57 protein-coding genes and 2 pseudogenes (1 of these 59 running past the window's edge) are annotated in these 57,671 nt (G+C 36.0%); 45 read left to right on the top strand and 14 right to left on the bottom strand.

The annotated features are described in order from the left end of the window. The 7 genes from rocF to AC1DCY_RS17840 all read left to right on the top strand — a co-directional run. On the top strand, positions 1 to 745 hold the 3' portion of the coding sequence (gene rocF / locus AC1DCY_RS17870; RefSeq protein WP_477352330.1) for an arginase. 161 nt of this gene lie to the left of the window's left edge; 745 of the gene's 906 nt are visible here — the last part of the coding sequence; the start codon falls outside the window, past its left edge; its stop codon occupies positions 743 to 745. 133 nt (positions 746 to 878) lie between these two features. Next, positions 879 to 1,442 (top strand): RNA polymerase sigma factor SigW, encoded by a 564-nt coding sequence (gene sigW, locus AC1DCY_RS17865; protein ID WP_100542806.1) that lies wholly within the window; start codon positions 879 to 881, stop codon positions 1,440 to 1,442. A 13-nt stretch (positions 1,443 to 1,455) separates the two neighbouring features. Next, positions 1,456 to 2,082, top strand: a complete 627-nt coding sequence (locus AC1DCY_RS17860; RefSeq protein ID WP_477352328.1) for a zf-HC2 domain-containing protein — start codon at positions 1,456 to 1,458, stop codon at positions 2,080 to 2,082. A gap of 149 nt (positions 2,083 to 2,231) precedes the next feature. Then, positions 2,232 to 3,068 (top strand): diadenylate cyclase CdaA, encoded by an 837-nt coding sequence (cdaA, locus tag AC1DCY_RS17855; protein ID WP_477352326.1) that lies wholly within the window; start codon positions 2,232 to 2,234, stop codon positions 3,066 to 3,068. Further along, positions 3,061 to 4,149, top strand: coding sequence for a CdaR family protein (locus AC1DCY_RS17850; protein WP_477352324.1), 1,089 nt, complete (start codon positions 3,061 to 3,063; stop codon positions 4,147 to 4,149). Before cdaA ends, AC1DCY_RS17850 begins: the two co-directional genes overlap by 8 nt. 499 nt (positions 4,150 to 4,648) lie before the next feature. After that, positions 4,649 to 6,001, top strand: a complete 1,353-nt coding sequence (glmM, locus tag AC1DCY_RS17845; RefSeq protein WP_477352322.1) for a phosphoglucosamine mutase — start codon at positions 4,649 to 4,651, stop codon at positions 5,999 to 6,001. 195 nt (positions 6,002 to 6,196) lie between these two features. Continuing rightward, complete coding sequence (locus tag AC1DCY_RS17840; protein WP_477352320.1) at positions 6,197 to 6,718, top strand: type 1 glutamine amidotransferase domain-containing protein; 522 nt, start codon at positions 6,197 to 6,199, stop codon at positions 6,716 to 6,718. A 61-nt stretch (positions 6,719 to 6,779) separates the two neighbouring features. Here the strand turns inward: AC1DCY_RS17840 and AC1DCY_RS17835 are convergent, their stop codons facing one another. Together AC1DCY_RS17835 and AC1DCY_RS17830 are read right to left on the bottom strand one after the other, a co-directional pair. Further along, positions 6,780 to 7,352, bottom strand: a complete 573-nt coding sequence (locus tag AC1DCY_RS17835) for a hypothetical protein (RefSeq protein ID WP_477352318.1) — start codon at positions 7,350 to 7,352, stop codon at positions 6,780 to 6,782. Next, entirely contained in the window at positions 7,342 to 7,683 is a 342-nt protein-coding gene (locus tag AC1DCY_RS17830; protein WP_477352316.1) for a PadR family transcriptional regulator, read from the bottom strand. Before AC1DCY_RS17830 ends, AC1DCY_RS17835 begins: the two co-directional genes overlap by 11 nt. A 753-nt stretch (positions 7,684 to 8,436) precedes the next feature. On the opposite strand from AC1DCY_RS17830, the gene glmS reads away from it, so the two are divergent. The 3 genes from glmS to AC1DCY_RS17815 all read left to right on the top strand — a co-directional run bounded on the left by glmS (position 8,437) and on the right by AC1DCY_RS17815 (position 12,540). Beyond that, positions 8,437 to 10,239 carry a glutamine--fructose-6-phosphate transaminase (isomerizing) gene (gene glmS / locus AC1DCY_RS17825; RefSeq protein ID WP_477352314.1) on the top strand — a complete coding sequence of 601 codons (1,803 nt, stop codon included), beginning with the start codon at positions 8,437 to 8,439 and terminating at the stop codon, positions 10,237 to 10,239. A gap of 488 nt (positions 10,240 to 10,727) precedes the next feature. Next, positions 10,728 to 12,167 (top strand): MDR family MFS transporter, encoded by a 1,440-nt coding sequence (locus tag AC1DCY_RS17820; RefSeq protein WP_477352313.1) that lies wholly within the window; start codon positions 10,728 to 10,730, stop codon positions 12,165 to 12,167. A gap of 61 nt (positions 12,168 to 12,228) precedes the next feature. Further along, a complete protein-coding gene (locus tag AC1DCY_RS17815; RefSeq protein WP_477352311.1) occupies positions 12,229 to 12,540 on the top strand; it encodes a hypothetical protein in 312 nt (103 codons plus the stop codon). Here the strand turns inward: AC1DCY_RS17815 and AC1DCY_RS17810 are convergent. After that, entirely contained in the window at positions 12,537 to 13,049 is a 513-nt protein-coding gene (locus AC1DCY_RS17810) for a DUF6609 family protein (RefSeq protein WP_477352309.1), read from the bottom strand. The genes AC1DCY_RS17815 and AC1DCY_RS17810 overlap by 4 nt on opposite strands. A 626-nt stretch (positions 13,050 to 13,675) precedes the next feature. Between AC1DCY_RS17810 and AC1DCY_RS17805 the strand changes: the two genes are divergently transcribed. The 5 genes from AC1DCY_RS17805 (at position 13,676) to AC1DCY_RS17785 (ending at position 19,882) form a co-directional block, all read left to right on the top strand. Continuing rightward, entirely contained in the window at positions 13,676 to 16,147 is a 2,472-nt protein-coding gene (locus AC1DCY_RS17805; RefSeq protein ID WP_477352307.1) for an S-layer homology domain-containing protein, read from the top strand. 390 nt (positions 16,148 to 16,537) lie between these two features. Beyond that, entirely contained in the window at positions 16,538 to 16,774 is a 237-nt protein-coding gene (gene tlp / locus AC1DCY_RS17800; RefSeq protein WP_477352305.1) for a small acid-soluble spore protein Tlp, read from the top strand. 216 nt (positions 16,775 to 16,990) lie between these two features. Next, positions 16,991 to 17,461, top strand: a complete 471-nt coding sequence (locus AC1DCY_RS17795) for a GNAT family N-acetyltransferase (RefSeq protein ID WP_477352303.1) — start codon at positions 16,991 to 16,993, stop codon at positions 17,459 to 17,461. Positions 17,462 to 17,727: 266 nt separating this feature from the next. Beyond that, a complete protein-coding gene (locus tag AC1DCY_RS17790) occupies positions 17,728 to 18,261 on the top strand; it encodes an RNA polymerase sigma factor (protein WP_477352301.1) in 534 nt (177 codons plus the stop codon). Beyond that, a complete protein-coding gene (locus AC1DCY_RS17785) occupies positions 18,248 to 19,882 on the top strand; it encodes a DUF4179 domain-containing protein (RefSeq protein WP_477352299.1) in 1,635 nt (544 codons plus the stop codon). The genes AC1DCY_RS17790 and AC1DCY_RS17785 overlap by 14 nt, the downstream gene beginning before the upstream one ends. A 500-nt stretch (positions 19,883 to 20,382) precedes the next feature. Here the strand turns inward: AC1DCY_RS17785 and AC1DCY_RS17780 are convergent, their stop codons facing one another. From AC1DCY_RS17780 to AC1DCY_RS17770, 3 genes are all read right to left on the bottom strand, one after another. After that, entirely contained in the window at positions 20,383 to 21,570 is a 1,188-nt protein-coding gene (locus tag AC1DCY_RS17780; RefSeq protein ID WP_477352297.1) for an AraC family transcriptional regulator, read from the bottom strand. 80 nt (positions 21,571 to 21,650) lie between these two features. Continuing rightward, complete coding sequence (gene hutH / locus AC1DCY_RS17775; RefSeq protein WP_477352296.1) at positions 21,651 to 23,210, bottom strand: histidine ammonia-lyase; 1,560 nt, start codon at positions 23,208 to 23,210, stop codon at positions 21,651 to 21,653. Positions 23,211 to 23,257: 47 nt separating this feature from the next. Continuing rightward, positions 23,258 to 24,631 carry an MFS transporter gene (locus tag AC1DCY_RS17770; RefSeq protein ID WP_477352294.1) on the bottom strand — a complete coding sequence of 458 codons (1,374 nt, stop codon included), beginning with the start codon at positions 24,629 to 24,631 and terminating at the stop codon, positions 23,258 to 23,260. 760 nt (positions 24,632 to 25,391) lie between these two features. Here AC1DCY_RS17770 and AC1DCY_RS17765 point away from each other — a divergent pair. From AC1DCY_RS17765 to AC1DCY_RS17715, 11 genes are all read left to right on the top strand, one after another. Continuing rightward, on the top strand, positions 25,392 to 27,164 hold the full coding sequence (locus AC1DCY_RS17765; protein ID WP_477352292.1) for an oleate hydratase: 1,773 nt from the start codon (positions 25,392 to 25,394) through the stop codon (positions 27,162 to 27,164). Between the two features lie 245 nt (positions 27,165 to 27,409). Then, on the top strand, positions 27,410 to 27,985 hold the full coding sequence (locus tag AC1DCY_RS17760) for a GNAT family N-acetyltransferase (protein WP_477352290.1): 576 nt from the start codon (positions 27,410 to 27,412) through the stop codon (positions 27,983 to 27,985). A gap of 175 nt (positions 27,986 to 28,160) precedes the next feature. Next, positions 28,161 to 28,625 (top strand): helix-turn-helix transcriptional regulator, encoded by a 465-nt coding sequence (locus AC1DCY_RS17755; protein ID WP_477352289.1) that lies wholly within the window; start codon positions 28,161 to 28,163, stop codon positions 28,623 to 28,625. A gap of 79 nt (positions 28,626 to 28,704) precedes the next feature. Next, on the top strand, positions 28,705 to 28,905 hold the full coding sequence (locus AC1DCY_RS17750; RefSeq protein WP_477352287.1) for a helix-turn-helix transcriptional regulator: 201 nt from the start codon (positions 28,705 to 28,707) through the stop codon (positions 28,903 to 28,905). 185 nt (positions 28,906 to 29,090) lie between these two features. After that, on the top strand, positions 29,091 to 29,594 hold the full coding sequence (locus AC1DCY_RS17745) for a GNAT family N-acetyltransferase (RefSeq protein ID WP_477352285.1): 504 nt from the start codon (positions 29,091 to 29,093) through the stop codon (positions 29,592 to 29,594). Positions 29,595 to 29,625: 31 nt separating this feature from the next. Beyond that, the gene (locus AC1DCY_RS17740) at positions 29,626 to 30,576 is read left to right on the top strand and encodes an alpha/beta fold hydrolase (RefSeq protein ID WP_477352283.1); all 951 of its coding nucleotides are present in this window, start codon (positions 29,626 to 29,628) and stop codon (positions 30,574 to 30,576) included. Positions 30,577 to 30,671: 95 nt separating this feature from the next. Beyond that, on the top strand, positions 30,672 to 30,974 hold the full coding sequence (locus AC1DCY_RS17735; RefSeq protein ID WP_477352281.1) for a monooxygenase: 303 nt from the start codon (positions 30,672 to 30,674) through the stop codon (positions 30,972 to 30,974). Between the two features lie 235 nt (positions 30,975 to 31,209). Then, positions 31,210 to 32,067 carry an ABC transporter ATP-binding protein gene (locus tag AC1DCY_RS17730; RefSeq protein WP_477352279.1) on the top strand — a complete coding sequence of 286 codons (858 nt, stop codon included), beginning with the start codon at positions 31,210 to 31,212 and terminating at the stop codon, positions 32,065 to 32,067. 4 nt (positions 32,068 to 32,071) lie between these two features. After that, a complete protein-coding gene (locus AC1DCY_RS17725; RefSeq protein WP_477352277.1) occupies positions 32,072 to 32,686 on the top strand; it encodes an ABC-2 transporter permease in 615 nt (204 codons plus the stop codon). Between the two features lie 384 nt (positions 32,687 to 33,070). Next, entirely contained in the window at positions 33,071 to 33,448 is a 378-nt protein-coding gene (locus AC1DCY_RS17720) for a GntR family transcriptional regulator (RefSeq protein WP_477352275.1), read from the top strand. A gap of 110 nt (positions 33,449 to 33,558) precedes the next feature. Further along, entirely contained in the window at positions 33,559 to 34,173 is a 615-nt protein-coding gene (locus tag AC1DCY_RS17715) for an ABC-2 transporter permease (protein WP_477352274.1), read from the top strand. A 23-nt stretch (positions 34,174 to 34,196) separates the two neighbouring features. Here the strand turns inward: AC1DCY_RS17715 and AC1DCY_RS17710 are convergent, their stop codons facing one another. Next, on the bottom strand, positions 34,197 to 35,831 hold the full coding sequence (locus tag AC1DCY_RS17710) for a hypothetical protein (RefSeq protein ID WP_477352272.1): 1,635 nt from the start codon (positions 35,829 to 35,831) through the stop codon (positions 34,197 to 34,199). 2 nt (positions 35,832 to 35,833) lie between these two features. Further along, the gene (locus AC1DCY_RS17705) at positions 35,834 to 36,610 is read right to left on the bottom strand and encodes an ABC transporter ATP-binding protein (RefSeq protein ID WP_477352270.1); all 777 of its coding nucleotides are present in this window, start codon (positions 36,608 to 36,610) and stop codon (positions 35,834 to 35,836) included. A 674-nt stretch (positions 36,611 to 37,284) separates the two neighbouring features. On the opposite strand from AC1DCY_RS17705, the gene pdxR reads away from it, so the two are divergent. Next, complete coding sequence (gene pdxR, locus AC1DCY_RS17700; RefSeq protein ID WP_477352268.1) at positions 37,285 to 38,733, top strand: MocR-like pyridoxine biosynthesis transcription factor PdxR; 1,449 nt, start codon at positions 37,285 to 37,287, stop codon at positions 38,731 to 38,733. Positions 38,734 to 38,737: 4 nt separating this feature from the next. Continuing rightward, the gene (locus AC1DCY_RS17695) at positions 38,738 to 39,646 is read left to right on the top strand and encodes a D-alanine--D-alanine ligase (protein WP_477352266.1); all 909 of its coding nucleotides are present in this window, start codon (positions 38,738 to 38,740) and stop codon (positions 39,644 to 39,646) included. Positions 39,647 to 39,810: 164 nt separating this feature from the next. On the opposite strand, the gene AC1DCY_RS17690 is transcribed toward AC1DCY_RS17695, so the two are convergent. Then, the gene (locus AC1DCY_RS17690) at positions 39,811 to 40,650 is read right to left on the bottom strand and encodes a YitT family protein (RefSeq protein ID WP_477352264.1); all 840 of its coding nucleotides are present in this window, start codon (positions 40,648 to 40,650) and stop codon (positions 39,811 to 39,813) included. A gap of 336 nt (positions 40,651 to 40,986) precedes the next feature. On the opposite strand from AC1DCY_RS17690, the gene AC1DCY_RS17685 reads away from it, so the two are divergent. The 3 genes from AC1DCY_RS17685 (at position 40,987) to AC1DCY_RS17675 (ending at position 42,526) form a co-directional block, all read left to right on the top strand. Then, positions 40,987 to 41,625: a DUF2975 domain-containing protein gene (locus AC1DCY_RS17685; protein ID WP_477352262.1), complete on the top strand. Its 639-nt coding sequence runs from the start codon at positions 40,987 to 40,989 to the stop codon at positions 41,623 to 41,625. Between the two features lie 12 nt (positions 41,626 to 41,637). After that, the gene (locus AC1DCY_RS17680) at positions 41,638 to 41,859 is read left to right on the top strand and encodes a helix-turn-helix domain-containing protein (RefSeq protein ID WP_477352261.1); all 222 of its coding nucleotides are present in this window, start codon (positions 41,638 to 41,640) and stop codon (positions 41,857 to 41,859) included. A 100-nt stretch (positions 41,860 to 41,959) separates the two neighbouring features. After that, on the top strand, positions 41,960 to 42,526 hold the full coding sequence (locus AC1DCY_RS17675; protein ID WP_477352259.1) for a cupin domain-containing protein: 567 nt from the start codon (positions 41,960 to 41,962) through the stop codon (positions 42,524 to 42,526). 64 nt (positions 42,527 to 42,590) lie between these two features. Here AC1DCY_RS17675 and AC1DCY_RS17670 read toward each other — a convergent pair whose 3' ends face one another. After that, the gene (locus AC1DCY_RS17670) at positions 42,591 to 44,057 is read right to left on the bottom strand and encodes a serine hydrolase domain-containing protein (protein WP_477352257.1); all 1,467 of its coding nucleotides are present in this window, start codon (positions 44,055 to 44,057) and stop codon (positions 42,591 to 42,593) included. 160 nt (positions 44,058 to 44,217) lie between these two features. Here AC1DCY_RS17670 and AC1DCY_RS17665 point away from each other — a divergent pair. The 10 genes and pseudogenes from AC1DCY_RS17665 to AC1DCY_RS17620 all read left to right on the top strand — a co-directional run. Then, a pseudogene (locus tag AC1DCY_RS17665) lies at positions 44,218 to 44,340 on the top strand (methyltransferase); the annotation flags it as partial. 50 nt (positions 44,341 to 44,390) lie between these two features. Continuing rightward, positions 44,391 to 44,759, top strand: coding sequence for a nuclear transport factor 2 family protein (locus AC1DCY_RS17660; protein ID WP_477352255.1), 369 nt, complete (start codon positions 44,391 to 44,393; stop codon positions 44,757 to 44,759). Positions 44,760 to 44,881: 122 nt separating this feature from the next. Then, positions 44,882 to 45,241, top strand: a complete 360-nt coding sequence (locus AC1DCY_RS17655) for a hypothetical protein (RefSeq protein ID WP_477352253.1) — start codon at positions 44,882 to 44,884, stop codon at positions 45,239 to 45,241. Further along, positions 45,223 to 45,330, top strand: a pseudogene (locus tag AC1DCY_RS17650) (GNAT family N-acetyltransferase); the annotation flags it as partial. The gene AC1DCY_RS17655 and the pseudogene AC1DCY_RS17650, both read left to right, overlap by 19 nt. Before the next feature lie 30 nt (positions 45,331 to 45,360). After that, positions 45,361 to 45,528 carry a hypothetical protein gene (locus tag AC1DCY_RS17645; RefSeq protein ID WP_477352251.1) on the top strand — a complete coding sequence of 56 codons (168 nt, stop codon included), beginning with the start codon at positions 45,361 to 45,363 and terminating at the stop codon, positions 45,526 to 45,528. A 27-nt stretch (positions 45,529 to 45,555) separates the two neighbouring features. Beyond that, complete coding sequence (locus AC1DCY_RS17640) at positions 45,556 to 45,900, top strand: YunG family protein (RefSeq protein ID WP_477352249.1); 345 nt, start codon at positions 45,556 to 45,558, stop codon at positions 45,898 to 45,900. Positions 45,901 to 46,030: 130 nt separating this feature from the next. Then, on the top strand, positions 46,031 to 46,216 hold the full coding sequence (locus AC1DCY_RS17635; RefSeq protein WP_477352247.1) for a hypothetical protein: 186 nt from the start codon (positions 46,031 to 46,033) through the stop codon (positions 46,214 to 46,216). Positions 46,217 to 46,429: 213 nt separating this feature from the next. Next, positions 46,430 to 47,023 (top strand): NADPH-dependent FMN reductase, encoded by a 594-nt coding sequence (locus AC1DCY_RS17630; protein WP_477352245.1) that lies wholly within the window; start codon positions 46,430 to 46,432, stop codon positions 47,021 to 47,023. Positions 47,024 to 47,264: 241 nt separating this feature from the next. Continuing rightward, the gene (locus AC1DCY_RS17625; protein ID WP_477352243.1) at positions 47,265 to 48,203 is read left to right on the top strand and encodes a ring-cleaving dioxygenase; all 939 of its coding nucleotides are present in this window, start codon (positions 47,265 to 47,267) and stop codon (positions 48,201 to 48,203) included. Positions 48,204 to 48,217: 14 nt separating this feature from the next. Next, complete coding sequence (locus AC1DCY_RS17620; RefSeq protein WP_477352241.1) at positions 48,218 to 48,826, top strand: flavin reductase family protein; 609 nt, start codon at positions 48,218 to 48,220, stop codon at positions 48,824 to 48,826. Between the two features lie 45 nt (positions 48,827 to 48,871). Here AC1DCY_RS17620 and AC1DCY_RS17615 read toward each other — a convergent pair whose 3' ends face one another. Then, the gene (locus tag AC1DCY_RS17615) at positions 48,872 to 49,807 is read right to left on the bottom strand and encodes an aldo/keto reductase (protein WP_477352240.1); all 936 of its coding nucleotides are present in this window, start codon (positions 49,805 to 49,807) and stop codon (positions 48,872 to 48,874) included. 132 nt (positions 49,808 to 49,939) lie between these two features. After that, positions 49,940 to 50,692, bottom strand: coding sequence for an IclR family transcriptional regulator (locus AC1DCY_RS17610; RefSeq protein ID WP_477352238.1), 753 nt, complete (start codon positions 50,690 to 50,692; stop codon positions 49,940 to 49,942). Positions 50,693 to 50,956: 264 nt separating this feature from the next. Between AC1DCY_RS17610 and AC1DCY_RS17605 the strand changes: the two genes are divergently transcribed. Together AC1DCY_RS17605 and AC1DCY_RS17600 are read left to right on the top strand one after the other, a co-directional pair. Further along, the gene (locus AC1DCY_RS17605; protein ID WP_477352236.1) at positions 50,957 to 51,244 is read left to right on the top strand and encodes a hypothetical protein; all 288 of its coding nucleotides are present in this window, start codon (positions 50,957 to 50,959) and stop codon (positions 51,242 to 51,244) included. A gap of 38 nt (positions 51,245 to 51,282) precedes the next feature. Further along, positions 51,283 to 52,386 carry an alpha/beta hydrolase family protein gene (locus AC1DCY_RS17600; protein ID WP_477352234.1) on the top strand — a complete coding sequence of 368 codons (1,104 nt, stop codon included), beginning with the start codon at positions 51,283 to 51,285 and terminating at the stop codon, positions 52,384 to 52,386. 46 nt (positions 52,387 to 52,432) lie between these two features. Here AC1DCY_RS17600 and AC1DCY_RS17595 read toward each other — a convergent pair whose 3' ends face one another. Then, positions 52,433 to 53,389 carry a MerR family transcriptional regulator gene (locus AC1DCY_RS17595; RefSeq protein ID WP_477352232.1) on the bottom strand — a complete coding sequence of 319 codons (957 nt, stop codon included), beginning with the start codon at positions 53,387 to 53,389 and terminating at the stop codon, positions 52,433 to 52,435. Positions 53,390 to 53,825: 436 nt separating this feature from the next. Here AC1DCY_RS17595 and AC1DCY_RS17590 point away from each other — a divergent pair, with 436 nt between their 5' ends. Further along, the gene (locus AC1DCY_RS17590) at positions 53,826 to 55,226 is read left to right on the top strand and encodes an amino acid permease (RefSeq protein WP_477352230.1); all 1,401 of its coding nucleotides are present in this window, start codon (positions 53,826 to 53,828) and stop codon (positions 55,224 to 55,226) included. Between the two features lie 191 nt (positions 55,227 to 55,417). Here the strand turns inward: AC1DCY_RS17590 and AC1DCY_RS17585 are convergent, their stop codons facing one another. After that, positions 55,418 to 55,807, bottom strand: a complete 390-nt coding sequence (locus tag AC1DCY_RS17585; protein WP_477352228.1) for a RidA family protein — start codon at positions 55,805 to 55,807, stop codon at positions 55,418 to 55,420. Positions 55,808 to 56,239: 432 nt separating this feature from the next. On the opposite strand from AC1DCY_RS17585, the gene AC1DCY_RS17580 reads away from it, so the two are divergent. Continuing rightward, positions 56,240 to 57,292 (top strand): AI-2E family transporter, encoded by a 1,053-nt coding sequence (locus AC1DCY_RS17580; protein ID WP_477352226.1) that lies wholly within the window; start codon positions 56,240 to 56,242, stop codon positions 57,290 to 57,292. The last annotated feature ends 379 nt before the right edge of the window (positions 57,293 to 57,671 follow it).

Raw genomic sequence — 57,671 nt, 5'->3', positions numbered from 1 at the left:
TCAAAAGCAAGAAGGTACTATTGTTGATAAACAGCTACTTAATTTAGAGGAAGTTATCGATGTAAGTACGTCCTTAGCAAACAGTGTAAATGAAGCAATTGAACAAAAGGAGTTTCCACTTGTATTTGGTGGCGACCATAGCATTGCTATTGGCACTCTTGCGGGACTTGGTGAGCATTACAAAAATTTAGGTGTTATTTGGTTTGATGCGCATGCTGACTTAAATACACCTGAAACGACACCATCTGGTAATATACATGGTATGCCTTTAGCTGTAAGCATTGGACTTGGTCATGAACGGTTAGTGAAAATTCGTAATAATGTACCGAAAATTAAACCTGAAAACGTCATTATTATTGGAGCGCGTTCTGTAGATCCAGGTGAACGTGAATTAATTAGTCAACAAGGAATCAAAGTGTATACGATGCACGAGGTAGATCGTCTTGGAATGACGCGTGTAATGGAAGAAGCTCTAGCCTATTTAAAAGAGCGCAATGTAGATGGTTTGCATTTATCACTTGATTTAGATGGGTTAGACCCACTTTATACTCCAGGAGTTGGGACACCTGTACCTGGTGGTATTACGTATCGAGAAAGCCATTTGGCGATGGAAATGCTTCAGGAATCAGGTATGCTAACATCTGCTGAATTCGTTGAGGTTAATCCAATTCTAGATGAAAAGAATAGAACAGCAGATGTTGCAGTAGCATTAATGGGTTCCTTATTTGGTGAAACCCTAGTTTAAAGAAATTTGACAAAAGATTTCCTATTGCCACAATGTATAAAAATCTTTTGCTATAATGAATAACAAAATGAAACTTTTCTTATCGAAGGCCCGTATAGTATAAGACAGTTGTAAAGGTGGAGAAATAAACACAATGGATGCGTTAGTAAACAAGAAAATAAAACAAGTGCTTAAAGGCGATCAAAACGCATTTGCAGATATTGTGAGTCTCTATCAGCACAAACTGTACCAAGTATGCTATAGGATGTTAGGGAACAAGCAAGAGTCTGAGGACATTGCACAAGAAGCTTTTGTTCGTGCCTATATGAACTTGCATACTTTTGATCAGAAAAGAAAATTTGCGACGTGGCTTTATCGCATAGCGACAAACCTTTGTATAGACCGTATCCGGAAGAAAAAACCGGATTATTATTTAGATGCAGAAGTAGCTGGTACAGAAGGGCTTGATATGTATTCGCAGATCGCAGCAGATGACCAGCTACCAGAGGAACAGATAGAGCAAATGGAACTGCAAGATCGTATTCAATATGAAATCGGGCGTTTGCCTGATAAATACCGTTCAGTTATAGTATTGAAATATATTGAAGAATTATCATTACAGGAAATTAGCGAGATTTTAGATATGCCTCTTGGAACGGTGAAAACGAGGATTCACCGCGGACGTGAAGCATTACGTAAGCAATTGAACAATCTGTAGGAGGGGGAGCGTCATGAATACTTGTCCAGAGCATATAATAGACTATATCCATGATTATTTAGATGGTGACATTAGTCGTGAGCATGAGCAAGAGTTAAAACGACATTTGCATACATGTAGTGATTGTAAACAGATGATGCAGGAATTAAGTGAAACAATCGCCTTTGTGAAGAGTGCTTCCCACATTACATCACCTCCGCGTTTTGAAGAAGCCGTGATGGCTCGTTTACCGAAACCCAAAAGTCGTGTAGGTATGCAAAAGTGGATTCGCCGACATCCACTACTTGTGGCTGCAGCAGTTTTTTGTTTATTCATGAGTGCAACTTTACTAGGTAATTTCATGGATGACCAACAGTTCTCCGTGACTAAACAGCCAAACCTAGTTGTTGAAGGTCAAACGGTTATTGTGCCAAAAGGAGAAGTTGTAAAAGGCGACATTGTTGTTAAAAATGGTGATTTAATTGTTGAGGGTGAAGTGGATGGCGATGTTACCGTTATTAACGGACAGTATATGGCATCTTCGGCAGTTGTTTCTGGAAAAATAGAAGAAATTGACGAAGTATTCGAATGGCTTTGGTATACAATTAAAAATTCAGTAAAGTCTGCTGTAACGTTCGAGGAGAAACAAGCAACTAAATAACACTCTATACGTCCTAATAGATAGTGCACGTGAGAGGCTGAAAGGTCTACTCTTTTGAGTAGACTTTTTATTTGAAAAAAGTTACATTTGATAAGAATGTGCTATACTTAAATGTGTATGGATTCGCAATGAAAAGTGGGGGATGCCACGTGCAAATTATCGAACATTTCACTAATTTAACACCTGTGAATATTGTTATTAACTTATTAGATGTACTGCTCGTATGGTACGTTGTTTATAAAATTTTAACCCTCATTAAAGGTACGAAGGCTGTCCAATTATTAAAAGGAATTTTCGTAATTATTATTGCGCGCCTTGCTACAGAATTTTTAGGGTTAGAAACGTTAGGTTGGTTGTTACAACAAGTCATCGATTTCGGTTTCTTGGCGATTATTATCATTTTCCAACCTGAAATAAGACGCGGGCTTGAACAAATTGGTAGAGGGAAGTTATTCCAACGTTCAATAAGTCAAGTTGAAGAAGAACAAACAAGGCTTATTGAGGCAATGAAGAAATCTGTTAGTTATATGGCCAAACGTCGTATAGGGGCGTTAATTTCTATTGAAAAAGAAACTGGTCTAAATGAATATATTGAAACTGGCATAGGTCTAAATGCTGAGATTTCATCTGAATTACTGATCAACATTTTTATACCTAATACACCTCTTCATGATGGGGCAGTTATTATGCAGAAAGATAAAATATCGGCAGCTGCTTGTTATTTACCGCTTTCTGAGAGCCCGTTTATCTCAAAAGAGCTTGGGACACGTCACCGTGCTGCACTTGGCTTAAGTGAAGTGACAGATGCCATTACTATTGTCGTATCAGAGGAAACCGGCGCCATTAGCCTTACACTAAATGGTAATCTGCATCGGAATCTTTCTTTAGAAGAATTCGAAGGACTGTTACGTAAAATGTGGTTCGGATCAACACAGGAATCAAATGCAGCCTCTAAGTTAACTTGGAGGGGGAAAAAGAATGGATAAAATGATGGATAGCCCTTGGGTATTACGAATCATCGCGCTATTTTTAGCCTTGTTGCTATTTTTCTCCGTTCGTACCGAATTATCTCCTACAAATAAAACAATAACGAGTGAGCAAACAGAGGTAATTCGCGATGTACCGGTAGATGTTTTTTATGACGATAAGAATCTCATTGTAACAGGGATACCAAAGACAGTAGATGTTACAATAAAAGGTCCAATGCCACTTGTTATACAAACAAAGGCAACGAAAGATTTTTCTGTATTTGTGGATTTGAGTAAATTACTTATTGGTGAACATAATGTTAAACTTCAATACGAAAATATTTCGGATAAGTTGCAAGTATCATTTGACCCTGCGACTGTAAATGTAAACATAGAGGAAAAGGTCACAAAAGAGTTTCGTGTTGACCCTGAGCTAAATACTCGTTTAATTGAAGAAGGATATATTTTAAATGGCATGACTGCTAATCCAGCTACAGTGTATGTTACGGGTGCCAAAAGTGCTATTGAAAATATTAGCTATGTAAAAGCAACTGTAACGGGTGAACAAGGCTTGAGAGAACCGTACTCACAAGTAGCGGCGGTTAAAGTATTAGATCGTGATCTAAATAAGTTAGACGTGACGATTGAACCGGAAACTGTGAAGGTTCAAGTAGATATTGGAGCCTATAGCAGAGAGGTGCCTGTTGTGCTTAAGGAAATAGGGAAAGCGGAGAATGGTATTACCGTCAACCAATTAACAATAAGTCCTACAAAGGTGAGAGTATACGGTAGAAAATCTATCATAGATGCTTTAACTGCAATACCAGTAGAGGTTGACTTATCAAAAATTACAGAATCAAAAACTTATGAATTTGATGTAAAATTGCCAGAAGGTGTGACAAAAATATCTGATTCAAAAATTAAAGTGAAAGCAGATATTACGAAGGTAGAGCAGGAAAAAACAACAACGACAACAACGGCACCAACTACTACAACTCCTGATCCTACACCGCCACCTTCGCCACCTTCAGAGGAGACTAGCACTCCTTCTGAGAACATCACGCCGCCTGCTGATAATACAGAAGATATTGATTCTTAAACAATAACTGACTATAATTTTATTTTGATTCAGTAGAGATTTCGTTCTCTATCGGTAAGGGTACTCATTTTCTAATCGGCGGATGTCACGGAAATCGGAAAGGAATTAATAAACGATGTTAGCCTAAAATCATCGCAGCCATGTGATAACGGCTAACTGACCTGCATCGGTAAAAACGCCACGTCCTGTGGCATTACCGAAATGACCGACATCGTGTCGGCCCTCGTGCAGGCCCAAGCACAAAGCCGATTCCGGACACAATTATGCCGAGGTATAAATAACATTAACGAGAAAATGTTGCTCAGGCTAAAATCAAAATACCTATGCTAAGTTTATCTGTGCTGATTTACAAAGCTAGATAAATTTACTTAGGGGATAATTAATAGTTACCAGCGAATGAACGAAAATAGACTTTTCCAAAAGTAAGCAGATGAGTGGTCTAGTTGTCAGTATAGACAAGCGTGATCACCGTCTTGCATTGAAGGAGAGAATAATCAAAATGGGTAAATATTTTGGAACAGATGGCGTCCGTGGCGTCGCGAATAGTGAATTAACACCGGAGCTTGCATTTAAACTTGGCCGCATAGGTGGCTACGTTTTAACGAAGGATGCAACTGACCGTCCAAAGGTTTTAATCGGTCGTGACACACGTATTTCAGGTGAAATGCTTGAAGGTGCACTTGTAGCTGGTCTTTTATCAATCGGCGTAGAGGTAATGCGTCTTGGTGTTATTTCGACACCAGGTGTTGCTTATCTTACTCGAATGATGAGCGCAAATGCAGGCGTTATGATTTCAGCTTCACATAACCCAGTAGCTGACAATGGTATTAAATTTTTCGGTCCTGATGGCTTTAAGCTAACAGATGCGCAAGAAGCTGAAATCGAAGCTATATTAGATGCTCAAGAAGATACTTTGCCACGTCCAATCGGGGCAGATTTAGGTTCTGTAAGCGACTACTTCGAGGGTGGACAAAAATATATTCAATACTTAAAACAAACAGTGACTGAAGAATTTGATGGCATTCATGTTGCATTAGATTGTGCGCATGGAGCAACTTCTTCACTCGCGACACACCTATTTGCAGATTTAGAAGCAGATATCTCAACGATGGGTGCCTCACCAACTGGCTTAAATATTAATGACGGTGTCGGTTCAACACATCCAGAAGGATTAGCTAAATTTATCACAGAAAAGGGTGCTGATGTTGGTTTAGCATTCGATGGCGATGGTGACCGATTAATCGCAGTAGATGAAAACGGTAAAATTGTTGATGGTGATCAAATTATGTTCATCATCGGTAAGCATTTAAATGCAGTTGGTCGCTTGAAAAAGCAAACGATCGTTTCGACGGTTATGAGTAACATGGGCTTCTACAAAGCTGTTGAAGATAACGATATGCATAGTGTACAAACAGCTGTAGGTGATCGTTATGTCGTGGAAGAAATGCGTGCTAATGATTATAATCTAGGTGGAGAGCAGTCTGGTCATATTGTTTTCCTAGACTTTAACACAACTGGTGATGGCTTATTAACAGGTATTCAGCTTGTCAATATTATGAAAGCTACAGGTAAAAAATTATCAGAGCTTGCTTCTGAAATGAAGATTTTCCCGCAGCGTTTAGTCAATGTTCGTGTAACAGACAAGCATGCTGTGACGGAAAATGCAAAGGTTGCTGCAGTGATTGCTGAGGTAGAAGCAGATATGGCTGGTAACGGTCGTGTGTTAGTGCGTCCTTCTGGTACTGAGCCACTTGTACGAGTAATGGTGGAAGCGGCTACAGAAGAAGACTGCGAGCGTTACGTAGAGCGTATAGCAGATGTTGTCCGAGCTGAAATGGGCTTAACTGAATAATTAAATAGTATATTAACTCGATTTCCTTTGATAGGAGGTCGAGTTTTTTATTTTTTTGGTTCCGTATAAATGAAAGTGACGGATAGAAAACATAACCTTAATTATTGAAAGCTCTACCCAACGAAAAAATGAATGCTTTCGAAGAGAATGGGAACAGTAGTACAGAGTCACAATGATAAGGAGTGTTGTATTGCAATGGCTAAAATTGCTACAGTGATTACCAATATGTTTGAGGACGCTGAATATACGAGTCCTAAAGGAGCATTAGAAGCGGCAGGTCATGAACTAATAACGATTGATACGACAGCAGGCATAGAGGTAGAAGGTAAGCATGGAGAGAAAGTAAAAATTGATAAAGATATTGATGAGGTAAATTCTTCTGAATTCGATGCATTGTTCATCCCAGGCGGTTTTTCTCCTGATATATTACGTGTAGATGATCGTGTTGTGGCATTTGTAAAGGAGTTTATGGACGAGATGAAACCAACCTTTGCTATTTGTCATGGACCTCAATTACTCATTACGGCCAAAACATTAAATGGTCGTGACGCTACTGGCTACAAATCAATTCGAGTAGATTTAGAAAATGCAGGTGCGATATTCCATGACGAGGAAGTGTTTGTTTGTCAAAAACAATTAGTAACAAGTCGTACACCGGAGGATCTACCAGCATTTAATCGAGAAATTGTAAAATTATTGGAGAGCAAAGAAGGCTAAGTTTAAAAGGCACAAGTGAGTTTGCCTGTGCCTTTTATCTATAAATTCAATTACAACAGTCCTATTTCTTTTTCAACGCTATAATAGCATTGGTAATTTGCCCAAGTCCGATACCAATGATAATGCCAACACCGGCACCGATTGCAGTGTCGATCCAGCCTCTATCAAAAAAAGCTTCATATCCACCGCCAGTTAGAAAACCTGTTAACCCGCCGATACCTAATCCTAAAAACAGGAAGCCACCATAAAACAACCCAATTGCCTCATAATCTGCAGGATCACGATTTTCGTAATATTGCTGGAAGCGTTCATTTAAATCCTCAGATTGCTCAGAGTTACTGGCGAATTGCAATTCCTCGCTAGCCTTATTAAAAGCTTCCTGCTCCGTTAACCCTTGTGACATTAAATCATTCATATAATCGCTCATATAGAGTATCATATCGTCTTGCGCTTCTCGCCCCTGATCGGAACGCCCTTTAAATTTGGACAATTGCTTGTCGATCTTACGTTTAGTTTGCCCACTTTTTTTGCGTAGCTGTTCCATATAAGTCATTTCAGCGTCCTGCAAATAATTCTGGGATTGTTCTTTCGCGAAACGATTAATTCTCTCCTGAATTTCACGACTAAAGCTCATGTTTGTTCCCTCCATTATTTCTTAAAATTTCAATTCGACTACTTAAAAAATCCCATTTAGCCCAAAAGGACATCAATTTTTCTCGTCCTTGTTCATTAAGCGTATAAAATTTCCTTGGTGGACCCATTTCAGATGGCTTTTTGACAATATTGACAAGACGATTTTTTTCCAATCGCATAAGTAACGCATACACAGTTCCTTCAGCTATGCCCTCAAACCCCATCTGCGTGAGATATTTGACAATCTCATAACCATATATTTCACCACGGCTGATGATTTCTAATACAATACCTTCTAAAACTCCTTTGAGCATTTCACTCAGATTATCCACGACCTCACCCCCAGGCTTAGCTTTACCTGTACTAAGTGTTGCTAAGTACTGTATATAGTATTGCTAAGTAGTGGCTTTGTCAAGCGGTTAATAAATGGTTTTTAATCTCCGGCTCTGTTCAAAAACAAATCCATAACAGAAAATATTAGTTGCTGACCTAAGGAAAAATGCATCATATTTTTAATAACAATCTTAAGATAATGTTATATAGCAGATTGTTTGTCTACTTTTTGTCACTAAAAAGTAGGATAAATAGGTGTTTTTTATAACGAAAATTTGACGTACAGCATATGATTGAGTATGATGGAGAAGTTGAATGTGAGGTCCGACCTTATCATTTAACGAGAGCGCATAAGGAGGGAAGAAAGCGCAAAATCGGAAAACAATTATAGCGCCTGAGCTGAAGAAATTGGACGAAGCTATCTTCAGCAGACGAGGTGGAGGTTTATCGAAAATTCGGCGGATGCCTCCCGATCGACATACCCGATTGTCACTTTTCATTTTGAAAGCATTTAAGTGATTGAATGGACAGAAAATGAAAAAGGTATAGTTAAAGCAATAGATAAATAGAGAAACCTCATGTATCGAATGGTTACTATTCAGATGGCTGAATGAGTGTTAACAATGTGCATGTATAAGTTTGTTATTTTCCTTTAAAATAAGCTTAGCTTTTACATTCATAAAAAAAATTCGATAGGTTGAGGTCTAGTTTGTCATTGCGTCAAATTGACGATATCGGAGGACAAGAAATTTATGTGTGGAATTGTAGGATATATTGGTGAATCAGATGCAAAGGAAATCTTATTAAAAGGTTTAGAGAAACTAGAGTACCGTGGCTATGACTCAGCGGGTATTGCAGTACGTAACGAAGATGGTGTAACAGTCTTCAAAGAAAAGGGACGTATTGCAGATTTACGTGACGCAGTGGATGAGGACGTTGCTGCAAAAGTTGGTATTGGTCATACACGTTGGGCAACTCATGGAGTGCCAAACCGTTTGAATGCACACCCTCATCAAAGTGCATCAGGACGCTTTACGCTAGTACACAACGGTGTTATTGAAAACTATCATTTATTACAAAAAACATATTTAAAAGGCATTCCGATGAAATCTGATACAGACACAGAGGTCATCGTGCAATTAGTAGAGCTATTTGTGAAAGAAGGTTTAAGCACGGCTGAGGCGTTCCGTAAAACTTTATCTTTATTACACGGTTCTTACGCATTAGCTCTTTTAGATGCAGAAGCGGCAGATACAATTTTCGTTGCGAAAAACAAATCTCCACTTTTAGTAGGTGTTGGTGAAGGCTTTAATGTTGTAGCTTCAGATGCGATGGCAATGCTACAGGTAACAGACCAATATGTGGAGTTACATGATAAAGAGGTCGTAATCGTACACAAAGCTAGCGTAGAAATTACAAAGTTAGACGGTACAATAGTAGAGCGTGCACCATATACAGCAGAGCTTGATATGAGCGATATTGAAAAAGGTACGTACCCTCACTATATGCTAAAAGAAATGGATGAGCAGCCAACAGTTATTCGTAAAATCATTCAAGCGTACGAAGGTGAGAATGGCGAATTAACAATTGACGCTAATATTTTAGAAGCTTTACGAGCAGCAGACCGTCTATATATTATTGCAGCCGGCACAAGCTATCATGCAGGTCTAATCGGTAAGCAATATTTCGAAAAAATGGCCGGTATCCCAGTAGAAGTTCATATTTCAAGTGAATTCGGCTACAATATGCCATTACTTTCAGAAAAACCATTGTTTATCTTTATTACACAATCAGGCGAAACAGCAGATAGCCGTCAAGTACTTGTAAAAATTAAAGAGCTTGGTTATCCAACATTAACTATTACAAACGTACCTGGTTCTACCCTATCACGTGAGGCAGACCATACACTTTTATTACATGCAGGCCCAGAAATCGCAGTAGCTTCTACAAAAGCGTATGTAGCGCAAGTAGCTGTACTTGCTTTAACAGCATATGTAACAGCGAAAGCTAATGGCAAGGGATTAGAATACGATTTAAAACAAGAACTTGCGATTGCAGCAAACGGTATCCAAACAATTATCGATTCAAAAGATGTTTTAGAGGATATCGCTGAGGACTACTTAAAAATCGCACGCAACGCATTCTTCATCGGCCGTAACATAGACTTCTATGTAAGCCTTGAGGGTGCCTTGAAGCTAAAAGAAATCTCTTATATCCAAGCAGAAGGCTTTGCAGGTGGCGAGCTAAAACACGGAACAATTGCCTTAATCGAAGAAGGTACACCAGTATTTGCCCTTGTTACACAAGAAGCAGTAGGATTAAACATCCGTGGTAACGTCAAAGAGGTAGCTGCACGTGGAGCATTCCCATGTATTATTGCCATGGCTGGAGTAGATGAAGATGGGGACCGTTTAGTAATCCCTCAAGTTCACGAATTACTAACACCACTTGTTTCTGTAGTGCCATTACAATTAATTAGCTATTACGCAGCACTACACCGTCGCTGTGATGTGGATAAACCACGTAACTTGGCTAAGTCGGTGACTGTTGAGTAATAGTTGAGTTAGTGTTCGCTTGTGATGTAGCTTTAAAGATTGACCGTTTATAATAAAGATTGATAAGAAATAACCTCTTTGGGTCTTGCCCTTAAGAGGTTATTTTTGCTTTTCTAAAAAATCGTAAATTCGGAGAAGGTATTGATATTTTAGAGTAATTTATAATTAAACTTTTTTTCTAAACCAACATCCTTTGTGATATATTTCTAAGTATTAGTCGGAAAGGAGTTCTTAAAGGATGTTAGCCTAAAATCATCGCATCCATGCGATAACGGCTAACTTACCTGCATCGGTAAAAACGCCACGTCCTGTGGCATTACCGAAATGACCAACATCGTGTTGGCCCTCGGTAAAAACGCCACGTCCTGTGGCATTACCGAAATGACCGACATCGTGTCGGCCCTCGAGCAGGCCTAAGCACGAAGCCGATTCCGGGACGCAATTATGCCGAGGCATAATTGATATGTATTGAAGTAAAGGGGAAAAATATGAGAAAAAAAGTTATTTTATCATTAATGTTAATGACATTTCTTTCTGCTGTAGAAGGAACAATTATTAGTACAGCAATCCCCCGTATAACGAGTGATTTGTCAGGCGTCGAGCTTGTTAGTTGGGTATATGCAATTTATATGCTTGCCACAGCTGTTTCGACTCCAATATACGGGAAACTGGCTGATTTATTCGGTCGTAAAAAAGTTTTACTTATCGGAGCTACAATATTCTTAGTCGGCTCTGCACTTTGCGGTGTTGTTACATCGATGGAACAGCTCATCGTCTTTCGTGCCATTCAAGGTCTAGGTGCTGGCGCTATTATGCCAATAACAATGACAATCATGGGGGACTTATATAGCGAAGTGAAAGACCGTGCAAAAGCACAGGGCTGGATTAGTGCTGTTTGGGGTGTCTCTGGAGTAATCGGGCCATTAGTTGGAGGATTTTTAGTGGATTCTCTTTCTTGGCGCTACATCTTCTTCTTAAACATTCCATTTGGAATTATCGCTTGCTTAATGATTGTAATTTATTATAAAGAATCTATTAAGCCTGCTAAGCACCATATCGATTATCTTGGAGCAACAGTATTCTCATTAAGTACAATTGCTCTACTATACGCGTTATTAACAGGTAGCAGTAAGCAAAACTGGGGGGACATTACAATTATTGGCCTCTTAATCTTTGCAGCTGTTTCATTCATTATTTTCTTATATATTGAGAAAAAGTCTCCTGAACCATTAATTCCGCTAGCGCTATTCTCTAACCGTACATTATCTATTATAAACATATTAACTCTTATTTCTGGTGCAATGATTATTAGTATTACAATATATCTTCCAATATGGAGCCAAGGTGTATTAGGAAAAAATGCGACAGATGCCGGACTCATTTTAATGCCCCTTCCTGTTATGTGGACGTTTGGCACTATTTTTTCTGGTAAATTAGTTGGTAACTTAAAAACGAAACAAATCATTCTACTTGGAGCTAGCATTCTTTCAGTTGCTGCCTTTTCACTATTTACATTGTCAACAGATTCACCAGCATTCCTTATCTATGTTGCAGTTGGATTATTCGGTTTAGGAATGGGGCTTATTGTACCTATTTACATGGTAACAATTCAATCAGCTGCTCCAACTCATACGCGAGGGACGGCAATTGGCTTAAACACATTTATCAATACGTTTAGTCAAACTTTGGGGGCTGCAGTTTTCGGGGCAATTTTCAACACGATGATTCATGCACAAGGTATTAAAAACCTTGATCTTGTATCTTCTGGTGGACATGGAGGAGCTACAGCAAACATAGTAACCGAATCACAAGAGGCATTAGCTTCAAGTGTACATTTCGTTTATATGAGTACTTTTATATTAGCACTAGTAACTTTAGCGATTGTTTGGTTCTTATTTAAGCCATCCACACAAACTAGCGAGCAATAAAAATAATTAATATATATACAAATAAGCTGTGAAGAGATTTTTCTTTATAGCTTATTTTTATTTGAAAGTGATCGAACTTTTTTATAAAAACCTCATATATGAAAAAAGCGAAGGCTTCCTCAATCTCATTGGGGAAGCCTTCATTTATCGAATATGTCCAACATATTTGACCGATTTTTTTCAAGTCGATAAATCTCGGGCTGAAGAAGCGGGAGCTGGTCTTGTGCTCGCTATTGCAAATTGGATTATTGACAAACATCATGGCAAAGTAAAAGTAATAGACATTAAAAAAGAATCCATTTTGATCTTTTTTCAAAATGGATTCCTTTATTTGTTGCAAGGGTCACTGCAAAGCAGAATCCTCATTTTTTAAAAATTAATAGGACTTAACTTAATGAAAATACTACCAAATAAAATCTTTATTAGGCCATCTATTACAAAAAAGACATCTAGACTTACGTTAGTAATAATTAATCCTATGACTGCATTGATTATTAAACAGGTTGATAGGAAAACCATTATTTTACCATGTACTGGAATGAAAGGTAAGAAGTGAACGCCGACAGCTAAAATAATTAATAGCCAGCAAGTTCTATAATCATCGGCAAAAAATTGAAAACTGACAAAAACTAAAATAGCTAATAAAAAAATTGAAAAATTAGACCACTTTTTTTGTTCCCGTGTACCAGGACCGACTGCTAATTTCTCCCGCGTTTTAGGGCTTAATTGCCAAATCATACCTAGTACATAAGTGATGGCAAAAGGCCAAATATTTGGATAGCCGTTATATTTTATTAATAGTAAGAACATTGCTACGCCAGCAATTATTAGCCAAATCCCATTAATCTTTTGTCTAGGATATTTGTAGGTTGGTGTTTCCATTTCCTATTCTCCATTCTTTATTCTCGAATAATAGATTTCTAGAATAATATATCAGACTGAAATGGATCTTTTTGTCACAATCTGTCGAAGTGAGAAATATATTGGTTTAAAAAAGTCATCCTTTTTTTCGATAAATAATATGATTCATACGATATTTTTAATCATACTTTATCCACTTTTAGCTACTTTGCTAATTCATCGTTTGATATAATGCTTTAACATGTTTCGTTTCCATCTATTCACCCCTTGCTGCGATATTTTTAAATCTTTCGCTATTTCCTCTTCAATCTTACCTTCTATATAAATAACTTTGACATTATTTGGATAGTATGTATCTGATTAGCTAATATATTAGGGATAAATTACCTATTAAACCAATGATATGTTAACATTACCTTATTTTTAGCATTTATTTATTGGAAATATAGTAATATCATTGTCTTGTAAAGCAAAATTTGATTGGGAAATATAGCCCTGGTAAGTTTTTAAGATGGCTTTACATATAACTTTTTGTAATAAATATATTATTTTCGAAAACTTATTATACATATTTAAAAATTAATAGAGCGATAATATTGTTTTCATAGAATAATCTAATTTAACTAAATTTCTGGAGGAATAAAATAATGGCAAAGCAAAACAAAGGTCGTAAATTTTTCGCAGCTACAGCTACAGCAGCTCTAGTAGCATCAGCAATCGTACCAGTAGCATCAGCTGCTGAATTTAAAGATGCAGATAGCATTTCATCTTGGGCAAAAGAAGCTGTACAATTTTTAACTGACAAAGGTTTCATCCAAGGCGATGAAAAAGGAAACTTCAACCCAGCTGGTACACTTACTCGTGCAGAAGCTGCTGAAATTTTATCAAAAGCATTGGATTTAAAACCTACAGGAACAGAAGATTTTTCTGATGTAAATGAAAATGACTGGTTCTATAACGCAGTGCTTGCAACTTCACCAGAATTATTTGACGGTATGGGCAATGGTAAATTTGAACCTAAAGCTCAATTAACAAGAGAACAAGCTGCTAAAGTTATCGTGCAAGGTTACCAATTAACAGGTAAAGCAGATCTTAGCAAATTCTCAGATGCTTCTAAAGCTTCTAAATGGGCTGTATCTTACTTAGAAACTGCTGTAGAAAACGGAGTAATCAACGGTAAAGGCTCATTATTAGCACCACAAGATAAAATTAGCCGTGAAGAATTTGCCACTATGGTAAAACGTACAATTGATGCAACTGCAGAAGTAACACCAGCTGTAGCATCTGTAAAAGGACTTAATGCGAAGGAACTTGAAGTGAAGTTCAACACAGCTGTTGATAAAAAAGACGCTGAATTGACAACAAACTACGCTATCACAGGTGTAGCTATCACAAAAGCAGAAGTATCTGAAGACGGTATGACTGTTATTTTAACAACTGATAAAGAGTTAAAATTAACTAATGAAAAAGTTACTGTAAAACCAATCAAAACGAAAGCAGATGCTAAAGTACTAACTGCAGAGTTTAACCAATTGCTAACATTTGCAGATACAACTCCTGTTAGCGTTAATACTGTTGAAGCAAAAGGTACTGAAGCAAAAATCACTTTCGATGAGCCTGTACAAAGCGCAGGAACAGTAAGCTTAAATGGTACTGAGCTTTCTAAAGATCGATATGAATTATCTAGTAATGGTAAAACATTAACAATCAAAGGCTTAACTGCTGAACAGACTTATAAAGTGGACATTGTTGGCGCTATTGACTTCGCTAACAATATCGCTAACCCTATTGCTGTTAATTTCACTGTTGCTAAAGCAGATGTTGATAGTTCAAAACCAACTGTTTCTACAGCAGTGAACGGTACAGAAATCACTTTTGATTTCTCAGAAGAATTAAAGAAACAAATCATTGATGGAACTGAAGCGTATGCAAAAGTAACTGTTGGAGAAACTCCTTTCTTCTTAACAGATAAAGACATTAAAGATGCCGAAGATAAAACAGTATTCACTATTGATGCAAAAACTGCATTAGGTACAAATTCATTTATTAATGCAGACATTAAAGTAGTTGAAGGGTACAAAGATTTAGCTGGTAACGCGGGAGATGCATTCGAGTTCAATGCTACTCTATCTAAGGATTTAACGCCTGCTACACTTGTATCAGCTTCTACTAAAATGTTAGTAGCTGATGATGTGAATTCTACTAAAGACGTGGATGCTTTATACCTTACTTTTAGTGAACCTGTAACAGTAGATGGAAAATTAACGCTTAAAACTCAAAATGGTATTGCTTACACTGCTGGGAAAACAACAGCGGTAAAAGCAGAAGCTGGTTTCGACGTAGATGGTAACGGCAAAATTGAGGGTGCTGAGAAAAACACAGTGAAAGTTGATATTGATTTAGATAGCAATTCAACATATACATTTGAATTATCTGCTAAAGCAGTTAAAGATATGGCTGGCAACGTGACTGCAGATACAATTACATTCAATGTTACAACTGGAACGTTCGAATCTAAACCTGAAACTTCTACAGATTCATTAGTATTTGGAGCAACACCAGTTGTGGTAACAGATAACAACGTATTTACTGTTGAATACGCTGCAGATGTGACTGCAACAGCAACAACAGCTGCTAACTACACACTTGGAGGAAAAGAACTTCCAGCTGGAACTCAACTTCAATTTGTAGACGGTACTAAAAAAGTAAGATTCACTTTACCAGAAGGATCTATCACTGCTAATGGTCCTTATGTACTTGAAGCTAAAAATGTTGTAGATACAAAAGGGAACACACTTAAAAATGGTAAAGCTACAACTACAGTAACACTTAAAGAAAATGCTGCACCTGTAGCTTCTAAAGTAACTGTAAAAGATAGCAAAACATTTACAGTAGACTTCTCTAAAAATATTGCTGACCAAGCTACAGTAACAGGTTTAACAGTTAAGATTGCTGGTTCAACTGTAAAACCTACTTCTGCTACTGTTACTGGTGGTAAACTTACTGTGACAACTAAAGATAATTTTAATACTACAGATAGCATTGTAGTTGAATTCAAATCAACTAACCTAGTAGATGCGAATAACAATAAAGTTAAAGACGGTTCTGTTTCAAACTAATAAGTTTGTAATGTAAACTGTTCAAATTAGAAAAAGCCTTGTGGAGATTTCTCTACAAGGCTTTTCTTTTTTAGAAACAGTATCAGGATTGATATACATAAAAATGGTCAAGTATTTGGGGTTTTTCAGGCAGATACAAAATTGGAAGCATTTTCATATTTATTATAAAATGGAGTTGTGGTGTATGGTAAAATTTCAAACGATGTTTCATTCAGAAAATAAACCACTCAGCGGCTGCTTGCATCTTCATGTGACAAACACACGTAAGCCATTCTCCTGCACTTGACGTGGGTAAAAGGGCAAATGCGCTCTTCTTAGTAAAAATTAGTGTACATATAAACATAAAAAAAATACAAACTAATTTTAACGTCAAAATTTTAGGAGGTTACCTTGGCTAATTCAAGACACTCGAAACCGGATGATAGATCCAATAACGTTGAACGAATTCGTGATATCGTTAAGAACACTGAAGAAAAACTTCATGAAGCGGAAATTAGTTTGGAATTTGCAGACCCTATGCAAAGTGAAATGATTCAAGAAAAGAATAAGCGACGTCAAAAGTCAATTGAAGGATTAAAAGAAGAAATGAAAGATGAAATGGCGGCACGTAAAAAAGGAGAAGTATAGTTGGGGATTTAGGAAAAAGAATTAACTTATCTCCATCTTTCTAATGATAAAAAAGTGCTTGCCTACAAAAGCGGATGGTTTAGAAGTTCTATAAAGAACCTCTACATTGCCATCTGCTTTTTTTATGAGTGTAAATGAATTATTACATTCCATTTTAGAACAAGGATTATCAAATGCATGTGGTTTAAATGTGGTATTAATGGAGGAGGTAAGTATATGAAGATAAGACTAGCTAAATTAGATGACTTACAGCAATTGTTGTATATTTTAAATACCGTTACTTTGGATTTACAACAAAAAGGGATACACCAATGGGATTACCCTTGGGATCACAATAAAATCGCAAATCAAATAAAGAATAATTTCTGTTACGTTTTATTAGTAGATAAAAAAATAATAGGAACCTTTTGTATAAATGAAATAGATAATATCAATGAGTTCCCAGTAAAGCTAAAAAGTAAATATTTATCTCAGATTGCTATATTACCTGAATTTCAAGGAAGGAATTTTGGTTCCTCAATAACACAATTTGCTTGTTCTTTTGTAAAAGGATTAAGAAAAACACTATATTTAGACTGTTGGGCTGGAAATGAAAAGTTAAAAGAATTTTATTCAAGAAATGGACTGGAATACATCGGGGACTTTCCAGAAGAAGACTATTACATTAGTATTTTTAAATATAGTTAAATACATATATCTTTTTAATCTAACATCTGTAATTTGCCCTTTTAAAATAAAATATCGATAAATTTGAACCTTGCACTTTGACCAATATGTCAAAATGCGGGGTTTCTTTATGAATAGAAGCTTTCTCTTCTATTGTGGTTGTGAATAACAAAGTTTGCAAAAATAATTCTATGTCAAAAAAAAGAATGAATTTACCAAAAAAAGGTGAACCTTTTCCAAAAGTCATTTGTTTATAAAGTATAACGCATAGAAAGGAGTGCCTTGGATTGACAGAGCGAGAATTATTCGATTCTTATAACAAGGATGTATACCGTACATGTTATTACATGCTACGGAACGCACAAGATGCGGAAGATCTCTGCCATGACGTATTTATCACCGTTTTTCGTCAGGATTGGCAAAGTGTAGAGCATACACGTGCCTGGATCATGCGCATCGCAATGAACCATTGTTTAAACTTGCTAAAACGGAATCAGACTCAGCGGGATAAGCAGAGTCAGGTTCAATGGCTTCATGAACAGGCTACATCAACGATTAAATCCGTAGACACCATTGTAGTAGAAAAAGCAGCTGAGGGAGAATGGGAGGAACTGCTAAAGCAACTGCCAGATAAATTGATGGCTGTTGTTACCCTCCGTTATATCGGCGAGCTATCCATGGTGGAGATCGCTGAAACCCTGCAGATTCCTGTGGGTACAGTGAAGTCGAGACACCATAAAGCATTGAAAATCATGCGCAAAAAACTTGAACACAATAACAACCTATGGTTGAAGGGAGAGAACCAATATGGAACGCATTGAAAATAAGGTTAAAAACCAAATGAAGGAATCAAATAATGTCGATTACCCTGACTTTGATCAGATGTGGAACAGTATCCAGCAGGACGAGCTAAAGGTCGCTGGCGGTGAACCAGTTGAACTCCGTCCTCGAAAGCGAAAGCGCTTTGCATTGGTGGCAGGGCTATCTGTAGCTTTGATGGCTACACCAGTTTATGCAGCTCTGAATTATGATTGGTCTAGTATCCTTTCCCATAGGGAAGGTATTCAATCCGCATTAGAGCAGGGCTTAGGTCAATCGATTGAGCAATCCGTTACAAAGAATGGTGTTGCGTTAACCGTACATACGGCCTTTGTAGACGAGAACAGAACTTTCCTACTGTATAGTTTGAAACCTGAAACATCCAAGGATGTAAAGGACATCGATTTTGAAGTGATCGGACTAAAAGATTCGAAGGGCAACCTTATTGAAGGACATTATGGACACGAGTGGGACGAGAAGCTGGGTGAATTCCAGGGATATTTTGAGTCGGACTGGGTTGCTGAAGGGCAGACGACCGATGTTGAGTTTATAATAGAGAATATTCGATTGATCGACAATAAGAAGCAGTCCATCAGCTATAATCCTAATGACTCTGCTACGCAAGTGTTCCCAATTCAAAAGGATGGACTGGATAGCGTGACCTTGCAATCTTTTGAACAAGCTGAAGGTAAAGTTCTCCTAAAATCAACCGTTACGCTTACGGATTCGGAATTGCAGAACAGAAGGATGGATTTCGAGGCAATCAATGATGCGGATAAATCCGTTAAAAAAGCGGAAACGCCTATTTCATACCAAGGCTCAGGAGCAATCATGAGTCAAATATTCAAGTCTGACACTCTACGTGAAGAAGGAACTAAATTCCAACTTTCTTATGATCACATATTAGAATCAAAAGAAAGTACTTGGAGCATAAATATGAATCTATCCAAAAAACAGTTGGAAAATGGGTCATTTAAGCAAGTGCTAGATATTCCTATGGACAATGCGCCCGGCGGAACGAAAATCCACGAAATGAAGGTTACACCAACCCAAGTTCGTTTGAAATTTACTCAGGAAGAATTCAACCGTATTCCTTTTCAGGATTATCAACTGGATGTGGGTGGAATTCTGTTAGATGGGTATTTTATGACAGGTACAGATCCTAAAGAACAAGAGCTACGCTTTGAAATGAAAGGATTGGATGCAGCTTCTCTGGCTAATAAGCCTGTGACCCTCGTCGCGAAGCACCGTATCGATAGTATTTATGGAGACGAGAACGACAATCCAATTCATTTGACTGACATATCAGAAAAACACCAAACCACAACGTCTAGCATTGCAGGGTATCCAATCTCATGGACTTATTATTTGAAGGACAATAACCTCTATGTGGAATCCTTGAGCTCAGATCCGACATTTGGTGAAGTCGAACGAACTTATTATCTGGACGGTAAAGATCAGAACTTAGGGAAACCGGAATATGGCCTTGATGATGCTGGAAGTAATAAATCTATGCACGTGTATAAAAATTTCGACAAGAAAGAGCTAGATATTTACATTTATAGTTATGCAATCAATAAGCCAAACGAGGAGCTTCGGATTCCTCTTAAGTCGGGAAAATAACATGTATTGTTTTAAACCTCAAAGTTATATTCATGAATAATTAATATATAAAAAGATGGTATACATTGGATTTATATATCATCTTTTATTTTTTTCTTTGTATAATTGAGTAAATATATTTCATAATCCGTAGAGTGTAAAAAAGGACAGGGGTTAAATTCAAATATGTTTGAGGATGCTAAAAATTAATTTTTAGAACTTTAAAAAATGATGATTACAATTTTGTTCTTCGTTGGAGTATGGACGAAAATTTTTGTGAAGCTAATGGGTGGAGAGACAATTTAGACAAAGAAGAAACAATCATAACCCCGTTCTAAATTTAGTACGGGGTTTTAAATAGTTGTGTAATTTTTGATGTAAGATACTTCAAAAATATAATTATAAAATCGTTTGAATCTAAGTGTCATTCAACAATCGCACCCGATTCTTGAATAAATAAGAGACTCCTATTTGACTATTACTATTATATAAAGGCGTGCAGCAGGACACCTAGAAAACTTTTAAATCCCCCTCTTTAACCGCCGATAATCCGTGGGGCTGGAATTCATATATTTTCTAAATAATCGGCTAAAGTAATTGAAATCATGGATACCCACTCGATTAGCAATTTCATGTACAGGAAATTCTGTTTTTTCCAAATAAAATAAGGATTTATCAATTCTAAGCTTATTAAAAAAATCCATGACACTGGTTCCAACTTCTTTTTTAAAAAGATGGCTGAAATGATATCTGCTTAAGTGACAATAATTAGCGATATCGTCTAAAGAAACTTCTTTTTGATGATTCTCTTTCATATAACGAATCGCATGTTTAATAGTGGGTGAAACATCACCAATATATATTTTTTCTACCTGTTCGGTTAACCATTCTGCATAATGACAAACTTTCATAGCAAATTTGTCATATCGGATCATATGATAGAGATCTTGAATCACATTTGCCGTATTGGTCAAAATCGAGACAGGACTTACTCCGACTTCTAACACAATTCTAGACATCATCATAAGAAGATCAATAACCTCTGATTTAAAAACATCTTCATTATAGTTATAAATCTCTGCAACTCTATTCATGATTCCTTTCATTTGGGTCACGACTCCTTCTGTGTGCCCGATTCTAACGATCGAAAATAGTTCCGACTTCTCTTTCGTTAAAGGAATCATTAATGATTCAACCACGTTTTTTCTCATATCGGTATGAAAAATTAATTTATTCCCTTGAAAAAACCTCCCTGACATTGATTTTTTTGCCTCTTCAAAAGAACAAATGAGGGAAGTAGGATCCTCGTAAAAATTACCAATACCAATCGAAACATGTATGCCATTTTGATCTGAGGTTTTTTGAATCATTTCGGCCAGTAAAAGAACATCCCTCTTTCTATCTTGTGGATTTACCTCATGAAAATCCAGTAAAAGGGCAAGAACGCCCTCTTCGATCCATATCCTTAAAAATGGAATAGATAATATGGTGTCTAATTCTTCTACAAGCTTTCGTCCAATCTCCATTTTCCATACAAGCGGTTTTTCCTCAGCTAAATCTGGATAGCGATCCATCGAAACTAAAACAACTACATTAGGCTGAATATTCACGCCGTACTTTTCCTGTAAAACTTCAAAAGGTGCCACGTGTACAAAGGTTCCTGAAAGCAATAGGTGTGAAAAAGATATTTGTGTCAGTTCTTCGATCATATTCTAAGCCCCCAAATAGAAAGGAAACTTCTCTACTCGAATGAAGATGAGTAAAAAAGCTTCCATTATTCTTGATGTTCCTACCAATCTAGTTTTCCAATTATCAATTCGACAGTTTTTAGGATTTCTCCTTCATGAATAAGATTAGTAATAAATTGAATATCCGGATAAAAATATCGATCTTCTTCTACAGTTGGAACGACACTTCTGATGAGCTCATAAACCTTTTGGCTGACAGGTGAAGGTTTTAAAGGTTGATGAAAATCCAATGCTTGAACAGCCGCCATCAATTCAAGTGCTAAAATATACTCCAGCTTTTTAGAAATTTGATAGGCCTTTTTTGCCGCAAAATAAGCAAAACTGACCACATCCTCTTGATTTGCACTGGTTGGTGTATTATCAACAGTTGCGGGATGAACAAGAACCCTTATTTCATTAAGCAGCCCAGCTGCTGTATACTGTGGAATCATGTAACCGTTATTTAAGCCTGGCTTTGCTACGAGAAAACTCGGAAGCTCACTTACATGATAGTTGACGAGTCGGTCTAGCCTTCTCTCTGAAACCTTTGCAAGATTAGCCATCGCTATGGCCATCGTATCCGCATAGATACCTACGAAAGATCCATCAAAATTTCCAACCATTAGGGCATCCCCCTGATCCTCGGTGAAAATGATTGGATTGTCACTTGTTGAGTTCATTTCATTGCTGATGGTTAATTCTGTATCTTTTAAAACCTTTTTTACAGCCCCGTGGGCTTGAGGAATACATCTCAGGCTAAGGGCATCCTGTACTCTGTAATCCTGATATTTTTCAGCAATCTCACTATGTTCCAATATTTTTACAATATTTCGTGCTGTGATAGCTTGCTCTACATGCCTTTTAACTGAATGGATTCTTGAATCTAAGGCTTTAATGGTTCCCTTTAATGCTTCTAGTGACATGGCACCTGCAATATCCGCTGTTTTTACTGCCTGAATACTGTTATAGAGAGCTAATGAAGCGAAAGCTGTGATCGAAGTTGATCCATTTATTAAGGATAATCCTTCCTTACACCCCAATGAAACAGGCTGCAAACCAGCTTTTTCCAAAGCTTCATTTCCTGGAATAAGCTCACCATTGTACCATGCTTTTCCTTCGCCCATTAACACTAAGGCCATATGGGCTTCAATAGCTAAATACCCAACCGAGCCTTCTCCAGGGACAAAAGGAATAATTTGGTGATTTAGTAGCGACCTTAAAAGTTCTAAAGTCGCTAACTTTACACCAGAGAAGCCATTACCTAAATTTACTAGAATCATGAATTGGATGGCTCTTACCACTTCTTTTTCCAACGGGTCACCGACTGATACTGCGTGAGAACGAATAATATTTTTTTGAAGAATCTCGGCATCTTCTGTGGAGATAGTTTCAGTTACGTTACTGCCAAATCCTGTTGTGACCCCGTAAATGACCCGTTCTTCATCTAAAAACTTTTCAATGACCGACCGTGAAAGATTTACCCGTTCACGGTAATTTTGTGAAAATAAAACCTCGGCATCATATCTAGCAACAGCTATGATTTCATTTATGGAAATAGCTTCAGCACCAAGTGTAACTTTTTTTATTTCCTTTGGGTGGATTTTTGATATAGCTGTATTCATTTTCCTTATCTACTCCCCTCAGTTCCAATGTGACCAAGAAATCAATGTTAACTACCTACTTCAACACTATTTTCCTCTCTATTTAGGCTAGTGGCAACGTCCAGATTCGGATCACTTGCTTCATTCAATCCAAGTGATTTCGTTTCTGGTGCCCATGCAATCGAGACAACCGTTCCAATCAATAAGATAACCGTCATGGAGATCAGCGATGTTGTCATCCCATAGGAGCTTACGCTTATTGGTAAAAGGAATGTTCCAATCGCTGCACCAATACGGCTTATTGCTGTGACTAATCCAACGCCTGTTCCGCGGACTTCGGTTGGGAATAATTCTGCTGGATAAACGAGTGTAAGATTGCCAGCTGCAGCCATTACAAAAGTAAAGATTGCAAACACCATGATAGCAAAGCCGCTAGATCCTGCTGGAATAAGACTTAGAACAAATAAGGAAATAGTCAGGATAATAAAGGTATAAATGGTGAAACCTCGGCGTGAGAGCTTTTCTGTACACCATACACCAGCGATTACCCCAACAAGAAGGAATAGATTTAACAGCATATCAACCATAAAGGTTTCTTCAAAGCCCATTGCTTCTAAAATTGTCGGCAGGAATGTAAAAATAGTGAAATAAGGAATTACCTGACATGTATAGAATAGAGCGCCAAAAGTAGTTCGTTTCCATAGGTGTTTGTTGAAAAGATCCTTTATTCCATAATTAGTGGCGGTATCTTGCGAAATAGTTTCATCCATTACAGCATTAGGTCCAATATATTTCCTAACAATTTCTTTTGCCTCTTCATTTCTCCCCATTTTCACAAGCCATCTTGGAGATTCAGGAGTTCCGATACGCATAACTAAAACAATTACTGCAGGGATCACTGCACTAACAAGCATCCAGCGCCAAGCGTCAGGACCCATCTTCCCAAGATAATATCCTACAACATTGGCAGAGACATAACCTAATGTCCATATAACATTTAAGGATGATAATAAAATACCTCTGTACTTTCTTGGTGAAAATTCTGCGAGTAATGTAGAACCTACTGCATAATCCCCTCCAAGGGCAACGCCAATTAAGATCCGTAGTATGAAAAGCGTGACTGGTTCAGTTACAAAAAATTGCAAAGCTGATGCTACTGTGATAATGACAAAATTGGATAAGTAGATTTTCTGCCTGCCAATTTTATCAGAAAGTCCGCCAAGAAAAAGGCTTCCAAAGAATAATCCGATTAAGGCTGAGCTTCCAATTAATCCAGTCCAAAGTGAACCAAGGTGCATTTGCGGACCAAGGAGGCTAAGAGCCATCCCAATGATTCCAAGTGCATATCCATCAGAAAAATTGGAACCAAAGGTAAGTGCTGTGATCCTTATATGAAACTTATTTAGCGGAGCGTCATCCATCCTATATGTTTGTCCATTCATCAGAATTTCCCCTCTCTTTTTTCAGATTTTTCAGATATTTATGCTCAAAAAAATAAATTAAATGACTCAAAAACCTCCATTCATAGTCGCCATTAAAGCGCTTTCAATCGATCAATCAATTAGTGTGTTACAGCGATTATATCTATTTTTAAAACATTTGACTCTAGAGGATATTTCGAAACATTAGCATAATATTGCTATTCGACATGCGTATGGTAAAAGAAACAGCATGTTTCACTTGTATTAGTGCACATGGAATAGGGGAACATTTTTATGCTGATTCTAATAAACAATTATTTTTGCAAACAGCATCTGTGTGCAGGCCACCAGGACTCTACCTTTGCAAAAGAAGCAATTTATAGTGGAGCAAATGAAAATTGTGCATGTAAAATGAGACTGTTGAATCATCCTTTTTATTTTCTTACTATAATAATTATGCAATGCTGCCCTCAAAATATTGTATACTTTTACAGCTTTGCAGTTAATCTTATAGAAGGAAATCATACAAGAATCCAAGTACTTTAAAGGTTATCCACTCAAGGGCAATCTAATTTTAAAGTATTGCATAATCCCTTTTATATAAAGATATTGATGAATAATTTATAAAAATGCAATGAAATGTTATGTCAAATAATAGGGGATAGTTTATTTAGAGTTTAACTTCAAAATTGAATTATTTGTTAATTTCTATCTCATTTTACCATTATCATATAAAATAATGGTATGCTATATCACGATAATAGTTTATGGAGGCGGTATTATGTATTACAGTAATGGTAATTATGAGGCTTTTGCACGTCCTAAAAAACCAGTGGGTGTTGATGAGAAATCAGCGTACCTTGTTGGTTCGGGGCTAGCTTCGCTTTCAGCCGCATGCTTTTTAATTCGTGATGGACAAATGAAGGGAGAGAATATTCATATTCTCGAAGAACTAGATATCTCAGGGGGTAGCCTTGATGGTATTTTAAATCCGACAAGAGGCTTTATTATTCGCGGTGGTCGAGAAATGGAAGATCATTTTGAATGCCTATGGGATCTATTCCGTTCAATCCCATCTTTAGAAATAGAAAATGCTTCTGTTTTAGACGAATTCTATTGGCTAAATAAAGAGGATCCTAACTATTCAAAATGTAGATTGATTGAAAATAGAGGACAAAGACTTGAGGATGATGGCAAGTTTACGTTATCTGATAAAGCATCTGAAGAAATGATTAAATTATTCTTTACTCCTGAGGAGAAATTAGAGGATGTAAAAATTACAGATGTTTTCTCTGAAGAGTTCTTTGAATCGAATTTCTGGCTATATTGGTCTACGATGTTTGCTTTTGAAAAATGGCATTCTGCAATGGAAATGCGTCGTTATATTATGCGTTTCATTCATCATGTTGGGGGTCTACCTGATTTATCTGCTTTGAAATTTACAAAATATAATCAGTACGAATCTTTAGTACTTCCTATGATTAAATATTTGGAAAGTCATAATGTTGATTTCCAATTTAATACTGTTGTAGAGAATGTTTTAGTTGATAAAGTTGGCGATAAAAAAGTAGCCCATACATTAGTGTTAAAACAAAATGGTGTGAAAAAGAATATTGAGCTAACAGAAAATGAATTAGTGTTTGTTACAAATGGTAGTATTACGGAGAGTACAACTTATGGTGACAATAATACGCCAGCTCCTGTAAGTACTGATTTAGGCGGGAGCTGGTCACTTTGGAAAAACATCGCTTCCCAAGATTCTGAATTTGGTCGCCCAGAAAAATTCTGCGATAACCTTCCGGAAGAAAGTTGGTTTGTTTCAGCAACACTAACTACATTGGATGATCGAGTTGCTCCGTATATTGAAAAAATTAGTAAAAGAGATCCGTATGCAGGAAAGGTAGTTACAGGTGGTATTGTAACTGCTACAGATTCTAATTGGATGCTAAGCTATACGTTGAACCGACAACCTCATTTTAAAAATCAACCAAAAGACCAATTAGTAGTTTGGATTTATGGATTACTATCTAATAAACCAGGTGATTTTATTAAAAAGAGTATCACTGAATGTTCTGGAATCGAGATAGCACAAGAATGGTTGTACCATATGGGTGTACCTGTAGACGAAATACCGGATATCGCACAAAATTCTTGTAATACTATTCCATGTTACATGCCTTATATAACATCTTACTTCATGCCTAGAGCAATGGGAGATCGTCCTTTAGTTGTCCCTAATGGATCTGCTAACTTAGCCTTCATTGGGAACTTTAGTGAAACAGAAAGAGACACTGTCTTCACAACTGAATATTCGGTAAGAACGGCGATGGAAGCAGTTTATCAATTATTAGATATTGATCGAGGTGTTCCAGAAGTATTTGCATCTACTTTTGACATTCGCACTTTATTATCTTCAACTGCTCGTTTACTTGATGGTAAAAAATTAACAGATGTAGATGCTCCATTTATCTTAAAACAAATAGGTAAATTTGGTATTCATAAAACGAAAGACACAATCATTTATGATTTACTGAAAGAAAGTAAATTGATATAGAGATATGTACTAACAAAGCTGATTCATAATTGAATCAGCTTTGTTACATTAATAATTAACATAACAATACTAAAAGAGAAAGATCAAAATAAGCCAATGTGATATTAGACCACATTGGCTTATTTTCTTTAATGAAATATGTATAGGGTTTTTTCAAGTAATGTAGGTCAGATATAATCTAATTAGCTTCTTTTGAATTTTCACCTTAAGTTTATTTTGATTATAAGTAATAGGAGGGGAAAAAAATGAACTTTTCCAGATTATTAGGAACATCATTTCCAACGGTACAAACTGAAAGCGTTAAATTAAGAAAGTTGAAGCTGGAGGATGCTCCTACGTTATTCAATTATTATTCAAATGAAAATGTATATCGTTATCTTGATTGGAATGGACCAGAAACTTTAGAAAGAAGTTATGAAGTAATTAATTTTTGGAATACAGGCTATGATGAAGGTTGGATTATTCGTTTTGCTATTGCTGACAAAGAAACCGATGAAATTATTGGTACTATATTTTTAAGTGAATTTGAAGGTAAGCGAGCTGAAATGGGTTATGAATTATCTGAAGAATATTGGCATCGAGGTATTATGTCGGAAGCGGTTAAAGAAGTATTATCAATAGGATTTAATCAGTTAGGTTTAGTAAGAATACAGGCAATTGTCACGGAAGAAAATATAGCGTCAAAGAAGTTGTTGTCGAAATTCAACTTTAAAGAAGAAGGCTGCTTAAGACAATTTGAATGCCATAGTGTTACTGGAGAATGTAAAGATATGTTGATCTATAGTTTGTTGCATACTGAGTTTTCGAAAAAGAATATATAAGTTTTATGGTAATTCCAGATGGATCTCCAATAAAATGTGCGACAAAAACTTATTTAATGAGTTTTGTCGCATTTTTATATAGTGGTCTATTTTTCTCTATTTTCTAAAATTCCTGTTAATAGAAATTCCGATATGTAATAATAACGGTAAATTAAGGTAATCGGAGGGGAATGAAATGGAGAAAAATATTTTAAGTTTAAAACTAAAAAGATATCGAGAAGAAAAAGGAATCACCCAACAAGAACTAGCTGAGATTTTAGAAGTAAGTGATAAGTCTATATCCAAATGGGAACTTGGGAATGGTTATCCAAGTAAGAGAAATATGCTGAAGATATCGGAGATTCTTGATATCAGTGTGGAAACATTGCTATTAGAGGAAAAGAACGATGAGAAAGAAAAAATAAAGTTAAGTATTAATTATAGCTTAATTAGTTATATCATTATTTTTGCAGTAACCTTAATGATCAAAGGTTTGACAGGTGCAGAACAGTATCAAAACATTTTATCTAAAGATATTATTGAGATTTTAAAACTACTTGCAAGTGCATTTGTACAAAATATAGGAATTGCTTTACCACCCGCAATTATCATTGGTTTCGTTTTTTATTTTTATATTTTTCCTAAACAATCAAGAGAGTAGATATAAATCTGCTTTCTTTTTTTACAATAAAGCTTTATAACTGATAATTTAGAGTTATAACGTATGAGAAGGTGAGAAAATGCGGATTCAATTTTGGAAAAGTAAAAAGGAAAATAAGGAATGGCGTGGGGGGAATTCAAACGGACGACCTAAAGTAGCCATAAATGAATTAAAATTGCTGCATTTAAAGGATGCTGGAAAAAGTAATCGAGAAATTGCACGAATACTTCGCGTTTCAGAAGCTACTATTCGGAGACGATTGAAAGATATAGAGGGGTGATTTCTCGCTTTCTTTAAGTCGTTATACATACATATTATGCAGAAAGGAATGTGTATATATTTCTTCATTTCAGGATTCCAATGGATTAAAAACAAACTCTTAGGTATGATATCGTAAAGAGTTTGTTTTTTCTTTTTTCTTACAAATTTGGATTTGAAACTAAATGGTGAGGGGGATGAATTAGCTTGGAAATATCAATTAATTGCTTACAAGAACGCGACGCAGAAGAATTATTTGAGTTTGAAAAAAATAATAGACTATTTTTTGAACAAATGGTACCTGGTCGTGGTGAAGACTATTATAATTTTGGATCGTTTAAAATAAGACATAGAGAGCTTTTAACAGAACAACAAGAAAACAAATCAAAATTCTACTTAATAAGAGATAACTCAGGCAATATTATTGGAAGAATTAATTTAGTAGATATAGATACAACGAATGATATTGCAGAAGTTGGTTATAGAGTGGGTCAAGAATATGGAGGCAAAGGAATAGGGGCTAGAGCCTTAAAGCTACTATTAGAAACAGAAATCAGTGTAAAAAAGATAAAAGCAAAAACAACAACAAATAATATTGCATCCCAAAGGATTCTTGAAAAGAACGGTTTTAAACAAGTGTATATAAGTGATGATGAGTTCGAGATGAATGGCAAAAAGTTGCAGTTTATCGATTATATTTTGGAGCTCTAGTAAATATCCTGAGAGGAGTGGTTGAAAGATAGTGTTTAAACGAATCATGATACTTTTTTCAATTATTGCTGTGATATTTTTGGTGCTCATTACGACTAGTTATATTATTCATCAAATAAAATTATCAAAGGAAGATAAATTATTTACGCCAACAGGGAAAATGGTAGAAGTGAATGGTCATCAGATGCATGTGTATGTTGAAGGAAATGGAGAAGATACGCTTGTATTTATGTCTGGGGGAGGCACAAGCTCACCTGTGTTAGACTTTAAATCATTATATTCATTGTTAAGCGATAAATATAGAATCGTTGTCGTTGAAAAGGCAGGTTATGGCTTTAGTGACATTACAGATTCTGAGCGTGATATTGATACTATTTTACAAGAAACAAGAGAAGCACTATTAAAATCAGATGTTGAAGGACCATATATTTTATTTCCTCATTCTATGTCTGGTATTGAGGCGTTGTATTGGGCTCAAGTCTATCCGAATGAAGTTAAAGCAATTATAGGATTGGATATGGCTGTTCCTGCTGCATATAAAGATTATGATATAAATATGCCTCTAGTTCATTTAAGTGCCTTTGCTGCTAATATTGGTTTTACTAGATGGATTCCGGGCCTTTCTGAAAGTGATGCCATCAAATATGGGGCTTTGACAGATGAGGAAAAAGAATTGTATAAAGTAATTTTTTATCGTAGAACAGTAACTAAAAATATGATGAATGAAATTAAGCATATTAAGGAAAATGCTGAAAAGGTAGGAGCGACTGAAATCCCAAATGTGCCTATGCTTTTGTTCTCTTCAAACGGTCAAGGGACAGGTTGGAATGAAGATGAGTGGAATGAAATTCAAAAGGAGTTCATTAGTAAGCGTAAAGACGGCACATTAATAAAATTAGATTGCTCACACTATATTCATGATATTGAGTTTAAGCGAATAGCGGACGAATCAGAAAAATATATAGAGAGTTTAAATCGTTAGGTTCATCACCAAAAGTTGTGTATGCCGTTTGTTATGGTGAAGAACCATAAAAATTACTAATTGTTATAGAAAAAATCAAAGTGGGAGTTTTAATTATGAAATATTTATTACAAGTTGATTTTACAATGGACGGGCCATTCGGTGAAGAAATGTCCGAGGCATTTGCAGATTTAGCGAAAAGTATTAACGAAGAGTCAGGTATGGTTTGGAAGGTTTGGACTGAGAATGCGGCGACTAAAGAAGCTGGTGGGATATATTTATTTGAAACCAAAACAGATGCTGAGAAATATTTAACTATGCATTCAAAACGATTAACAAGTTTCGGTATTACCGATATTCGTGGGAAAATCTTCGAAGTGAATGAAGTATTATCTACAATTAATAATGCTCCAATTTAATTAGCTAAAGATCATTGGTAGTATGATCAACTAAAAATACTGAATTGAAAACATGAGATTGTAATTAACAATCTCATGTTTTCGTTTTTTTTTGTTTTCAATAATAATTTATTACTTGCAAAATATGTTTATTGTGTATATATTGTATATAAAGTATATATACATTATTTCGAAGGGAGTATTACCTTAAAGAGCTCAAGGAAATGCTTACATTATTGCATACGGAGGGTGAAAGATGGAAAATGTCATTGAATTACAGCATGTTCATAAATCTTTTAAGGGATTTCAGATAAAGGATTTCTCTATTAACGTAAAAAAGGGCTTTGTAACGGGATTTATCGGGGGAAATGGTGCAGGGAAGTCTACAACAATCAAATTGATTATGAACTTGCTAAAGCAGGATAGTGGTACTGTTTCAGTGTTTGGGATGGATTATAAGAAGCATGAAAAAGAAATAAAGGAACGTATTGGTTTTGTCTATGATGAAAATGTCTTTTATGAATATGTAACATTAAAGGATATGAAAAGGATTATTAAACCAGCCTATAAAAACTGGGATGATGACGCTTTTCAACGTTATGTTACTCAGTTCGAACTACCACTGAACAAAAATATGAAGACCTTTTCGAAAGGAATGAAGATGAAAGCTTCGTTAGCCATAGCTCTAGCTCATCATGCAGAATTAATTATTATGGATGAGCCAACTGCAGGGCTCGATCCGATATTTCGTAGAGAGTTACTAAATATTCTACATGAATTGATGCAAGATGAAGATAAAACGATTTTCTTCTCGACACATATAACAACAGATTTAGACCGAATTGCGGATTATATTACCTTTGTTCATAACGGTGAACATATATTCACGAAGGAATTTTATAAGATTGAAGAGGAATATGCCATTGTCAAAGGGACATTGAATTTATTGGATCAGGAAACGGAACGAGAGTTTGTCGCAATTCGAAGATCGAACACAGGCTTTGAGGCATTAACAGCGGATAAAAATCGTGTGGCAAACATATTTGGGGATTCTGTCATTGTGGAAAAACCAACGCTTGAAGATATTATGTACTATACGAAAAAAGGGTGGTAATGGGATGGTTAATCTAATACTTAAGGATATTTTAATACAAAAGAAAATAATTTTATTATACATTGTTACTATTATTCTTTATTTATTAATAGATGTGTCCCTAGTGCGTATAGGATTTATATATAGTTTGGTGTTTATTACCATGTCCTTTTCTTACGATGAAAAAGATAATGCTAACATTTTACTTAATTCACTTCCATATACGAGAAAGGAAATTGTTAGTTCGAGATATATAGGTTCATTGATATATACATCACTAATTATTATCATTACTTATTTAGGTAATTTCTTCTTAAACGGAAAAGAGACATTGTTTTTATGGAAAGATATATTGATAATTATCGGTCTTGTTATGGTCGCTATGTCATTCATACTTCCAATATGTTATAAATTTAAAACACAATCTTTAATGATTGCTGCAGGTACTTTATTTGGTATATATATGGTAATCATTAAATATTTGTTCCCTAGTCTTAATGATACATTGAGAGAACCGATACAAAAGTTCCTAACTTTACAAGAAACTCAAATGTATTTTGTAGCTATCCTTACAATCATTATTTTATATGTTGGATCGTGGCTACTTTCTATTCGTATATATACGAGAAAAGTTTTTTGAAATAAAACAGCTTGAGCCCGTGGATGTAGGCTCAAGCTGTTTAAGTTCGCTTAAACAATGTCCATATAACAAAATCTAAGTATCGCCGACCTGGGCTTCCGATGCCGATGTAACAAATGACAGTATACAAGCTGTCTGTTGTTAACGTATTTAATAAACCTGAGATAATTTTCGTGAGGCAGAAAATTATACTCTAAACAATAGACAATGTAATCTTTATGTGGGAAGACATTATAAATCTAAATTGCTTTATATTTCCCTGAATGTCCAAGCATAAGTACAACTGACGAATAATTAGCATGCTGAAATGAAAATTGCTCATGCTAACGGAATAACCAACGTCGTCTGTGCTGATCACATAAAAAATATAGAAGAGGTATTTGCATGCAAATTATTATTTCCAACAGCTCAAAAGAACCGATTTATGAGCAAATTTACTCTCAAATCAAAAAGCTAATTTTATCAGGTGAATTACAAGAGGGGCAGTCATTGCCGTCTATGCGACAGCTTGCAAAGGATTTAGAAATTAGCGTTATTACAACAAAACGCGCTTATGAAGAGCTAGAGAAAAATGGATTTATTTATTCTATTGTCGGAAAAGGCTCGTTCATCTCAGAACAAAATAAGGAGATGATGAGAGAAAGGAAAGTAAAAGTAATCGAAGAAAATCTATTGATTGCCATTCAAAATGCTAAAGAAATGAACATTGGCTTAACAGAGCTCAAAGAAATGCTCACACTATTGTATTCAGAGGATGAGTGATGGAGACAGCTGTTAAATTCGTGTGGTGAATATATTTAGAGATGCGGTTATTGTGAAATGGCCTACGCTCAAAGATAGTTTGTATTATACGAAAAAAGGATGGTAATTGGATGATTAACCTTATACTTAAGGATGTTTTAATACAAAAGAAATTAATTTTATTTTACATTGCTACTATAATAATCTACTTATTGGCAGGTATACCCTCCCTAATATTTTTGGGATTTCTTTATAGTGTAATATTTATACTAAATGCTTTCGCTTACGATGAAAAAGACAACGCTATTATTCTGCTCAATTCGCTACCATATACGCGAAAGGAAATTGTCAGTTCAAAATATATAGGTTCACTGATATTTACAACAATATTTGTGTTCATGATGTATGTGGGGGATTTCCTCATAAATGGAAAAGAGGATTTGTTTATATGGAAAGAAATGTTGCTTATTATTGGTCTAGTTATGGTCGCTATATCATTCATGTTTCCAATCTCCTATAAATTTAAAACGCAATATTTAGCGATTGCTTCAGGTGTTCTATTTGGTATCTATATGTTAACAATTAATTTATTAGTCCCTATAAATGATATATTAAGAGAATTAACACGAAAGTTCATGACTTTACAAGAAACGCAAATGTATTTTGTAGCTAGCATTACGGTTATTATTTTATATATTGGATCATGGCTATTATCTATTCGTATTTATGAGAGAAAAGCTTTTTAAAATAAAACGGCTTGAGCTTAGGCTCAGGCCGTTTTCGTACGCTTAAACGCAAACTTCCACAGAACGAAATTCGTGATGACAAGCACGATTAAGTAAATGATAGCCCCATAAGAAATATGAGTTGATAGGAAGTAATGTAGACCCGCCAGAGCACCTAATGGGATAAGCAATATAAGAGTTTTCCAGCTCTGGGCATCGCCAACTTCATTATAGGGCTTTGTGAAAGGAATCTTGCTTCCCATGCCGATGTAACAAATGACGGTGTACATGCAGCTTGTTACTAAAACAATCAGTAAATCTGGGATAATTCTCGTACCATAAATGAAGCAGAAAATGATGCTCAGAAAAATATACAATGGAATATACAACTTAATCAAAAATGCTTTTAAGCTACCTTTTTTCAAGTTTATATAATCTTTAATTGGAAAGACTTTATAGATCCAAGCCGCTTTATATTTTCCTGAATGTCCGAGCATAAGTACTGCTGACGGAATAATTAGCATGCTGAAATAAATATTTAAATAGCCCATGCTAACGGCATAATCAACACCTTCGTACCTTGAAAAAGAAAACATAAAAATAAACGGAATGACAAAAGAAAATCCTAAAGATGGATATACTTTCAGTTTAAACTCTCGCTCCTGTTTCATCATAAGGGAGGCGAAGCGGTAGAAAGCTCTTTCTTCATTAGTTCTACAAATGATTGTTAACAAAAGGGTCTTAAGTCGATTGTTCTTCTCTTTTTTCGATTTGCTTGTGTTTAATAGTTTTTGCAGATTGCGTTCAAAGGTTGGAATCAGCTTTAGATAAAGCCATATCGAGATGATTGGCATGACAACAGCAAATATACTGAACGCCACTGTAAATAAAGAGTTATTACCGTTTAGCAGTAGCTCATAAGGAGCGGCAAACCACATAGGAATTAGAAAAATACTCCACCAATGAAATGCTAGCACCATATCATAATTAACGAATTCAAAGGATCTAATAAGAACTTGATAGCCAATCATCAACATTAATGATAAGCCGATTTGTACATAATTGATGATGTCTTTCAGCTTTTCTCCATCAAAAAATCTTAAAATAGCAATATATAAAATAGCGGTTAATACAACAATAAAAATATTAATTAAAACTAGTAAGAGCACAGTTAAAATAAAGAATACAATCCCTTGATTAAATAGGCCAACCATAAGGGGAATGGCAGTGAATGCAATAGTTAAATACGTCAAGTAAATGAAAATATGCATAAACTTGGCCGCATTGATCGTTTTAGCAGAGATAGGCTTGGTTGATAGGATACTTCTGTCCCGTACATCCAAAAGTACCGAAGAAAAATCAGAAATCAATGTTGTCATGATGATAAAAATAATCATTGCATAAGCAATACTCATCTGGAAAAGATAGTTTTGACCAAACCCCATAAAAGGAACCAACATAAGTCCCATTAAAACATAAATCCATAAAGATTTGATGTAGCCATTTTTTTGCTCATTCTTGTTTTTATTCGATGCTTGGTTAAATATTGTCGGTACTTTACGCTCATCCATTGTTAGTTTAATATGGAGGATCTTTCTCATAATCTCGTAATCGATGCCCATTTTCACAAAAACAAATTGAATCTTATCTAGTAGTTGAAGCGTTTTAAAATCTTTCATAATCATACCTCTTGCACAATAGAAACGAATTTCTCACCAATTTCCTGATGATCATGGAAGCCTGTCAATTGGTTGAAAATCTTTTCCAGAGTTCCTTCGGTATTGTCTGCCTGTAGTTGGGCAAATGTCCCATCGGCAGCAATCTTTCCATCATTCAGTAGGATGATGCGACTGCTTATTTTTTCGACAACATCCATAATATGAGAAGAATAAAATATGGTTTTTCCTTGGGCAGCAAGTTGAATCAAAATCTCTTTAAAGATCATCACACTATTCGCATCTAATCCATTGATCGGTTCATCTAAAAATAACAAATCGGGATTATGTATAAGGCTAGCGATAATTAATAGCTTTTGCCGCATCCCTTTTGAATATGAAGATATCCTTGAATGATACGCTTCCCCAACACCGAACAATTCCATTAAGGATTTTGATTTATCTGCAGCGACTTCTAATTCAAGGCCATAAAGCTGGCCGATGAAGGTTAAATACTCGTAACCAGTTAAAGTATCATAAACATCTGCTATTTCTGGTACATAGCCAATTCTCCGTCTATATGCAATACTGTCTTTTCCGATATTCTCTCCGAAAAGCTTAATTTCCCCACCGTAATCGCCTTCGATCCCCAAAATGATTTTGACAGTGGTACTTTTACCTGCGCCGTTCGGACCGATATAACCAATTATTTCTCCTCTCGAGACGTGTAAGTCGATTCCTCTTAATATTTCCTTACTACCATAATTCTTCGTCAAATTCGTAATCGTCAAGATTTCTTCCATGTTGCAACTCCTTTCTGTTGAACCTACAGGGCAGTATATTTAGCTGGTACCGCCCGTAAAAGCCCAATCGGTGAAGACTAATAATCGGTTGGAGGATGAAGAAAACCCCCTCCGATTAAAGCGTCATTTTATCTTATGTTTAGTGAAATTGATTTAGATAAAATAACCATAAATATAATATAACATTTAAAAATGTTGAAATATTCCTTTTTCGAAATGAAAACAGTTCTGCAGTGTAATGCCTTACAATTAAAAAAGAGTCGTATATCCAAAAGAAATTATCAAAAAAATAAGATGTAAGGAATATGAGGTTTTGAGGATAGGTCCTTTCAATTATTCCTGGGAAATAATTACGATTAATTGCTTTGATAATAAATCATATTTGTTTTATCCCCTTTTTTCTTTAATATAAACGAAGAATACTAAAATTCTGCGAAATATTCTGTATATAAGATTTTTTAAGGTGAATAGAATGGATAGCCTGAAACAAACACAAACACAAACACAAACATATCACTCAGTATTTATACTTCTCTCTTAATCAGAACTACCCGTTATATTGGTGATTCTGATTAAGAGCTGGAAACCATACCACAAGGAAGGGAAAATCCCTATACTGTGGACCTTTTGAGTCGGATACAGTTATGCAAAAATAAAGCAAGGGGGTCAAGGAAGTGTTTAATGATTTTAAGCTTATCGATGATCGTCCGGTTTATATTCAATTAAAAGATTATTTGAAAGAAAAGATTGTGAAGGGACACTTGCTGGAGCATCAAAAGCTTCCATCTACCCGTGAACTTAGTAAATTATTATCGATCAGTAGAAATACGGTACTGAATGCATATGCAGATTTAGAGCAAGAGGGCATGATCTATGCAGTGAAAGGAAAAGGTAATTTTGTAGGGAAAGTCGAAACGTTGAAAGCTTCATCTGTCGAATTTAATTGGAAGGAGAGGCTGAATAACGTTACCTTGTTGGCTGATGAATTAGATTTAATGAAGCAAGATATTCAATGGGAAAAAGGCATGATTTCCTTCAATAGTGTTGCCCCCGAAGAAAAGCTTTTTGATGTTGAAAATTTTAAAAGAGCTTTTCTGACTCGGATGTCCCTTGAAGGAGATATCGTTTTGAATTACGGATATGCAAAGGGCTATAAACCGTTAATCGAATACCTTCTTCACTATATGGAAGTGAAAGGCGTAGATATTTCCAACAAGGATATTTTGATTACGAATGGCTTTACCGAGGGGTTGGATATTTTATTATCTTCCTTAGCGAAAAAATCTGGACGTGTTATTTGCGAAAATCCTACTCACCATGCGGCATTAAAGCTTTTTCGCTTACACGGATTTGACATCCACGGAATCGACATGCAGGATGACGGTATCGATATTGAACAGGTTGAGAAAAGCTTATCGGAAAAGGAATTTGATTTTGCCTACTTAATCCCGTCCTATCATAATCCGACAGGTATTGTGACATCCTCTGAAAAAAGAGCTGAAATTATTAGGCTTTTTTCACAATATCAAATTCCGATTGTGGAGGATGGCTTTAATGAGGAATTACGTTATTCAGGTTCGCATTTAGCGCCGCTAATGACTTTTATCGGCGAGGGCAACAATGTTATTTATATCAGTAGCTTTTCTAAAATTCTTTTTCCGGGCTTACGTGTTGGATGGATATTAGCTGATAAGGAACTCATCCACTGTCTGGAAAGTATGAAAAGAGCACGTACAATTCATACATCGACATTAGATCAGGCTGTGCTTTATCAATATTTACAGGATGGTTATTTTGAAAAATATTTAAAAAAGGCTAAGTTCGTATATAAGAAAAAATATGAATTAGCCCGTCAAGCTTGCCATCAGTACATTCCTTTTAAAAGAATGACAGGAGATGGTGGACTTCATCTCTTTATTGAGCTAGAAGAAGGAATGGATGCTCGTACACTATTGAAGAAGTGCTATCAAAGGGGAGTTGTTTTTTATCCTGGTGACGTTTTTTACAGCAATGGCGAGGGCAGTAACACATTTCGATTAGGATTTTCTCGGCTAAAAGAAGAGGATATTGTGCGTGGTATTAAGATTATTGGTGATACTTTGAAAAATGAAATGGGGAGTTGAACATATGAAAGTTGGCGTTATTATGGGGGGCATTTCCTCGGAAAAGCAGGTCTCTATTATGACAGGGGAAGAAATGATCGCTCATTTAGATAACAGTAAATACGAAGTGGTTGCTATTAAACTAAATGAAAATAACACGTCAGAGCTTATTGAAAAGGTGAAAGATATTGATATTGCTTTATTAGCACTACATGGCAAATTTGGAGAGGATGGCACGATTCAAGGTGTACTAGAGGCTATGGGCGTTCCATATACGGGTAGTGGTATACTTTCTAGCAGTATTTGTATGGATAAAAATATTTCGAAAAAAATACTGCGTTATGAAGGCATTGAAACACCGGATTGGCTCCATCTTTCGAATTGCGAGGAGCTTCAGTTGGATGAATTAGACAAGATGGGCTATCCGTTAGTAGTAAAACCTAATTCGGGTGGTTCCAGTGTAGGGGTAAAAATAGTTTGTGATAAAGATGCCTTACTAACATCGGTTGCAGAAGTATTCAAATGGGATGCTGAAATTATTATTGAAAAATATATAAAGGGTGAGGAAATAACATGCTCCATTTTGGACGGGGAGCTATTACCGACTATTTCGATTCAACATACAGCGCAGTTCTTTGACTATAAGGCGAAATATGAGGATGCCGCTACGATAGAGGCGATTGTAGAACTACCGCCTGCCATACATGAACGAGTTGCTGAAGCCGCAAAAGCCAGCTATAGCGCATTAAAATGTAGTGTTTATGCCAGAATTGATATGATGATCCAGGATGGAGTCCCATATGTCATGGAGGTTAACACATTGCCAGGAATGACAAAAAACAGCCTACTCCCAAAAAGCGCATCGTCGGCAGGAATTACTTATACAAAACTTTTAGATAGGATTATTGAAATTTCCTTACAGGTTAGGGGATAAAGGGTTCATCACTAAAATTAAGATGAACCATATTAAAGTAGAGTGGAGTAGAGGCTGGGCGACTCCGTGGGGATTAGTATGAATAGTCAATAGAAAAAACACCTCTATGTTGATTTTTAAAGGGATACCCCAGTTTCAACAAAAGGTGTTTTCTCAGTTCTTAATTAAGCCTTAGATAATTCAATAAATCCATGTCCAAAGACATCCCGTACATCATGAATAGCAATAAAAGCATCCTTGTCTATTTCTTTGACGATTTTCTTTAGCTTTACAACTTCCTGTTTACTAATGACAATATACAGAATTTCTTTTTGCTCCTTCGTGTAATAGCCGTGGCCAGATAGAACCGTCACGCCTCGATTCATAAAACCATTCACATGACTGGCAATCTCTTCTGGATTTTTCGAAATAATCGTAACTGCCTTTTTCGGGTTTACACCTTCAATAACAAACTCCATCACCTTTGTTCCGACATAAAGCATAATGACAGTAAGCATTAATGCTTCTGCTCCGATAATAAAGTAAGATGAAAAAGCAACTATTAAATCAAAAAACAACAAACCGTAACTAATACTCCAGCCTAAATATTTGTTCGTCATTCTAGCTAAGATTGTTGAACCTGCTGTTGTTCCACCAACTCTTATAATTAAGCCAATACCAACTCCAGCAAACACCCCGCCAAAAATAGCATTCACAATAATTTCATTTGAAGAAATCGACCACGATTCTGTTAAATGTAAAAACAGTGAATGGAGGGATACTGCAATAATCGTATAAATAGTCGTTTGTCTACTTAAAAATCTATACCCAACTACTAATAAAGCTGCGTTTAATAAAAAGCTCACAATACTTGGCGACCATCCAAACAAATAATAGGCGATGATTGTTAAACCTGTTACGCCACCTTCACCTAAATCATTAGGTATAACAAATAAATTTACAGCCAGTGCGAAAAGCAGTGCCCCGATTGTAATCATTAAAAAATCCATAATGAACTTCTTCATATATACACCACCAAAACAAATTGATTTTTTCCTAAATACATACTATATCAAGTTCTAAACATTTTATATACTTTTTGGAATGTTTGTTTAAGATAACTCTATAATTGTTAGTATGTCCTTTATTAGAGAAAAAGTCGAATTGAAAAAATAGTTCATGAAACTGCTATTAATCATAATGTGGAATCACGCTGAAATCAGCTTATAATATATACTATATCCGAAACTTAAAGTTTGAAGTTAAAGTTATTGAAAAAGTAATCTTCAAAAACGAGGTGTGAAATAATTGGGGAAGGAAAATCTTTAAAGAACAAATAATAAGGGGTGTTAGAAGAAGTTATGAATCAATCGTTAGCAATTCGTAATATTAAAATGAGTTTAAGAATATTAAATGTATTATTAATAGCTACTATAGTTATTATATCATCATGTATCTTATTGCTTTTTGGTTTATTTGTTGTAGCTTTAACAGTCTCTGGTGAGAAGATTAGTAAACTAGTTTTAGATTCTAACATTGACATTTCTTTTGAATTTAATGGAATAACTGTTTTTTTAAATAAAGATATAATGAGTAATTTTGTTTATGATAAAAGTGAAACAATCATATTAATTTTACTCTCGATGATCTTTACGTTGATTGTTATGTCAATTTTTATTTTACTATGGAAATTTGTTGAATCTGTCATTGTTGGGGATGTATTTACTCTTAGAAATAGTAAAAGAATAGAGCTAGTAGCATATAGTTTATTAATTTTAAGTTTTTTAAGTAATACGGTTCAAGCATACTTAGTTTCAACGGTAGTACATATGTTTTTAAACAATAATGAATTAGACAATATTGAATGGATTCAATCCGTTTCTTTTAGATTTTTTGATATAAATTGGAGCATACTACTATGTAGTTTTATAGTTTGGACAATTGGTAGGATATTTAGATATGGCTCTTTTTTACAAGAAGAGTATGATGCAACAGTATAGGAAGTGAAGAAATTGACGATTATCGTAAGGTTGGATCGTGTATTAGCTGATAGGAAAATGCAATTAAGTGAGCTTGCAGAAGCAGTAGATATATCGATTGTCAATTTATCGAATTTAAAAACGGGAAAAGTAAAGGCAATACGTTTTTCCACGTTAAATGCAATTTGTAAAGTCTTGCATTGTCAACCAGGAGATATTATAGAGTATGCTGAAGATGAGGATACCTTTGAGTAAAGAAATTTCTAAGCCGTACTATAGGATGGAAATACGAATAAGTACATTTCTAGAACAAGTTGCATAGGATAACCTTATAATGTGTGAGGGGATTGAGAAAATGTACTACATTCCTTATTACGGAAACAACATGCCTATGTATAACTATGGAGATCAGCTAGTTTATTGGACACCTCCTTATCAGACGGGGTACGCGAACAGAGCTGAACCTTCTCGTTTTTCCAATGGTGGAAATATTGTATTAAAAGATTATGGAGCTCAGCCACTTGTCATCAATCTTAAAGATGCGGCTAAGCAAAATGATACGTATCGTACTGCTCTGTGGACGGGAAAGAACTCACAGATTACTTTAATGAGTATTAATGCTGGTGATAATATCGGTTTAGAAGTACACCCAAATGTTGATCAAATTTTATATATTGAACAGGGTGAGGGACTTGCTCAAATGGGCCCGAGTAAAAATAATTTAAACTATGAAAGAAAGGTTTATGAAAATTATGCTGTAGTAGTGCCTGCTGGAACGTGGCATAACGTCACAAATACAGGGAGTATACCATTAAAGCTTTATTCGATATACGCTCCTCCAAACCATCCATTCGGTACGGTACATGTTACGAAAGCAGACGCTATGGCCTCAGAAGCAGGTTACGGTCAAGGCAATGAATAATCAATTTTAGATAGGAAGCTTTTTCCTCGATAAATACAAGCATAACTATAAAAGACAACTCCACTTAGAGAAGTTGTCTTTTTTGTCGTCGTTTAAATGAAATATATATAGATAATAAGCCATTCAATGTTAAAAGAGTAACCATCATTATGGTCAAAAATGCAATATCAGGAGCAAAATATCTAATAGTGTGCCAAGGTGTTTCTATACTATAGCTTAATAATGGAATGGAGATAATGGCCAAAACTAAAAGTATAAAACCGAATATACCCGACACGCGTCCTTTATTAGCTTTAACCTTTAATAGAAGATAAATAAACAACACAAAAAGTAAACATAATATAGCAATTGTTATGACTTGAAGTGTTGGTTTATATTTAGGTGCGTCAACGGGCTCTTTTCCATTTAAAATATTAATAATCCCTTGTTTCAAGTATAGTAGTGACTTTTCCTCTAATATATGACTTTTATTAGTGAGAATCACACCGCCCCAATCGGTTTCTGGTATATAAAATACTTCTGAGCGTGCGTCAGGATTTGAACCAGAATGCCATATCATTTCTTCTTTAGATTCTGGATATGAGATTCGTACTCCAAGTCCGTAATATCGATATTTACTAGTTTGAACAAATGGGGATATATAAAGGTTCAACGCATTTTTACTTAAAAAATTGTTATGTTCATGGTGACTAAGAAGTTTAATATACTGCACCAGATCTGTTGCACTTGCCGTTATATATCCATATGGTGTCCCGCCATTATCATAGGTGACTGCGCTTTTTACAGGGTGACCGAGCCATGATTGATAACCAGATAAGTATCCTTTTTCATAGGCCAGGCTACTATTAGCGGCTGCATTTTTCATCCCCAATGGAGAAAAAACTTGTTCCTCCATATATTCAGAAAATGGTTGTTTGGTAACCTCTTCGATGAGAGCTCCAAGAATAGAAAAGTTAGCATTACTATATTGATGTTTTTCTCCAGGAGCAGCAGTCAGCTTCACATTCGATAAACTTTCTACATTTTCCTTTATCGCACTCAAATCTTTAGATTCCTTGTCCGATATAGCTAAGCCAGAATAAGTGCTTATCCCACTTGTTTGCGTAAGTAACTGTTTAATCGTTATTTGAGAAGCGGCTTGTTTGTCTTTTAGGGTAAACCATGGCATATACTTTTGAACTGGATCATCTAATTGAATGATGCCTGCATCAACCAATCTCATGATGGCTAAGCCCGTTAGTGATTTACTAATAGACCCGACTACAAATGGAGTTTCAGCAGTTACCTTTTCTTCGGATTCTCCCGTTACGCCCCACGATTTGGAATAAAAGATATCATTTTTATGAACAATAGTAATAGATGCCCCTGGAATACGCTGCTCTTCTAAAAATTTTTCAACATAATTATCTATAGTACTCTTAATGTCTTGCTCTGCGGCATCTGCGGTAATTTGTGAGACTGGTTGAAATAGATAGAGAGGAATCAATAATAAACATACTAATATAGTTTTATATATTGGTTTTTTTTTCATTGTTGTTTTCACCTATTTCCTTCGAAAATTTTCCCTTCATAATTATGACCTTTAATCCACGAAGTGAATTTACAAAAATATAAACTTCTTTATAGTATATGATATTTGTTGTGTAAACTATTCGAAAGAACATGTCGTTGTCGACGAAAGTGAGAACTTAAACATTCAAGGTATTCGTCAATTTATAGATTTATTATCTGAGGAATCACGGATAGATGCTACAGCCATTCAAACAGTTGGGAGCAAAGGATATTATGGCTTTATTTTGGGGGTTGTGAAGTAAGAAGCTATTATTATAGAAATACAACTAATAGTTTGAAGGGTGGTTTTAACATGAAAAGAGAATACATTATCAAATATGAAGAGCGTTTGCGACAAGCAATGCTACATGGAGATGTCAGAGCTCTTGAAGAACTTATCGATGATAACCTAATCTTTGTAAATCACTTCGGACAAAACTTAACGAAGGAAGCGGATATTGAGGCATATCGTTCTGGGTTACTGAGTTTTACAACTATCAATTTTTTAGATCAAAAAATAATTCTATTAGAAAATTCAGCTGTGACAGTGACAAGGGCTGCCCTAAAAGGAACATACGGCACTGAGCCAATTGAAAATGAAATGTGTTATTCACGTGTTTGGAAACTGAATGGTGAGCATCTAATCATTGTGTCAGGTCATTGTAGTTCTGTTCCAAAGTAAACTCTTCATCAATTCTCTTTCAATTTCTTTTTTCTTGGGGATGACATTTATTAAAACGTATGCCCTGTTTATAAGTTGATTGGAGTGAAGGCTGGGCGACTCCTCGGGGATCAGCGTCACAGATGAGACCCTGCAGCGAAGCGAAGCGGCTCATCGGACGCCCCCAGGAAAGCGCCCAGCCGGAACGGAAATCAACCCTACGCTATGGTGATGAGCCCAATTTTATGCATTGGAGGGTAATGTGGATGGACTATAAACTATTCGAAGATGAAATTGAAGATTTAGTGGAATTATTAACTCAAAACAAGTGGATGTATCATACCGACCAAAATGTAAAAGAGGAATCCATTCGAAAAGCATATGCAGAAGGATACTATCACAGCGATCGCGAGACGCATTGGATAATTGATAATGAGGAAAAGGTCGGGGTTATTATCATTCATGACATAAGTGATACGATTCCATTATTCATATCCGCTTAGATTCACGTTATAGAGGAAAAGGATACGGAGTACAAACCCTCCTTTGGTTACAAGATTACCTGTTTGGAGAAAATGGTAAGATTCGTATCGAGGGTTATACGAGAGTTGATAATATTGGTATGAGAAAATGTTTTGCGAAAGCTGGTTTTGTAAAAGAGGGCTATTTAAGAAATGCTTGGGAAAACGCAGATGGTACTGTAACAGATAGTATTGTTTATGGTGCAATCAAAGATGATTGGATTTTAGGTAGCACAACGCCTATTAAAATCGATGACATCCCATTTTAAAGACAAAGGTAAAAAGGGCGCTGAGGAATGTATACGGAAAATGATCTGTTAAGAGCTTTAAAAAAATCCTGGTCAATTCAATCTAGCTCAAAGTGGAGTATAGATAATCCTGCAAAAGGACAATGCGGAGTCACAGCATTAGTTGTAAATGATATTCTTGGAGGCAAAATTTATAAAACGTGGCTTGATGAAGGCTGGCATTTTTATAATATTCTCGATGGGGACAGGAAGGATTTTACACAAGAACAATTTCCGTACAACCTCGAATATCAGGATGTTCGTTCAAACAGAGAAGAGGGTTTTCAAGATACGAATGATATCCAATATAGCTATCTAAAATTACAAGTGTATGAGAATTTAAGAAAAAGCTAGGGAGTGAAAGTGTTATTCCGGTTGAAAATCTACATTTGTTTATTTTTAAATTTAAAAGCTACTTACCGAAAGTTGGGGATGGTATATATGATGTAAAATAAGTTGATTGGAGTGGAGACTGGGCGACTCCTTGGGGATTAGCGTCACAGATGAGACCCTGGAGCGAGCAACGCGAGTGAAGCCGCTCATCGGACGCCCCCAGGAAGCTTTGCTCTGTGCGAAAGCGAAGCGGCAGCAATTGTTTTATCTGTGCGAAAGCGTAGCGACAGCAACAACAAAGCGCCCAGTCGGAACGGAAATCAACCACCCGTTATAGTGATGAGCCATATTAATTAAAAAGCTATGCAGAGATGTTGTAACCCTGTAACATCTCTGCTTTTTTTAAAACATTAAACAAACTTGTTGACGTAAATTAAACCATCATGTTATTATTATCTCGAATTCAAGATAACTAAATTCAAGATAAATGAATTCGAACCTTTTAATCCATGTAGAAAAGTTTTACTTTTCATCATAAGGAGGTAATCATATGGGTTTTTTAAATAAATTATTTGCTTCAAAAAAAGAGGAGGAAAAAACAATGGCAGAATTAAATATCGGGATTATTATTGGATCAACACGTGAAGGTCGTGTAAGTCCACAAGTAGCACAATGGGTAAAAGAAATCGCAGATAAACGAGGCGATGCTAATTATACAATTATTGATATCGCAGATTACAAATTACCTTTACTTGGTGAACCAGGGCAAGATGCTTCAGGTGCTCAAGGTTGGTCAGAAATTGTTGCAAAACAAGATGGATTTGTATTTATCGTACAAGAGTACAATCACTCTATTACAGGTGCTCTAAAAAATGCACTAGATTATTTACGTGTAGAATGGAATAACAAAGCTGCAGGTATTGTATCGTATGGTTCTGTAGGTGGTGCACGTGCAGCTGAACATTTACGTGGTATTATGGGTGAGCTTTTAATTGCAGATGTCCGTGTACATCCAGCATTGTCACTATTCACAGACTTTGAAAATGGTACTGATTTCAAACCAAAAGAAGTGCAAACAGATTCTGTTAACCAAATGTTAGATCAATTAATTCCTTGGTCAAAAGCTTTATATACAATTCGTTAATCATGTTTAACTTATTTCAGCGGGTGTCCAAACACCCACTGAAATAGAGGAACTCAGTCTAAGAACGTCACGTCCTGCGGCATTACCGAAATGACCGACATCGTGTCGGCCCTCACGCAGGCCAAAGCAAAAAGCCGATTCCGTACGCAATTATGCCGAGGCATAATTGATAGATTGAGGTAGAACGTTATTGGATAAAGTATAGGTGAGAAATACATTTATCATGAAAGGGACTGTTAATATGAAAAAACATACTGCGGGTATTCACCATATCACAGCCATTGTAGGGCATCCACAAGAAAATATTGATTTTTATGCTGGTGTATTAGGCTTACGTTTAGTTAAACAAACGGTAAATTTCGATGACCCGGGCACATATCATCTTTACTTCGGTAACAAAGGTGGTAAACCGGGGACAATTATTACATTCTTCCCATGGGCAGATGCTTATCAAGGTCGCATTGGTGATGGTCAAGTTGGTGTAACTACTTATGTTGTACCAGAGGGAGCACTACCTTTTTGGATTAATCGTCTTGCGAAATTCGCTATTCCATTCCAAAAAGCTGACCGCTTTGGAGAGCAAGTAATACAATTTGATGATCCACACGGACTTCATATTGAATTAGTGGCACGTGCGGAAGGCGAATTGAATGAATGGACATTTGGTGAAGTAACTCCTGAGGTTGCGATTAAAGGATTTGGCGGTGCAACACTTTATTCAAGTCATCCTGAAGAAACAGCAAAAGTCTTAACTGAAGTCATGGGGCTTGAGAAAGTAGCAACGGAAGGTGAGTATACTCGTTACAAATCCAGCGCACATATAGGCAATACAGTAGATTTAAAAGTGGTTCCTGGTATGCGCGGTCAAATGGGAGTAGGAACAGTTCATCATATAGCTTGGAGAGCCCAGGATAATGCGGATCACCTAGAATGGCAAGAGTATGTAATGAATCATGGACAACATGTAACCGAAGTGAAAGATCGTAATTATTTTAATGCGATTTATTTCCGTGAACCTGGTGAGATTTTATTTGAAATTGCGACAGATCCACCTGGATTCGCTCATGATGAAACACCTGAGACAATGGGTAGCCAATTAATGTTACCAGCTCAATACGAACAGCATCGTGAACAACTAGAAAGAACATTAATACCGATCGAAGTGCGTGCGCTTGATTAAGGAGGATGAGCCGTTTGATTTCGATTGATCCTACGAAAAATACTGAGCGTGAAAACTATAAATTATTAATTGGTAGTATTATTCCGAGACCAATTGCCTTTGTTACGACAAAGTCAGAGCAAGGAGTCATCAATGGTGCACCTTTTAGTTTCTTTAATGTTGTGTCATCAAATCCACCGATGATTTCTCTAGCAATTCAAAGACCGCAGGGGCGCATAAAAGATACCGCTCGACATATTCAACATCAGCAACAATTTGTTGTGCATATTGTAGATGAGGATAACGTTAAGCAGGTGAATGAAACGGCAGCTTCATTACCTGTAACTGAAAGTGAAATTGATAGAGCTCAATTTACATTAACCGATAGCCAGTGTATATCTGTACCAGGTATTCAAGAGGCAAAGGTTCGCATGGAATGTCGTTTAGTACAGACGATTCCTTTGATGAATGGCGACGAACAGACGGGTGATTTGTTCATTGGTCAGGTTGTACAATTTCATATAGATGAGACCATTTATAATGAAGGTCGTATTGCCCCAAGGAAATTAAAAGCGGTTAGCAGACTAGCTGGCTCAAATTACGCAAAAATTGGAGATATATTTGCGCTAGAACGTCCTCAATAAAAAAATGCGAAAATGTTGATATGACAGCATTTTCGCATTTTTATTTTATTCTAAAATTCTTTCTATATTCACTAAATCTTCTTTAGTTAATCGGATATCGGTTGCTTTCACATTGGTAGCCACTTGGTTTTTATGTTTTCCGCCTGGGATAACTGCATCAATGCCATCTTGAGCTAATAACCAAGCAAGCGCTAGATTTGGTAATGTCGTTTGTTTTGCCTCTGCAATTCCTTTTAATCCATCTACTTTTAATAATGTTTGTTCAAATAATTCACCTTGGAATAAAGGATCCGAAATTCGCCAGTCTCCAGTGCTTAACTTAAAGTCTTTTGTATACTTGCCACCAAGTAGGCCATATGCAAGTGGACCGTATGGAATAAATGAAATATCATTTTTTACACAATAAGGCAATAAATCTTGCTCTGCTGAACGGTTTAACATATTGTACGGAGATTGTAACACTGAAATATCATTGTGCACATTAGCTTCTATAAGTTGATCTAATGTAACATTTGAAATGCCTATTGCTCGGATTTTTCCTTCTTCTTTTACGCGTGATAATTCACCAATCGCCTCTGCAAGAGGGGTCTCGTTGTCTGGGAAGTGTAAATAGTAAAGGTCTACATGATCCATCTGTAGACGATTTAAGCTATTTTCAAGTGCACTTCGTAAATATTGCGGATGATTATTTGTTTTTACTGAACCATCCTCAAACCAATGTCTACCTCCCTTTGTCGCTAAAACGAAATCTTCCCTGGAGTAATTTTTTAATACTTCGCCAACAAGTTCTTCTGAACGCCCTTTTCCATATATGTCAGCTGTATCGAAAAAAGTTATCCCTAAGTCAAGAGCAGCGGAGACTAGCTCTTTCCCATTTTGTTCATTTAAGTTTTCATATAAGTTATGGCCACCTACAGCATTCGTCCCAAGACCAATTTCGGAAATCTTAATATTTGTTTTTTTTAATGTATGAAATTTCATATTTCTACCTCCTCTGTTTTCTGTAATCAGAATAGAGTAAAAAAAATATTTTACCAACATACAAAGTTATAGTTTCATATATAGAAACAAAAGCGTTTTAATTGCAAATAGAAGATCGGTTGAAATTTTCTTTTATGCTAACAGGTAATTGATTTCTTCCGTCAATTGCTTGCTTGCCTCTTCTAACCTTTTGACAAATGACCGTATGGCCGTTTTCTTAATTTGATTCGTCGAACCGTGCAAAGCAATTGCGCCGGTGACTTCTTCATTCACATAAATCGGAACTGCAATACAAATTCTATCTACATTCGTTTCTTCATTATCAACAGCATATCCTTGTGCTTTAATGACCTGTAAATGAGGGATCAATAGACCATAATCATAGAAGGTCTTTGTTGTAAATGTATTTAGTTCAATACTATTTAATAGTTCACGTTGTTTTTTAGCTGACAGATGAGCTAATACTACTTTTCCGAGTGCGCTTGAATGCATAGGTGTCCGAGTATCGATTGCTTGATAAGCAGGATGTTCAAAAGGCTCCCTAATCACATTTTTTATCACCATCTCACAATCTTCCAAAATACCAATGTAAGTAGTTATTTCTTCTTGGCGAGCTAATTGATATGGCGCCACGAGAGACGTCCATTGGATATCTTTGTGCCAATATAAGTGCTCATCCCTAAAGATATGCGGATTTAATTGATAATACTTATTATATTTAATTACATAATTCATTTTTTCTAGCGTATAAAGCATGCGAAAAACAGATGTCTTATTCATTGATAGTTCTTCCATAATTTCAGTTAATGTAAGAGAATGCTTTTGACGTAATACATCTAAAATCAAAAGACCCTTTTTTAATGTTGATACTTCATAGGAATCCATGTTGCCCTCTCCTAACTTCTCAAATAACTTATTATAGCCTATACAAAGCCATGAAATACTCATAGAAACCATTCTTACTATTATAACGGTAATCTTTTATAACTTCTCAATCTTCAAATATAAACGATCTCAAATTTGTAAAGTAGTGGACAATTATAAAAAATGTCAGTGTTTTTTTGTATGAAGTGTTGATTCTCCTCTTACTGGAGGTAATACACTTTGATTTGAATCAGCAAGATCAAAAAAACAAGGAGGTTTTTCATTATGAGGTCTATTGAATTGTTTTATATCATCTTTAATATTGTTTTGCTAGGTTGGTTAGTCTTTGGTAGAAACAAGTCACGGCAAGGGGTGCTGATAGGTGGTGGTATGTCTATTCTATTTCTGCTTGTCCATGGGATCATAGAAGGTATGCGTTGGCAAATGATTCCGACCTATTTAATGACATTATTTTTTATCGTTGTTGTTGTGATAAGGCACTTTTTTAACCCAAAAGATCAAAAAGAACAACAATCAAATATGTGCCGGTCACGCGTTGTTCTTAATCATTAGCTGTACTTTATTCTGCTGTAGCAGTTAGTCTGCCTATCGTGCTTCCGGTATTTACTTTTGAAAAGCCAGTGGGTCCGTACAAAATTGGAACAGTCACCTACGATTGGGTGGATACTCAAAGGGAAGAGACTCTTACACCGGAGCCTGATGACAAACGCGAATTAATGGTACAAATCTGGTATCCTGCTGATACGACTGCTAAAGGTAATACAGCTCCTTATATTTCCGATTCTGATGTTTTTGCAGAGGGGTATAGTAAAATCCTGAATTTACCGAAGTTTTTATTTACAAATTTTGGTCATGTCAAAACACATGCTATTGAGAACGCTGAGATTTCTAATCAGGAAACAACCTATCCGGTGCTCCTGTTCTCTCATGGTTTTAGTGGACATAAAAATCAGAACACTTTTCAAATTGAGCAATTAGTCAGTCAAGGCTATATCGTGGTAGGCATGGATCATACTTACAGTAGCACGACTTCAGTCTTTTCTGATGGTCGTGTAGCAAATTACGTGCCGCAAAAAACTGAATCAATTGCATATTTAGATAAAGCAAATGAAGGTTGGGTAGAAGATGCTAAATTTGTGCTGGATCAAGTGGAGCAGCTGGCCCAGAATGATCCTGAAAACCGTTTTACAGGTCGAATGGATATGGAGAATGTAGGTATGTTTGGTCATTCCTTTGGTGGAGCAACAAGCACCCAAATGCTAATGACAGATTCAAGAATAAAAGCAGCTCTTAATATGGACGGTGTTTTATATGGAAAACTCCGAGTTCCTGTGGATGGGCTGAAGAAGCCGTTTATGATGATGAGTGCCGATGACACAATCAGAGAGGCGAAGGAAACGGATGGTAAGGAGCTCATCGAGTTTGTAAAGGAAACTTTGCCACGGTACGAGTATGTAACTGTGGGGGGAAACTATTGGATGAAAATTAAAGATATGAAGCATATGGGCTTCTCCGATTTATACCTGTTTTCACCGCTTTATGAACGGATGGAAGGGGTCGATATCCAAAAGGCATACCGATTAATTAACGATTATTCATTGGATTTCTTCGATCATTATTTGAAGCAACAGCCATTCAAACTATTGGAGCAAAATATAGGCGATCATCCAGAGTTTACGTTACTGAAAGGTTGACTACCAAAACGAATAGTTGAGGGTGTTTAGCCCTCGATTATTCGTTTTATGATTCTTCCATATGTTCAAGCCGCCATTCTATTCCTTGAAATAGTAATTGATTGGCTTTTGAGAGTTGGTAGTATTGTGGGCTTAGAATAGCACATAACGTTTCGCATCGTTCGAGTCGTTTGGTTTTGGTTAATTGAATATATTCTGTAAAGTAGCGGAAGTGATCTTCTTTATTGTCCAATTGCTGTGAGTTCGCATACAGCCTAGCAGTGTCGTCGATAATGGTCTGTACAATCGGACTGTTGGCAGGCAATTTTTGCTTCAGCGCCTTATTCAATCGATCATGGATGTTCTCAAGCTTTCTGACCAATGTTGTAGCATTATATTTTGACTGATCAACAATATTAAAGTACAGAAATTCAGTGTTTTTCAAGTCTTTTATAAACTGAGGATCATTTATGAGCTCCTGTAATTCATGCCAAGTAGCTGTTTGTTTGGCGGAGCCTTTCACTTGATTAATAATATATTTATCAAAATAATAAAAAAACGAATTTTTCCACTCTTTAGGAATGCCAATTAATAATTGGGATTCCTTCAATTTTTTACCGATAAATTGTTTTTTATGTTCGGCATTTATTGTTCGTGCGTTTACTAAGTTATGAATATACTGCAATGAATCCCCGTCATGTTCCTTTGCTTGACGAAGAATCGATATCATTTCCATAAGCGTAGTAACCTGTGTTTCCATCGATTCGATCTGCCAATCAAGTGTTTTATCAACTGATATTTCTTCAGATATCATTTTGCTTATTTCATCAATTCCGAAATCCAGATAACGCAGGTTTGTAATCATTTCAAGGCGCCATATATCTTCAACTGTGTACAATCGATGTCCACCCTCAGTATAACTTGTAGGTTTCAGCAATCCAATTTCGTCATAGTAACGGACTGTCTTTATCGTGGATCCTATCATTTTAGCTGTTTCACCTATTGAATATTTTTTTTCTTCCAAATGATTACACCTCCTGATTGGATCACTTATATCTAACAATGATAAATAAACAAAAGTCATTATGCTAGTAAAGAATTTAGTTCTCTTATTTTACGATAAACGGGAAATAGATTAATCCTTAGAAGGTTGAATGACATAAATTGCAGGAATCAATAACAACTATTGCATTAGGAGAGATCGAGAGAAAGGACTTATCAGGCAAGTAATGCTGATTATGGCACTAATTGAGGAATTGGACTTGCACAACTGTGAAGTTTAGCTTCTTCATTCAGCAACGTAACATAAGTGAACTATTAACTTGTTTTCTAGTAAAAAGATAAATTGTTATAATAATCTAATTGTTGACTCAATTCGAAAATGCGGATAATATACTGTTTATTGATAAAAATACATAAAAATGAAATTTATTTTCTTTTTTGAAAGTGGAGTGGTTATTATGGCGAATTTTTTACGAAAGAAGTCAATCGAACAAGCCAATAAAATAACTGAAGTCGAACGTTTTAAACTTAAGCGTGAACTAGGGTCGTTGCAATTATTGCTGTATGTACTAGGGGCTACAATAGGAGCTGGCATTTTTGTACTGCCAGGAACTACAGCTGCTTTACATGCGGGTCCTGGTGTTGTTGTTTCATTCTTAATAGGGGGTCTTGTAACGATAGCAGTTGGATTAGCCTATGTCGAATTCGCAGCGATGGCCCCTGTTGCCGGGAGTGCTTACACCTATTCTTATATTGCGTTAGGTGAAATGATTGCTTGGATAATCGGTTGGGATTTATTATTGGAATTTATCGTTATTTCTAGTACAGTCGCAGTTGGCTGGAGTGGATACGTCAATTCGTTTTTACAATCTGTTGGAATTCACTTGCCAGAAGTTTTAACAAAGGATATTGCTCATGGTGGGATTGTGAATCTACCTGCTGTGGCTGGTTGGCTTATTGTAGCTTGGATTTCAATGAGTGGAATTAAAAATGTGGGTCGATCAAATATGTTATTTACAGCTGCAAAGGTTGGCGCGATTATTTTATTCCTTGCTATTGGGGCTTTTCACGTTAACCCTATAAACTGGACACCGTTTACACCGTTTGGTTGGTCAGGTGTAATGGCGGGAGCGGCACTAGTGTTCTTTGCCTTTACCGGATTTGATGGTGTAACAACAGTTCTTGAGGAAGTAAAAAATCCACAAAAAACAATACCAAAAGCTTTAATTGGTGGTCTAAGTATACTAACGCTTATTTATGCAATTGTTGCACTAGTATTAACAGGTATTGTACCATCCCCTGAGTTGGATGTTCCAAATCCTACTGTATATGCACTACAATCTGTTGGGATTCAATGGGGCGGTGCTATCATTGCAGTATCAGTTATTTTTGGATTGCTTGCTACGATGATTGCAAATACAACAAGTGCGACACGCGTGCTGTTTGCCATGAGCCGAGATGGGCTTCTACCAGAACGTATTGCACAAACTAATAAAAAAACAGGAGTACCTGTATTATCAACTTTAATTGTAGTTGTAACAGGTATTCTCTTATCAGGATTTTTATCGATCGGAGAATTAGCGGAATTTGCTAACATCGGCGGTTTAACTGCTTTTGCTTTAACAACAGTTAGTGTGGTTGTTCTTCGCTATACACGACCAGATCAACCACGTGTATTTAAAGTACCTGCGCTATGGCTTGTAGCAACTGTAGGTGTTGGAGGATGTATTGTATTAATTTTTAGTCTACCGTTATTTACTATAGTGCGCTTTTTGATTTGGTTAGCGTTAGGTTTAGTTATTTATATAGGCTATGGATACAAGCATGCTAAAATAGGCTCTAAAAATGAAGATCTATAAATAAGATGAAGAGGCTGGGAAAAACTCTTTAAAAAGTGCGAGAAATCAACGTTTCTAAAATTGATTTCTCGCACTTTTCTAATATGAAATTCTTAAAATCCGGACGCAATTATGCCTCGGGCCGCGTTTTTATAACAACATTTAAAACAAATCTAGACGCACACCCTTGTTAATTTCAACATATAATAAGTTTACATTTCCTTACAGGCCCAGGCATCAATCTCAACCTTTAGGGAAGGAGCTGCAAGCGCAACTACATACATCAATGTCATACACGGAAGGTGATCACCAAGAAAGTCGTTTATTATTTGCTTTCTTTGATCTACATTAATTTCCCCAACCAAATAAAGGATTATCTTCGTTAAATCTTGAATTTCCATATTCGCACTTTCAAGATTCTTCCTGATGTTTTCTAATGCCAACTTCATTTGAGCTAATGGCTCTTCAGGTACAGTCCCGTCTTCTTCCATTCCTATTTGTCCAGATAGTGTTAACCATCTTTGTGGTCCTGTCACTTCAATTTGATGTACATAAGGAGCAACTGGTTGATGAATGTCCTTCGGGTTTCTTGCAACTTTCACATAATCAATCCTTTCTATCAATAGTTTAAAATTTTTATAAGAATATCATACTAAGACTAAAGATAAAAAATCTAATTTTAGTACTATCCTAAAAGAACTTACATTGGCTATCATGGTGTTCAAAGGGTTATAATAGACTAATAGAATTAAGGCTTTTAACGCTGATACGGCTTTCAAAAATATTGTTATTAATTTGATAAGGCATAATATTCTTTTTGCTCCTTGGATTCATTAATTTCTTCGGAGACTTATAAAGCGCAAGCATTTAAGTCTTATTCTAGGTATTCATGGGAATAATAATCCAATGAAGGGGGCGTTTACATAAGAATGATACGTAATGTTTTACATCAATTTATTAATTGTTTTTGTTCATTTGATAGCGAAACCCAAGCAGTAAAGGCAGCGAAGCCGTTTTGTAGAAGGAGTGAATACATGAGTAATTTCTTTCGAAGCAATGGATTTAAACGTTTTTTAATCCTAGCTGGGATCGCTATTGCACTATATATGATGCGAAGTATGATCAACCTTATTCTTCTCACGTTCATTATGACTTACTTGATGAATCAACTTACCACGAAAACAACAAAAGAGATTAGAAAGTACGTACGGGTGGGCGAGAAGACTGTGACGGTTACCCTCTATCTTTTACTTGTTGCAGGTATTGTTGCAATTATTTATAATTATTTGCCTATCGTGACCCAACAAATTACACAGCTCTTTGATCTTATTGCTAGCTTTAGTCTCAATCCAAATGATAACGAGATTGCGAGGTATTTAGCTCCAACCTTTGAGAAGATTGAACTGGGTAAATATTTAGAGCAGGGTGTAGACATCACGCTAAAAAATCTTACGAATATAGGTAAAATCATTTTGCATATATTCATCTCACTAATTTTGAGCTTGTTTATTTTACTTGAGAAGAAACGTATTATAGAATTTACAGCAAAATTTAAAGATAGTAAAATGAGCCATCTCTACGATGAGCTACATTATTTTTCAAAGATATTCATTCGTTCTTTCGGTAAAGTTATTGAGGCACAGTTCATTATTGCCGCTGTCAACTGTGTTTTATCAGTTATTGCATTATACATTATGGGCTTCCCGCATTTAATTGCGTTGGGGATTATGCTCTTCATACTGGGATTAGTGCCAGTTGCAGGGGTCATCATGTCCTTGATTCCTCTAACTATAATCGCATACAGTATCGGTGGTCCTATGTACATTGTCTATATTTTGATGATTGTTATGGTACTACATGCATTGGAGGCATACTTCTTAAATCCAAAGCTGATGTCTGCCAAGACGAATCTTCCAATTTTCTATACATTCATCGTCATTCTCTTCTCAGAGCATTTTCTTGGTGTATGGGGATTAATTATTGGTATTCCATTATTCATGTTCCTTCTGGATATTCTAGGAGTTACGTCCTCAGAGGATGAACTGGAGCAGGCGATGGAAATACAAGAGGATAAAAAAATTGAATAAAGTTTTCGTTCAAAAAGGAATCAAGTGTGTATGATTCCTTTTTGTTTTTGTTTATAGGAAATATTTACATATGCTAAGATGAACTATGAATGTGTTGACAAGTTAGGGGGGAGAGAAGTGAGTAATTTTATTAAGTTGCTAGATACGAAAGCAGCCCATGCAAAGCCTAATTTTGATATGGCAATACTTTGCATGGGGTGAATTTCAATATTTGCCTTGAAGTATTTCTTATGACGGATTGTAATATTAAGTGCAACACTCAGAAATCAATATAAAGGAAGCCCATAACGACCTCGTGTAGAATGTAGTTACCACACCAACATTCAAACGGAGGAATCGTTATGAGCTATACCCATCTTACCATATCAGAACGTGTAAA

The sequence above is a fragment of the Lysinibacillus sp. 10T31 genome (assembly GCF_056394365.1).
Note: the sequence above shows the minus strand (reverse complement) of the source record. Positions and strands in the feature narration are given on the sequence as shown.

What these genes read in the sequence shown, in the direction of transcription:
- sigW (WP_100542806.1), top strand. Translation starts at nt 879, where the DNA reads ATGGATGCGTTAGTAAACAAGAAAATAAAACAAGTGCTTAAAGGCGAT.
- AC1DCY_RS17860 (WP_477352328.1), top strand. Translation starts at nt 1,456, where the DNA reads ATGAATACTTGTCCAGAGCATATAATAGACTATATCCATGATTATTTA.
- AC1DCY_RS17850 (WP_477352324.1), top strand. Translation starts at nt 3,061, where the DNA reads ATGGATAAAATGATGGATAGCCCTTGGGTATTACGAATCATCGCGCTA.
- glmM (WP_477352322.1), top strand. Translation starts at nt 4,649, where the DNA reads ATGGGTAAATATTTTGGAACAGATGGCGTCCGTGGCGTCGCGAATAGT.
- AC1DCY_RS17840 (WP_477352320.1), top strand. Translation starts at nt 6,197, where the DNA reads ATGGCTAAAATTGCTACAGTGATTACCAATATGTTTGAGGACGCTGAA.
- AC1DCY_RS17835 (WP_477352318.1), bottom strand. Translation starts at nt 7,352, where the DNA reads ATGAGCTTTAGTCGTGAAATTCAGGAGAGAATTAATCGTTTCGCGAAA.
- glmS (WP_477352314.1), top strand. Translation starts at nt 8,437, where the DNA reads ATGTGTGGAATTGTAGGATATATTGGTGAATCAGATGCAAAGGAAATC.
- AC1DCY_RS17820 (WP_477352313.1), top strand. Translation starts at nt 10,728, where the DNA reads ATGAGAAAAAAAGTTATTTTATCATTAATGTTAATGACATTTCTTTCT.
- AC1DCY_RS17810 (WP_477352309.1), bottom strand. Translation starts at nt 13,049, where the DNA reads ATGGAAACACCAACCTACAAATATCCTAGACAAAAGATTAATGGGATT.
- AC1DCY_RS17805 (WP_477352307.1), top strand. Translation starts at nt 13,676, where the DNA reads ATGGCAAAGCAAAACAAAGGTCGTAAATTTTTCGCAGCTACAGCTACA.
- AC1DCY_RS17795 (WP_477352303.1), top strand. Translation starts at nt 16,991, where the DNA reads ATGAAGATAAGACTAGCTAAATTAGATGACTTACAGCAATTGTTGTAT.
- AC1DCY_RS17785 (WP_477352299.1), top strand. Translation starts at nt 18,248, where the DNA reads ATGGAACGCATTGAAAATAAGGTTAAAAACCAAATGAAGGAATCAAAT.
- AC1DCY_RS17780 (WP_477352297.1), bottom strand. Translation starts at nt 21,570, where the DNA reads ATGATCGAAGAACTGACACAAATATCTTTTTCACACCTATTGCTTTCA.
- hutH (WP_477352296.1), bottom strand. Translation starts at nt 23,210, where the DNA reads ATGAATACAGCTATATCAAAAATCCACCCAAAGGAAATAAAAAAAGTT.
- AC1DCY_RS17770 (WP_477352294.1), bottom strand. Translation starts at nt 24,631, where the DNA reads ATGAATGGACAAACATATAGGATGGATGACGCTCCGCTAAATAAGTTT.
- AC1DCY_RS17765 (WP_477352292.1), top strand. Translation starts at nt 25,392, where the DNA reads ATGTATTACAGTAATGGTAATTATGAGGCTTTTGCACGTCCTAAAAAA.
- AC1DCY_RS17760 (WP_477352290.1), top strand. Translation starts at nt 27,410, where the DNA reads ATGAACTTTTCCAGATTATTAGGAACATCATTTCCAACGGTACAAACT.
- AC1DCY_RS17755 (WP_477352289.1), top strand. Translation starts at nt 28,161, where the DNA reads ATGGAGAAAAATATTTTAAGTTTAAAACTAAAAAGATATCGAGAAGAA.
- AC1DCY_RS17750 (WP_477352287.1), top strand. Translation starts at nt 28,705, where the DNA reads ATGCGGATTCAATTTTGGAAAAGTAAAAAGGAAAATAAGGAATGGCGT.
- AC1DCY_RS17735 (WP_477352281.1), top strand. Translation starts at nt 30,672, where the DNA reads ATGAAATATTTATTACAAGTTGATTTTACAATGGACGGGCCATTCGGT.
- AC1DCY_RS17730 (WP_477352279.1), top strand. Translation starts at nt 31,210, where the DNA reads ATGGAAAATGTCATTGAATTACAGCATGTTCATAAATCTTTTAAGGGA.
- AC1DCY_RS17725 (WP_477352277.1), top strand. Translation starts at nt 32,072, where the DNA reads ATGGTTAATCTAATACTTAAGGATATTTTAATACAAAAGAAAATAATT.
- AC1DCY_RS17720 (WP_477352275.1), top strand. Translation starts at nt 33,071, where the DNA reads ATGCAAATTATTATTTCCAACAGCTCAAAAGAACCGATTTATGAGCAA.
- AC1DCY_RS17715 (WP_477352274.1), top strand. Translation starts at nt 33,559, where the DNA reads ATGATTAACCTTATACTTAAGGATGTTTTAATACAAAAGAAATTAATT.
- AC1DCY_RS17710 (WP_477352272.1), bottom strand. Translation starts at nt 35,831, where the DNA reads ATGAAAGATTTTAAAACGCTTCAACTACTAGATAAGATTCAATTTGTT.
- AC1DCY_RS17705 (WP_477352270.1), bottom strand. Translation starts at nt 36,610, where the DNA reads ATGGAAGAAATCTTGACGATTACGAATTTGACGAAGAATTATGGTAGT.
- AC1DCY_RS17695 (WP_477352266.1), top strand. Translation starts at nt 38,738, where the DNA reads ATGAAAGTTGGCGTTATTATGGGGGGCATTTCCTCGGAAAAGCAGGTC.
- AC1DCY_RS17690 (WP_477352264.1), bottom strand. Translation starts at nt 40,650, where the DNA reads ATGAAGAAGTTCATTATGGATTTTTTAATGATTACAATCGGGGCACTG.
- AC1DCY_RS17685 (WP_477352262.1), top strand. Translation starts at nt 40,987, where the DNA reads ATGAATCAATCGTTAGCAATTCGTAATATTAAAATGAGTTTAAGAATA.
- AC1DCY_RS17675 (WP_477352259.1), top strand. Translation starts at nt 41,960, where the DNA reads ATGTACTACATTCCTTATTACGGAAACAACATGCCTATGTATAACTAT.
- AC1DCY_RS17670 (WP_477352257.1), bottom strand. Translation starts at nt 44,057, where the DNA reads ATGAAAAAAAAACCAATATATAAAACTATATTAGTATGTTTATTATTG.
- AC1DCY_RS17660 (WP_477352255.1), top strand. Translation starts at nt 44,391, where the DNA reads ATGAAAAGAGAATACATTATCAAATATGAAGAGCGTTTGCGACAAGCA.
- AC1DCY_RS17655 (WP_477352253.1), top strand. Translation starts at nt 44,882, where the DNA reads ATGAGACCCTGCAGCGAAGCGAAGCGGCTCATCGGACGCCCCCAGGAA.
- AC1DCY_RS17645 (WP_477352251.1), top strand. Translation starts at nt 45,361, where the DNA reads ATGAGAAAATGTTTTGCGAAAGCTGGTTTTGTAAAAGAGGGCTATTTA.
- AC1DCY_RS17640 (WP_477352249.1), top strand. Translation starts at nt 45,556, where the DNA reads ATGTATACGGAAAATGATCTGTTAAGAGCTTTAAAAAAATCCTGGTCA.
- AC1DCY_RS17630 (WP_477352245.1), top strand. Translation starts at nt 46,430, where the DNA reads ATGGGTTTTTTAAATAAATTATTTGCTTCAAAAAAAGAGGAGGAAAAA.
- AC1DCY_RS17625 (WP_477352243.1), top strand. Translation starts at nt 47,265, where the DNA reads ATGAAAAAACATACTGCGGGTATTCACCATATCACAGCCATTGTAGGG.
- AC1DCY_RS17615 (WP_477352240.1), bottom strand. Translation starts at nt 49,807, where the DNA reads ATGAAATTTCATACATTAAAAAAAACAAATATTAAGATTTCCGAAATT.
- AC1DCY_RS17610 (WP_477352238.1), bottom strand. Translation starts at nt 50,692, where the DNA reads ATGGATTCCTATGAAGTATCAACATTAAAAAAGGGTCTTTTGATTTTA.
- AC1DCY_RS17605 (WP_477352236.1), top strand. Translation starts at nt 50,957, where the DNA reads ATGAGGTCTATTGAATTGTTTTATATCATCTTTAATATTGTTTTGCTA.
- AC1DCY_RS17590 (WP_477352230.1), top strand. Translation starts at nt 53,826, where the DNA reads ATGGCGAATTTTTTACGAAAGAAGTCAATCGAACAAGCCAATAAAATA.
- AC1DCY_RS17580 (WP_477352226.1), top strand. Translation starts at nt 56,240, where the DNA reads ATGAGTAATTTCTTTCGAAGCAATGGATTTAAACGTTTTTTAATCCTA.